Annotated in this window: 43 protein-coding genes and 1 CRISPR repeat array; of the genes, 8 read left to right on the top strand and 35 right to left on the bottom strand. The window is 59.9% G+C overall.

The annotated features are described in order from the left end of the window. Window positions 1-112: 112 nt before the first annotated feature. Window positions 113-898, bottom strand: a complete 786-nt coding sequence (locus HMPREF2779_RS08895; RefSeq protein WP_105361342.1) for a hypothetical protein — start codon at window positions 896-898, stop codon at window positions 113-115. A gap of 93 nt (window positions 899-991) precedes the next feature. Here HMPREF2779_RS08895 and HMPREF2779_RS08890 point away from each other — a divergent pair, with 93 nt between their 5' ends. After that, the gene (locus HMPREF2779_RS08890) at window positions 992-2047 is read left to right on the top strand and encodes an HhH-GPD family protein (protein ID WP_199774581.1); all 1056 of its coding nucleotides are present in this window, start codon (window positions 992-994) and stop codon (window positions 2045-2047) included. Between the two features lie 160 nt (window positions 2048-2207). Here the strand turns inward: HMPREF2779_RS08890 and HMPREF2779_RS08885 are convergent, their stop codons facing one another. Beyond that, window positions 2208-4778, bottom strand: a complete 2571-nt coding sequence (locus tag HMPREF2779_RS08885) for an ATP-dependent Clp protease ATP-binding subunit (protein WP_070686149.1) — start codon at window positions 4776-4778, stop codon at window positions 2208-2210. A 638-nt stretch (window positions 4779-5416) separates the two neighbouring features. On the opposite strand from HMPREF2779_RS08885, the gene HMPREF2779_RS09305 reads away from it, so the two are divergent. Continuing rightward, the gene (locus tag HMPREF2779_RS09305; RefSeq protein ID WP_255402019.1) at window positions 5417-5551 is read left to right on the top strand and encodes a hypothetical protein; all 135 of its coding nucleotides are present in this window, start codon (window positions 5417-5419) and stop codon (window positions 5549-5551) included. Window positions 5552-5845: 294 nt separating this feature from the next. On the opposite strand, the gene HMPREF2779_RS08880 is transcribed toward HMPREF2779_RS09305, so the two are convergent. The 10 genes from HMPREF2779_RS08880 to folP form a co-directional block, all read right to left on the bottom strand. Then, entirely contained in the window at window positions 5846-6199 is a 354-nt protein-coding gene (locus tag HMPREF2779_RS08880; RefSeq protein ID WP_070686147.1) for a histone-like nucleoid-structuring protein Lsr2, read from the bottom strand. A gap of 711 nt (window positions 6200-6910) precedes the next feature. Further along, complete coding sequence (gene lysS / locus HMPREF2779_RS08875; RefSeq protein ID WP_199774580.1) at window positions 6911-8494, bottom strand: lysine--tRNA ligase; 1584 nt, start codon at window positions 8492-8494, stop codon at window positions 6911-6913. 52 nt (window positions 8495-8546) lie between these two features. Then, window positions 8547-9494 (bottom strand): pantoate--beta-alanine ligase, encoded by a 948-nt coding sequence (gene panC, locus HMPREF2779_RS08870; protein ID WP_070686143.1) that lies wholly within the window; start codon window positions 9492-9494, stop codon window positions 8547-8549. Beyond that, window positions 9491-10453, bottom strand: coding sequence for a Rossmann-like and DUF2520 domain-containing protein (locus HMPREF2779_RS08865; protein WP_070686141.1), 963 nt, complete (start codon window positions 10451-10453; stop codon window positions 9491-9493). The genes panC and HMPREF2779_RS08865 overlap by 4 nt, the downstream gene beginning before the upstream one ends. Window positions 10454-10581: 128 nt before the next feature. After that, a complete protein-coding gene (locus tag HMPREF2779_RS08860) occupies window positions 10582-12405 on the bottom strand; it encodes a PH domain-containing protein (protein WP_105361340.1) in 1824 nt (607 codons plus the stop codon). Next, a complete protein-coding gene (locus HMPREF2779_RS08855) occupies window positions 12405-13178 on the bottom strand; it encodes a PH domain-containing protein (protein WP_105361339.1) in 774 nt (257 codons plus the stop codon). The genes HMPREF2779_RS08860 and HMPREF2779_RS08855 overlap by 1 nt, the downstream gene beginning before the upstream one ends. Next, the gene (locus HMPREF2779_RS08850; protein WP_105361338.1) at window positions 13165-13683 is read right to left on the bottom strand and encodes a DUF3180 domain-containing protein; all 519 of its coding nucleotides are present in this window, start codon (window positions 13681-13683) and stop codon (window positions 13165-13167) included. The genes HMPREF2779_RS08855 and HMPREF2779_RS08850 overlap by 14 nt, the downstream gene beginning before the upstream one ends. 45 nt (window positions 13684-13728) lie before the next feature. After that, the gene (gene folK, locus HMPREF2779_RS08845; RefSeq protein ID WP_105361337.1) at window positions 13729-14325 is read right to left on the bottom strand and encodes a 2-amino-4-hydroxy-6-hydroxymethyldihydropteridine diphosphokinase; all 597 of its coding nucleotides are present in this window, start codon (window positions 14323-14325) and stop codon (window positions 13729-13731) included. Then, a complete protein-coding gene (gene folB, locus HMPREF2779_RS08840; protein ID WP_105361336.1) occupies window positions 14325-14738 on the bottom strand; it encodes a dihydroneopterin aldolase in 414 nt (137 codons plus the stop codon). The genes folK and folB overlap by 1 nt, the downstream gene beginning before the upstream one ends. A gap of 72 nt (window positions 14739-14810) precedes the next feature. Further along, entirely contained in the window at window positions 14811-15770 is a 960-nt protein-coding gene (gene folP, locus HMPREF2779_RS08835; RefSeq protein WP_105361335.1) for a dihydropteroate synthase, read from the bottom strand. Window positions 15771-15987: 217 nt separating this feature from the next. Here folP and HMPREF2779_RS08830 point away from each other — a divergent pair, with 217 nt between their 5' ends. Then, window positions 15988-16194, top strand: a complete 207-nt coding sequence (locus HMPREF2779_RS08830) for a hypothetical protein (RefSeq protein WP_070616019.1) — start codon at window positions 15988-15990, stop codon at window positions 16192-16194. Between the two features lie 160 nt (window positions 16195-16354). Here the strand turns inward: HMPREF2779_RS08830 and HMPREF2779_RS08825 are convergent, their stop codons facing one another. From HMPREF2779_RS08825 to ppa, 9 genes are all read right to left on the bottom strand, one after another. Continuing rightward, the gene (locus HMPREF2779_RS08825) at window positions 16355-17017 is read right to left on the bottom strand and encodes an Abi family protein (protein ID WP_255402018.1); all 663 of its coding nucleotides are present in this window, start codon (window positions 17015-17017) and stop codon (window positions 16355-16357) included. Next, complete coding sequence (locus HMPREF2779_RS09300; protein ID WP_255402017.1) at window positions 16984-17259, bottom strand: Abi family protein; 276 nt, start codon at window positions 17257-17259, stop codon at window positions 16984-16986. Before HMPREF2779_RS09300 ends, HMPREF2779_RS08825 begins: the two co-directional genes overlap by 34 nt. A gap of 302 nt (window positions 17260-17561) precedes the next feature. Beyond that, the gene (gene folE / locus HMPREF2779_RS08820) at window positions 17562-18146 is read right to left on the bottom strand and encodes a GTP cyclohydrolase I FolE (protein ID WP_105361334.1); all 585 of its coding nucleotides are present in this window, start codon (window positions 18144-18146) and stop codon (window positions 17562-17564) included. Further along, window positions 18133-20337, bottom strand: a complete 2205-nt coding sequence (ftsH, locus tag HMPREF2779_RS08815; RefSeq protein WP_105361333.1) for an ATP-dependent zinc metalloprotease FtsH — start codon at window positions 20335-20337, stop codon at window positions 18133-18135. The genes folE and ftsH overlap by 14 nt, the downstream gene beginning before the upstream one ends. Before the next feature lie 341 nt (window positions 20338-20678). Further along, window positions 20679-21230: a hypoxanthine phosphoribosyltransferase gene (hpt, locus tag HMPREF2779_RS08810; RefSeq protein WP_005504342.1), complete on the bottom strand. Its 552-nt coding sequence runs from the start codon at window positions 21228-21230 to the stop codon at window positions 20679-20681. A gap of 195 nt (window positions 21231-21425) precedes the next feature. Then, window positions 21426-22559 carry a tRNA lysidine(34) synthetase TilS gene (tilS, locus tag HMPREF2779_RS08805; RefSeq protein ID WP_070686123.1) on the bottom strand — a complete coding sequence of 378 codons (1134 nt, stop codon included), beginning with the start codon at window positions 22557-22559 and terminating at the stop codon, window positions 21426-21428. A gap of 94 nt (window positions 22560-22653) precedes the next feature. After that, window positions 22654-23895, bottom strand: a complete 1242-nt coding sequence (locus HMPREF2779_RS08800) for a type II toxin-antitoxin system HipA family toxin (protein ID WP_105361332.1) — start codon at window positions 23893-23895, stop codon at window positions 22654-22656. A gap of 45 nt (window positions 23896-23940) precedes the next feature. Beyond that, a complete protein-coding gene (locus HMPREF2779_RS08795; RefSeq protein WP_005504337.1) occupies window positions 23941-24165 on the bottom strand; it encodes a helix-turn-helix domain-containing protein in 225 nt (74 codons plus the stop codon). Between the two features lie 268 nt (window positions 24166-24433). Further along, window positions 24434-24919: an inorganic diphosphatase gene (gene ppa / locus HMPREF2779_RS08790; protein ID WP_005504328.1), complete on the bottom strand. Its 486-nt coding sequence runs from the start codon at window positions 24917-24919 to the stop codon at window positions 24434-24436. Window positions 24920-25236: 317 nt separating this feature from the next. On the opposite strand from ppa, the gene dacB reads away from it, so the two are divergent. The 5 genes from dacB to HMPREF2779_RS08765 all read left to right on the top strand — a co-directional run bounded on the left by dacB (window position 25237) and on the right by HMPREF2779_RS08765 (window position 33683). After that, window positions 25237-26817, top strand: coding sequence for a D-alanyl-D-alanine carboxypeptidase/D-alanyl-D-alanine endopeptidase (dacB, locus tag HMPREF2779_RS08785; RefSeq protein WP_105361331.1), 1581 nt, complete (start codon window positions 25237-25239; stop codon window positions 26815-26817). A 208-nt stretch (window positions 26818-27025) separates the two neighbouring features. Beyond that, window positions 27026-30118 (top strand): DEAD/DEAH box helicase, encoded by a 3093-nt coding sequence (locus HMPREF2779_RS08780; protein ID WP_105361330.1) that lies wholly within the window; start codon window positions 27026-27028, stop codon window positions 30116-30118. Between the two features lie 534 nt (window positions 30119-30652). Then, window positions 30653-31894: an MFS transporter gene (locus HMPREF2779_RS08775; RefSeq protein ID WP_070689801.1), complete on the top strand. Its 1242-nt coding sequence runs from the start codon at window positions 30653-30655 to the stop codon at window positions 31892-31894. 241 nt (window positions 31895-32135) lie between these two features. Next, the gene (locus tag HMPREF2779_RS08770; protein WP_005507641.1) at window positions 32136-32756 is read left to right on the top strand and encodes a hypothetical protein; all 621 of its coding nucleotides are present in this window, start codon (window positions 32136-32138) and stop codon (window positions 32754-32756) included. A gap of 195 nt (window positions 32757-32951) precedes the next feature. After that, the gene (locus tag HMPREF2779_RS08765; RefSeq protein WP_105361329.1) at window positions 32952-33683 is read left to right on the top strand and encodes a metal-dependent transcriptional regulator; all 732 of its coding nucleotides are present in this window, start codon (window positions 32952-32954) and stop codon (window positions 33681-33683) included. 190 nt (window positions 33684-33873) lie between these two features. On the opposite strand, the gene HMPREF2779_RS08760 is transcribed toward HMPREF2779_RS08765, so the two are convergent. From HMPREF2779_RS08760 to HMPREF2779_RS08690, 14 genes are all read right to left on the bottom strand, one after another. After that, the gene (locus tag HMPREF2779_RS08760; RefSeq protein WP_049337790.1) at window positions 33874-34758 is read right to left on the bottom strand and encodes a metal ABC transporter permease; all 885 of its coding nucleotides are present in this window, start codon (window positions 34756-34758) and stop codon (window positions 33874-33876) included. Further along, a complete protein-coding gene (locus HMPREF2779_RS08755) occupies window positions 34759-35577 on the bottom strand; it encodes a metal ABC transporter ATP-binding protein (protein ID WP_070686107.1) in 819 nt (272 codons plus the stop codon). Window positions 35578-35783: 206 nt separating this feature from the next. After that, window positions 35784-36746, bottom strand: coding sequence for a metal ABC transporter substrate-binding protein (locus tag HMPREF2779_RS08750; protein ID WP_105361328.1), 963 nt, complete (start codon window positions 36744-36746; stop codon window positions 35784-35786). 324 nt (window positions 36747-37070) lie between these two features. Continuing rightward, window positions 37071-37871, bottom strand: a complete 801-nt coding sequence (locus HMPREF2779_RS08745; RefSeq protein WP_070686103.1) for an exodeoxyribonuclease III — start codon at window positions 37869-37871, stop codon at window positions 37071-37073. A gap of 209 nt (window positions 37872-38080) precedes the next feature. After that, the gene (locus tag HMPREF2779_RS08740; protein WP_070686101.1) at window positions 38081-38890 is read right to left on the bottom strand and encodes an S-layer homology domain-containing protein; all 810 of its coding nucleotides are present in this window, start codon (window positions 38888-38890) and stop codon (window positions 38081-38083) included. A 504-nt stretch (window positions 38891-39394) separates the two neighbouring features. Further along, window positions 39395-40723 carry a glycosyl hydrolase family 28-related protein gene (locus HMPREF2779_RS08735; RefSeq protein ID WP_105361327.1) on the bottom strand — a complete coding sequence of 443 codons (1329 nt, stop codon included), beginning with the start codon at window positions 40721-40723 and terminating at the stop codon, window positions 39395-39397. A gap of 905 nt (window positions 40724-41628) precedes the next feature. Beyond that, entirely contained in the window at window positions 41629-41943 is a 315-nt protein-coding gene (locus HMPREF2779_RS08725) for a hypothetical protein (protein ID WP_070686096.1), read from the bottom strand. Then, window positions 41924-43369: a hypothetical protein gene (locus tag HMPREF2779_RS08720; protein WP_070686095.1), complete on the bottom strand. Its 1446-nt coding sequence runs from the start codon at window positions 43367-43369 to the stop codon at window positions 41924-41926. The genes HMPREF2779_RS08725 and HMPREF2779_RS08720 overlap by 20 nt, the downstream gene beginning before the upstream one ends. Then, window positions 43366-44085 carry an ABC transporter ATP-binding protein gene (locus HMPREF2779_RS08715; RefSeq protein ID WP_070686092.1) on the bottom strand — a complete coding sequence of 240 codons (720 nt, stop codon included), beginning with the start codon at window positions 44083-44085 and terminating at the stop codon, window positions 43366-43368. Before HMPREF2779_RS08715 ends, HMPREF2779_RS08720 begins: the two co-directional genes overlap by 4 nt. Window positions 44086-44222: 137 nt before the next feature. Continuing rightward, window positions 44223-44504 carry a hypothetical protein gene (locus HMPREF2779_RS08710; protein WP_083311184.1) on the bottom strand — a complete coding sequence of 94 codons (282 nt, stop codon included), beginning with the start codon at window positions 44502-44504 and terminating at the stop codon, window positions 44223-44225. Between the two features lie 603 nt (window positions 44505-45107). After that, window positions 45108-46454 carry a glycosyl hydrolase family 28-related protein gene (locus tag HMPREF2779_RS08705; protein WP_105361326.1) on the bottom strand — a complete coding sequence of 449 codons (1347 nt, stop codon included), beginning with the start codon at window positions 46452-46454 and terminating at the stop codon, window positions 45108-45110. Window positions 46455-47114: 660 nt separating this feature from the next. After that, window positions 47115-48113 carry a bile acid:sodium symporter family protein gene (locus HMPREF2779_RS08700; RefSeq protein WP_369825426.1) on the bottom strand — a complete coding sequence of 333 codons (999 nt, stop codon included), beginning with the start codon at window positions 48111-48113 and terminating at the stop codon, window positions 47115-47117. A gap of 250 nt (window positions 48114-48363) precedes the next feature. Next, window positions 48364-49980: a M48 family metallopeptidase gene (locus HMPREF2779_RS08695; RefSeq protein ID WP_070686088.1), complete on the bottom strand. Its 1617-nt coding sequence runs from the start codon at window positions 49978-49980 to the stop codon at window positions 48364-48366. A 290-nt stretch (window positions 49981-50270) separates the two neighbouring features. Further along, complete coding sequence (locus HMPREF2779_RS08690) at window positions 50271-51407, bottom strand: acetate/propionate family kinase (protein ID WP_105361325.1); 1137 nt, start codon at window positions 51405-51407, stop codon at window positions 50271-50273. A gap of 294 nt (window positions 51408-51701) precedes the next feature. Continuing rightward, window positions 51702-52035: a CRISPR direct-repeat array (repeat unit 29 nt; unit sequence CGGCTCATCCCCGTGCATACGGGGAATAC). Window position 52036 lies beyond the last annotated feature (1 nt).

The raw sequence follows: 52036 nt of genomic DNA, 5'->3' as shown, positions 1-52036 counted from the left end.
TTATAGCGTCCAAGTTTCGGGGCGCAGTTCAATCCCAGCACGGGGGCTTTTCGCGCCCATTCACGGGCAAAAACTATGAAAGTTCAGACGTTGTGAACATCAGGTTGGTGAACTACTGAATCACAAAGTTCACCTGAGCCGAGCTCACACCATTCACCGTAGCGGTCGCCCAGTAAGAACCCTTCTGAGCGGTCGAAGCGGAAGAGCAACCCAGGACGTTGATCTTACGGTCCCACGCCAGGTCGGTTGCCGCCTCGGCACCTGCGGCTACCTCAGCCTTCTGAACGGCGGTCGCCGCGCACAGGCTGCGGGTGTACACCTGAGCCGCACCGGAGGTGATGTTCAGGTCCACGCCGGTGTTCGCACCCTCGCCGCCCACAGCGCAGGGGGTCTTCGAGGAGTTCGTGTAGGTCACGTGGAAGGACACCTGCTCACCGGCAGCGAAGGTACGCTTCGCGGGGGTGACGGTCACCTTCAGGTCGTTCGCGGTGCACGCTGCCGCGACAGCCGCAGTGGTCACGCTCGGAGTAGGTGCGGGAGCAGTCGGGGTCGCCGCGGGGGTGGTTGCCGCGGCGGTGGTCACGCTTGCAGTGGGTGCCGCAGAAGCGGTCACCGAGGGGGTTGCCGAAGCAGTAGCCGATGCAGTTGCAGAGGCAGTCGCGCTAGCGGACGGGGTAGCCGAAGCAGTTTCGGTGGGGCGAGCACTGAAGCTCTGGAAGGGCGCGCCGGAAGCCGTCGCGGTGGAGGCTACAGTGGCGTCTTTCTTGCCGTTAATCATGCCGACCATGGAGGTCACGCCAGCGACCAACAGCAGAATGACAGCGAGCAGAGCAATAACCGCCACGATACGACGGCGGCGGTAGACTTCGGGAGGTAGAACGGGACCATTTTCAGACATACCCTTAAGGATACCGGGTTTAACCCTGAGATTCACAGTGAACTCTGTTCATGCAGTTTTGGGAATATATGCCCTGTGGCGTAGGCTTTTCGGATGACCTCAGAGCCCAAACGCACCGCACGCACACGCCCGGAACCTACCCTGCCCGAAGGCACGAATACCGAGGCGCTCCACCACCGAATCAACCGGTGGTTCCTCGACCAGGCACGCGATTTGCCGTGGCGTCGTGACGAGTGCACCCCCTGGGGTGTGATGGTCAGCGAGTTCATGCTGCAGCAGACCCCCGTCAAGCGCGTTCTACCCGTGTGGGAGGAATGGATGCGCCGCTGGCCCACCCCCGCCGACCTTGCCGCCGAGCCCGCCTCGGAGGCGGTGCGCGCCTGGGGCCGTCTGGGTTACCCACGCCGCGCGCAGCGTCTGCACGGTGCCGCTGTGGCGATTGTGGAGCAGCACCGCGGTAAGGTTCCCGCCGACTACGAGGCGCTGCTGGCTCTGCCGGGCGTGGGCTCCTATACGGCGGCGGCGATTAGCGTGTTCGCGTTTGGTCTGCGCGCCACGGTGATTGATACGAATATCCGCCGCGTGCACGCGCGCGCTGTGTCTGGCAAAGCGTTGCCCTCGCGTTCGTTGACGGCGGCTGAGACTCGCCTGGCGGAGGCGCTCATGCCCGCCGATACCCCCACCTCCTGCCTGTGGAATGCGGCGACCATGGAGCTCGGCGCGCTGGTCTGCACGGCGAAGTCCCCGACCTGCGAGCTGTGCCCAGTGGAGGATCTGTGCGCCTGGGTTGCGGCGGGCAAGCCGGAGGCGGACTACACCCCCAAGGGCCAGAGTTGGCACGGCACGGACCGTCAGGTGCGCGGGGCGGTCATGGCGGTGTTGCGTGCGGCGCATGAGCCGGTGAATCGCGAGCTGATTTTAAGCGCGGGTGTAGCTGCGGCTGGTGATACGACCTCTTCACCCGTTGCAGCCTCTTCGCCAGACTTTACGTTCCCGGCTGATGCACCCGCCGCGGTGCACCGCCCGCTCAAGGCGCTGTATGCACTCTCCCCCGCCGCCGAGCAGCTACAGCGCTGCTACGCGGGGCTGCTGGCGGACTCTCTCGCCCGCGAAGTCACGCAGGGCGATACAGTGCTCGTCTCGCTCTAGTACCCGCCGCAGAAAGGCTCCTCGTGGCTCCTGCGGGGCTTCTAGAGTCTCCCAAGGCTTAGAGCCTCGCAAACACATAGAAACGCCTGTGGGGCGGTACCGAATAATTCCGGTACCGCCCCACAGGCGTTTAGTGCGCTAAAACCTAGCTATCTAGGGCTTAGTCCCCACCCTGACCCTCAGCGGCAGGTGCCTCAGATGCGGGAGCCTCAGAAGATTCGCCCTCGTTCAGCTCCTGCACCGAGTCCAGAGCCAGCTCCTTCATCGGCTGAGAAGAGAAGACGAACTTCGCGGAGTCGCCCTCACCCTCAACGTCCACGGTGATCTTCTCACCGGGCTTGATGTCGCCGAAGAGAATCTTCTCAGACAGGGCGTCTTCAATGTTGCGCTGCATCTCGCGGCGCAGCGGACGAGCACCCATGGACGGGTCGTAACCCTTAGCTGCCATGAGAACCTTCGCAGCGTTGGTCAGCTCAATGGACATATCCTGCTCCGCCAGGCGCTTAGCCAGGCGACCCACGAACAGGTCCACAATCTGCAGAATCTCAGACTCGGAGAGCTGCGGGAAGACGATAATGTCATCCACACGGTTGAGGAACTCGGGGCGGAAGTGCTCCTTGAGGTTCTCCATCACGCGTGCCTGCATACGCTCGTAGTCGGCTGCGGTGTCATCCATCGCCTGGAAACCGACCGGGATGCGGCGGTTCACGTCGCGCGAGCCCAGGTTGGTGGTCATGATGATGACGGTGTTCTTGAAGTCCACCACGCGACCCTGCGAGTCGGTCAGGCGACCGTCTTCCAGGATTTGCAACAGCGAGTTGAACAGGTCGGCGTGAGCCTTCTCAACCTCGTCGAACAGGACCACGGAGAAGGGCTTGCGGCGGACCTTCTCGGTCAGCTGGCCGCCCTCATCGTAGCCAACGTAGCCGGGAGGCGCACCGAACAGACGGGAGACGGTGTGCTTCTCCTGGTACTCGGACATATCCAGGGTGATGAGCGAATCCTCATCGCCGAACAGGAACTCAGCCAGAGCCTTAGCAAGCTCGGTCTTACCCACACCGGTCGGGCCGGCGAAGATGAACGAACCACCGGGGCGGCGCGGGTCCTTCAGACCTGCGCGGGTACGGCGGATAGCACGGGACAGTGCCGCAATAGCGTGCTCCTGGCCGATGACGCGCTTGTGGAGCTCCTGCTCCATGGTCAGCAGGCGGCTGGACTCTTCCTCGGTGATTTTGTAGACCGGAACACCGGTGGAAGCGGCAAGAACCTCAGAAATAACCTCGGGGGTCACGGTGCCGAATGCGTCGCCGCCTTCGCGCCATGCCTTCTCGGCTTCTTCCTTCTCAGCCAGAACCTTCTGCTCCTGATCACGCAGGCCTGCGGCCTTCTCGTAATCCTGGGAGTTGATGGCGTCTTCCTTCTGCTGGCGCAGCTTGGCTGCCTTCTCGTCGAGCAGCTTGATTTCCGGGGGTGCGGTCATGCGCTTGATGCGCAGGCGTGCGCCCGCCTCGTCAATCAGGTCGACAGCCTTATCCGGCAGGAAGCGGTCAGAGATGTAGCGTGCCGCAAGGTTCACGGCGGTCTCGATTGCCTCGTCGGTAATGGTGACGCGGTGGTGCGCCTCGTACTTATCGCGCACACCCTTGAGGATCTGCACGGCGAGCTCCTGAGAGGGCTCATCAACCTGAATCGGCTGGAAGCGGCGCTCCAGGGCGGCGTCCTTCTCAATGTGCTTGCGGTACTCGTCCAGGGTGGTTGCACCGATGGTCTGCAGTTCGCCTCGAGCCAGCATGGGCTTGAGGATGGAGGCAGCGTCAATTGCGCCCTCTGCGGCACCTGCACCAACGAGGGTGTGAATCTCGTCAATGAACAGGATGATGTCGCCGCGGGAGCGAATCTCCTTCAGAACCTTCTTCAGGCGCTCTTCGAAGTCACCGCGGTAGCGCGAACCTGCGACCAGGGAGCCCAGGTCCAGGGTGTACAGGTGCTTGTCCTTAAGGGTCTCAGGGACGTCACCGTGCACGATAGCCTGTGCCAGGCCCTCCACGACAGCGGTCTTACCGACGCCGGGCTCACCAATCAGCACGGGGTTGTTCTTGGTACGGCGGGAGAGGACCTGCATGACGCGTTCCATCTCCTTGTGGCGGCCGATGACCGGGTCCAGTTCGCCCTCACGTGCTGCTGCGGTGAGGTTGCGGCCGAACTGATCCAGGATGGTCGAACCCGCGGGAGTGCCTTCACGAGAGTTACCCGCACCCACGCCAGCGGTTTCCTTATCGCCGGAGTTGTTGCCGGGGTAACCGGAAATCAGGTCCATAACGGCCTGGCGCACGGCAGCGGGCTCAGCACCCAGCTTGACCAGCACCTGGTTTGCCACGCCCTCGTTTGCACGAACCATACCCAGCAGGATGTGTTCGGTGCCGATGTAGCCGTGGTTCAGCTGAATAGCCTCGCGCATGGACAGTTCGAGAACCTTCTTCGCGCGCGGGGTGAAGGGGATGTGGCCATTAGGCGCCTGGGGGCCGGGGCCGACGATGTCCTGAACCTGTTCACGTACTGCGTTCAGGGTAACGCCCAATGATTCCAGGGCACGGGCACCGATGCCTTCGCCCTCGTGAATCAGACCGAGCAGAAGGTGTTCGGTACCGATGTAGTTGTGGTTGAGCATGCGTGCCTCTTCCTGGGCAAGCACCACAACGCGCCGAGCTCGATCGGTAAAGCGTTCAAACATTTACGCACTCCTTGCATTTTCCTATTGATACAAGAGTACGTTGAGCGCGACTGAAAGGGCGGGCTGATGGACGTCTGTTCGCCATCAAGAGAACAGATGAGCTGTTCGGGGCGTTCTAGGGGCGGTTTAGGCGCGGTTTCGGGGCTTCTAGCGGGGTTCGGGGGCGGTTTTGAGGGGTCTAGCTCACGCAGGTGAGCCTACTGAAGGTGGACGGGGTGCCACCCGGTCGGTGCTACCTGTTTTTGCCGGTGGTGACTGCTTCTCCTGGGGCTGACTACTTTTCCCGGGGTTGCCTGTGCAGAGTGTGCGCATATTACCGTCGGATGTACCGCGGGAAGGTGCTACAGGTGGGTTCCGAGGGGCTACGGTGCCAATACGAGGGGCTAAGGAAAAAGTAAACACACAAGAACCCACATAGACCAACACCTAAACCCCTTGTTTCCTGCACGTGCATGAATATATTGCAGAAATTTTTAAAAATTTATATGTTTAAGTGAGAAATTTCAATAATTCGCAAAACATATACGGCACCATTTCCGGTATATATTTCCGCATAATCTTCAGGCGATCTGCGCCAGAATTCCATCCGATAATTATCTCGACATCAGAGGAAATCCCCGCGTCGACACATAGGTAGAATGCTTATTATTTTCGATTCTATTCAGGGTGCGCTCTGCACCTCTTACAGGGAGAATATCTCGGCGCACAACAACAGCGTCGAAGAGATTAATGCAACAACACCTTTAGCCTTCCTGCCGATGCATGCAATCTAAACGAACACAGAATCCGAATGTAAACTATGCTCCTTCGGTCAACCAATACCCTTCTCGGTATTGCACAGATTGCACCACCAACCAACCCTATATATTTTACATGTAAATAGTTAATTGGAATTGGGGGTAAAAATACCCCCTCACTCCCCCAAACAGATATACAGCGCATATCAACACACACCACAGAGGGCAAAACAAAAGGCGGACGGTGATAACACCGTCCGCCCTAAGCACTCGGAGGTTTAGAGCCCTGAAGAACCAGCCCCTCCGGTTACGCATAATAACTTAGAACTTTTAGCCCTGAGCCTTCATTGCTGCATAGTATGCGTCCTGAACATCCTGGTGGATGCGGCCACGGTCAGAAACCTTGTGGCCGTTAGCCTTAGCCCACTCGCGAATTGCTGCGGTCTCGGGGTTGCGCTTAACCGGAACAGCGGTGCCACGGGGAGCACGGGTGCGCTGGGTAGCGGTGCCCTGCACGCGGCGGGACTTCGCTACGAAGGGGCGGATAGCGTCACGCAGGCGAGCTGCGTTTGCGGAGGACAGATCGATTTCGTAGTGAGCGCCGTCCAGACCAAAACGGATAGTTTCGTCTGCGGGGCCGCCATCGAGATCGTCTTCAAGGATGATGCGAACCTTCTGTGCCATTGAGGCACCTCCTCATCTGTTGCATATATCCTGTGGAGTAAACCCAAAAGCCTCTATCGGGATTGAGAAAATAATGTGCCGGATATATTTATGTACTAATTTTCTTTCATATAGTAACAGAACTATATTAAAAATTCCGAAAATATTCTGAGCATTGAAACAATGCGCCAATCACCCGCAGCGATATATCGCTTCTGTGCATCCCCGTTAAATCTGCATCCGCTACAAGAACATTAAAGTGAAGTTCAGAGTGCAAATACTTTGGATTCTTCCAGACAGCAGACACAGCCCCAGAGACAAAGACACCTAATAATGCGCCCCGGCGCCCCCGACAATCTGAGTGAAATATAGCGCCCGTACGAGTCTGCACAATAGACCATTCGCACCATAACATTTCAGCTCTATTCAAAAGCGAAATTCTACCTCTATCCCAGCACCTCATTCTTTTTACACAACACATTTGTGCACAAGAACAGAAGCATCTGCCAGAGTGAATAGAGCAGCATAAATCAGCACCAGAATAGAACGAAAACCCCTTTAAAACCCCTGACCTGTGCAAATAAACAGAAAACTCCACCTCAGAAGCTATACACCGTGCAAAAGGGTGCACAGAAAACGGCGGGTGCCGCAGATACAACTGTATCCGCGGCATCCGCCGCACTCACACCCCTAAAGGCAAAGTTCAAGAAACCCTACAGGTGAAGCTAAAGCTTAGGCTTCCGGCTTCATCAAGGGGAAGAGAATAGTCTCACGAATACCGGGCTGACGCACCACAGTACCCGGACGCTTCGGATCCTGATCGCCCGCCAGCAGCATAATCAGACGGTCAATGCCCAGACCCAAGCCACCCATCGGGGGTGCACCGTGCTCCAGGGCGCGCAGGAAGTCCTCATCCAGCTCCATCGCCTCATCGTCACCGGCAGCAGCCAGTAGCGACTGAGCGGTCAGGCGCTCACGCTGAATGACCGGGTCAATCAGCTCGGAGAACGCGGTACCGCGCTCCATACCGCCAATAATCAGGTCCCATGCCTCAATCAGGGGCTCACCGGAACGGTGCGGACGCGCCAGCGGCTGAGCGCTCGGCGGGTAATCGTACACGAAGGTCGGGTTCACCAGGGTCGGCTCAACAATCTCACCGAAGAGCTCGGTCACCAGCTTCTCAGCGCCCCACTTCGGGTCGATATCCACCTCGTGCTTCTCAGCAATCTCGCGCAGAACCGAAGCGTCAGTCTCGGGGGTGATCTCAACGCCCACAGCCTCAGACAGGCCCGGGTACACGCCAACCCACTTCCACTCACCGAACAGGTCAATGGTGCCGTTCTCGGTCTCAATACGCTCGGTACCGACAGCCTTCGCGCAGCTCTGGATAATCTCCTTCATGCGCTCAGCCATCACGAACTGGTCAGCGTACGTCTCGTAGCACTCCAGGGTGGTGAACTCGGGGCTGTGGGTCGAGTCCACACCCTCGTTACGGAACACGCGGCCAATCTCGTACACGCGCTCAATACCGCCCACCACTGCGCGCTTGAGCGGCAGCTCGGTCGCAATACGCATGGTCATCGGCTGATCAAAAGCGTTCAGGTGGGTGCGGAACGGGCGAGCAGTCGCGCCACCGTGCACCAGCTGCAGAACCGGAGTCTCAACCTCAATGTAGCCGTGATCCTCCAGCACGCGGCGGACGGTGCGGGTAATCAGGGCGCGCTTCTTCACCAGCTCGCGAGCCTCCTCGCGAACCATCAGGTCCAGGTAACGCTGGCGAACGCGGGTTTCCTCGTTCAGGTCCTTGTGCAGAACCGGCATGGGGCGCAGCGCCTTCGACGCCATCTTCCAATCGGTCACCATAATGGACAGCTCACCGCGGCGAGAAACAATCACGCGGCCGGTCACGAACACGTGGTCACCCAGGTCAACCAGGGACTTCCACTCAGACAGGGACTCCTCGCCCACCTCAGCCAGCGACAGCATCGCCTGGATGCGCTTACCCTCGGTACCACCCTGCAGGGTCGCAAAGCACAGCTTACCGGTGTTACGGACGAACACCACGCGGCCACCAACATGCACCACACGGTCAGTCTCGTCGCCAGCCTTCAGCTCCTCAGCAGCCAGCTTCGGATCGTACTCGGCGCGCAGATCCTCAATGTGGTTGGGTTCCACGCGGTTACCCTCAGAATCCAGCAGACCCACCGGGTATGCCTCGCGACCCGACTCGATCAGCTTCGCACGCTTTTCCAGGCGAATCTGCATCTGCTCGGACATATCAGCAATCGCCGGTGCGGCAGTGTGCTCAGTGCTCACAGTGATACCTATCTGTGTAGTGTGTTGGGGACTCTTCTAAACGAACGAACGCTTAGCGCAGGTCCATGTTGTCAATCAGGCGGGTCGGGCCAACGAACGCAGCAACCAGTGCCAGCACTCGCTCCGACTCCTCAGTCGGCTCACCGAAAGTCATCGGGTCGACCAGTTCCAGGTAGTCAAGGCGCACACCCGGAGTGGAGTTGATACGCTCACGCGCACCGTCCAAATCAATCTCGTGGAAACCACGGTTCAGCGAATTCTCACGCAGCATCGCCAGAGTGCGGGACAGCACCAGGGCAGACTCGCGCTCCTCATCCGACAGGTAGCTATTACGCGAAGACAGCGCCAGACCGTTATCTTCGCGAACAATCGCCACAGGGCGCATGATCACGTCGTGGTTGAAATCGCGCACCATACGCTGAATCAGGATGTACTGCTGAGCGTCCTTCTGACCGAAGTACGCATTCACCGGGTGGTTACCGGCTGCGGGGCGAATAATGTTGAAGAACTTATTGACCACGGCCAGCACGCCATCAAAGTGGCCCGGACGGGTCGCACCCTCAAACTTGGTGCCCAGCTCGCCGCTCGAAATGCGGATGAGCGGGTCGCCATCGGGGTACATCTCTTCAACCTCGGGGGCAAAAATAATGTCAACACCGGCGGCACCAGCCAGGGCAGCGTCTGCCTCCAGGGTGCGCGGGTATGCTTCGTAATCCTCGCCGGGGCCAAACTGTAGCGGGTTCACGAAAATGGAGGCGACCACTACGTCATTCTGTTCAGCGGCGCGACGCAACAGGGTTGCGTGGCCGTCGTGCAGGGCGCCCATGGTGGGCACGTAGCCCAGGGATGCGTTCTTGTACTGAACTGCGGTGCCGTTCTGCTCCGCCTCCTGGCGGGCTGCCCGGTCCAGTTCCTCCTGCGCGGCGGCAAGGGATTCGGTGATTGCCGTGCGGAAATCCGCAATGGTGGTCACGACTCGGGGCATCGAAGTCTCAGTCATGACGAGAACTCCTTGTTTTCGGGGGCTGAATCATCAATATCGCCGGGGTGGTTGCGGTCCGAAGACTCACCCAGCAGATCCTCAATTCGTCCCAGTTGTTCATCGTTTAACAAACCTCTATTATGCGCTCTTTTTGCGGTTGCGTGTGCCAGAGCGGCGTAAGAGTCTGTAATATCACCTGTTTTCTCATGCTCTGAGTACTCATTCAGAGCCTGAAGGTGAGCCTTCACGGTGCCTGCGTCTCCACGTGCTACGGGCCCGGTGAGAGCACCCTCACCGCTGGCGAGCGCATTGTCCACGGCGGCTCGAACGAGCGGCCCCATGTAGCGTGCCGGGTCCTCAATACCGATGGAGGCGAGCACCTGCTGGGACTGACCCAGGATGGTCACGAGGTGGTTCGCGGCGTGCGCTAAGGCTGCGTGGTAGAGCGCTCGGTCAGCCTCGGCAACGTGCACGGGTTCACCGCCCATCTCCACCACGAGTGCCTGAGCAATCGGGATGAACGGTGCGGGTCCGGTTACGGCGAAGCAGGTGCCGTTCAGACGCTGCAGGTCCACGGACATGCCGGTAAACGTCATGGCGGGGTGAATCGCCAAACCGATAGCGCCCAGCGCGGTTACCGGTGCGAGAACCTCGGTGCCGTAACGGCCGGAGGTGTGCACCAGAATCTGACCGGCGGTAATACTTCCCGAGGACGCCAGGTAAGTGATGAGGCCCGGCAGCTCATCATCGGGAACCGCGAGAATCAGCAATTCGCTACGCTCAGCAATCTGCTCCACCGGCAGCAACGGCACATCGGGAAGTAGCATCGCGGCGCGCTCCTGGGAAGCCTCAGACACCGCGTGAACACCCACAATAGTGTGCTCGCAGGCACGCAAAGCCGCACCGAGGACGGATCCGACCCTCCCGGCGGAAATAATTCCAATGCCTAAACGCGCAGGTTTTGAATGCTGTATCACGGCTTTAAGTATATTCTCCCTTTCACGGCAACCCTGCCGCCGGTGTCACGAAGAACACTGACGGCAGGGCCCGTTCTGTAGTTTTGTTGCCCGCTAACCCGGCGGGGAAGCTCAGCTAACGGGCTGGCTTAGGGGCGCCCACTCATCACCGGTACGCGGTAGTAGGGTTCAATACCCTCCAGCCGAACCGTCATCATCCACACCAGGTCCTCGCAGACACGCGGCGGTAGGTGCATCATGAGCGTGCGCACCGGGCCGGGCACCGTACCGAAATGCACACTCGCGCATCCAAAGGCACGCTGCAGCGGGCCCTGACCCCGGCTCACGCTCAGCACACGGCTGACCGGCACAATCGACAGCGTACGGATAAAGTAGCCGCCACGAATCAGCAGCAGGTCGCCTCGCGTATGCTCACCAACGCTCGAACGTGCCGCATCAGAATCAATGCGGGTGGTCGCCTGCACCGAACCGGCAGTGTAACCGACCGTGGTCACGCCGTTACGCTTCCAGGTGAGCAGGTCCATCCAGCGCGCCGAAGAGGGCGTCACAATCATTGCCGGAACCTGCGGCTTCTGACTCTTCAGCGAACCATCGGCGGTATCCAGCAGCACCTGCGCCTGCGCTTCATCCAGGGCGGGCAACAGCAGACGCAACACCATCAGCGTCTCCTGCTTATTGCCAACCGGCAGGGCAACATTGCGGGTTACAACCTTCTGGTTGTCGTTCTTCTCAATACCAATACCGGCAATGGTCATCTTGATGCGGTACCAGCCGAACGCACGCCACAGGATGGACTGCTCCACGGCGAGCGCCTGAATACGCTCAACCATCACGTTCTGCGTGTGCGTGCCGGTGAAACCGTAGCGCAGGGTCACGCCGCCCTGACCGCTGGGGGTGATTTTGAAGTTCGCGGCACCGTCAAAACGTGTCCAGAGGGCAACCACGTAACCGACCATGGGCGCGAACATACCGGGCAGCATCGCCATGAAAATGAGGAACGGGCTCTCGCCGCCCATCATCGCGGCGAAGACCGCGGCACCGACCATGAGGGCTACGGCGGGCACCAGCCACACCAGGTGCTCCAGCATGATGGAGGCAATCAGACGCACATTCGAGATGCGGAAAATCGGCGGCTGCGAGGGGTCCGCCGCGACCGGCATCGGCATACGACCGCGAGCACCGCGACGGGATGCGACGGGCTGCTGGGGTACGAACTGGTCGGGTGCGAGCTGCTGGGCGCCCTGCTGATGCGCCACCTGCTGAGTGCCGTCCTGTGCGGGCGCACCATAGGACGCCTCGTAAGATGCCTCAAACGGCTGGTGCAGCTGATCCTCATCCGGCATGCGCTCCGCCGAAATCTGCATGCTATCGAGCAGCACGTCGACCGGGCGGCCAGCCGCCTCCGAACTCAGCAGGTTAATACTCGCCATCGCGGTGCGGCGCAGAACCTCCGCCTTGCGGGCAGAAACGTACTTGATGTGCAGCGCCTCCGAAGAGCCGTCAGCTACCTCAAAACGAAGCTCCGACAGGCCCAGCAGGCGCGCCACCAGAGGACGCGAAATGTCCACGCTCTGCACGCTCTCCAGACGGATCGTGCGGTTCTTCTTGAACAGAAAACCGCTACGGCGGTGAATCGCCAAATCGTCCAGGCTATAGCGGGTAAACCACCAGTCAAACGAGCCAGCAACCAGAATCAGAACGAGCACGGCGAAGCCGATAAGCTGCGAGTACGTTGCGCTGAAGTAGCTACTGTTCTCGTCAAATGCCTGCGTCAATCGCGCGCCCCACTCGTTCGGCGGGGTGGTCAAAATATTCAGGATAATGCTCTGGAAGAAACCAAACGCCAACAGAATAATGAACCAGAGGTTCATGATGAACGTGCGAATATCGGCACGCCACCACTTCTGCTCCTGAGAGTTCGGGGCGTTATTATTCGGAACCGGGGTACTCATTAGAGTGCCGCCATTCGCTCATCGGCGCGGCGCACCAGATCCGCGCGCAGCTCCTCCGCCATGTTCAGCGGAATACCGAACAGCACCATCGTGCCGGTGGTTGTACCCGCGGTGCGCACCGTCAGGCGGGCAACACCGCACATGCGCTCCAGCGGACCCGAATCCACATCAACATACTGGATGCGACCGTACGGCATAGAGCTCATCGAACGGAACACGATACCGCGGCGAGCCATCAGATGATTCGACTCCAGCGCATAGCCGAGCGCGCGAGTACGGCGCGGCGTGGTCAGAATCCACCACAGACCCCACAGACCAAACACCGCGACCACCACTAGGCCGACGATGCGTAGCGCCTCCGGGCCGCCGAAGAACGCGCCCGCACAATACATGGCAACACCCGCAAGAATCGGGAGCGCCAGGGCAGAAATAGTGTGAACAAAACGAACAGTCAGGTAGCGGGAGGCGGTGGGCACCCACTGCGGCTCCGGCACGGGCTGCGCGGGAACCTGCTGAGGGGGAACCGGCTGAGGGGCGTTCGGGTACGCGGCAACAGGCGGAACCTGCTGACCGTACTGTGTCTGTTGTCCATACTGCGCCTGCTGGTCATTCTGGGTCTGCTGTCCATACGGGGCACCCGCCTGACCGTAGGGTTGCTGGTACTGCCCGTACTGGTTCTGCTGAGCAGGCTGGTTCTGACCATACTGACCCTGTTGGGCGTCCTGCCCGTACTGGCCATTCGGCGAATAACTATTCTGGTTAGGAGCCGACATAGGTTCCTCCCTCTCGCGGCTTTACAGCACCGGAAGAGGAGGCCGCATCCTCATCATCCTCCGGCGGAATACGACAACAATGCTGCGCCCACAACCCAGCAATCAGCAGGGCAACACTGCCCACACAATTAACAAGAACCTCCCAAAAGACCACCGAAAAACCGCGCACAGACACCATCGCCACATGGTAGCCAAGAATCGCAGCGCACCAGCCCGTCAACAGGGCACCGGTCATGATGGAACCCTGCGCATACGCCACCGCACGCGCCGCAAGAATCGGGCCCATATGGGGTGCCTTCTCACGCGTCTGAATACGACGATAACGAGCCACCTGCACACCCAGCCACACGGCTCCCGCCGCAACCAGCAGGCACACCGCGCCGAGCATCCACGAAAAATTCAGCTCACCAAAACCGGCGCCAATCATCACGGAATTCACCATAAGAGCGGCAGCGGCACCGCACACAGCCGCCACAATAATCGCCCGATAACTCAGGGGCTTCATGGTGTTTCCTTTCGGTAGGTTCTTCTACCTTCCAGAGTGCCACATTTAAGGCTGATCAGGTACCTGCATCTCACGCATATAGCTGATAGCGTCTTCATCCGCCCCAAGCAGCGTGCGGGACAGCTCCGCAACGTTCACGACCTCGCGGCTCAGCGGCGCAGGAACCTCATCCGGCCGCTCCCCCGAAGGCTCCGCACGCCGGGTCACCGTCAGGTACGCCTGCGGGTCCATCTGCGCCCACGGCACCAGCACAAAAGCACGCTCCTGCGCCCGCGGATGCGGCAAAGTCAGCACCGGATCCTCAGAGATCACGCCGTCATAGTCAATCACGTCAATATCGAGGGTGCGCGGACCCCAACGCACCAGGCGCTCACGGTGATGCGCCGCCTCCACCGCATTACACAGCTTCAGCAGCTCGTAGGCGCCCAGGTCAGTGGTCACTTCAATGACCGCGTTCACGAAATCCGGCTGACCCGTCGGGCCACCCATCGGGGCGGTACGGTACAACCCGGAGGCACGCACCAGCTGCACGCCGCCCGCCATCAGGTCGGCGACGGCACGCTCCAGGGTGTCTTCGCTTTCGCCCAGGTTCGAGCCCAACGCCAACACCGCGCGGTGTGTATATTCTGCTGCGCCCGCCACTAGTGGCCGCCCTCCACAACACGCTCCGCGGCACGTTCGCGGAACACACTCACCGCAACGTTACCGAACGGCAACTCAATCGGCGCCTGCGGCTTCGATACGGTAATCTCCACCGCCTCCACAAGCTCAAACATCGCGAGAATACCCTCGGCAATGTTTACCGCAAGGGTCTCAATCAAATCCAGCGAACCGTTCGTCACGTGGCGGTGAATCAGGTCAACCACGAGCGCGTAGTTCGTGGTCTTCGTCAGGTCATCCGTAGCGGCTGCGGCGGAAAAATCGCTGTACAGGGTCGCGTCCACGACGAAGGGCTGGCCGTCGCGCTTCTCAAAGTCGAGCACGCCGTGGTAGCCCTTCGCGGTGATGCCGGTGAGGGTGATGCGGTCGTGGCGGGCGTAATCTGCCTGGGTCATTGGGGGTCTCCTAGAGGGTATTCGGATAGTCGGAGGTTGTGGACGGGGTTGGTGGTTCTAGCTGACAGAACCTTAGCTTACGGAGCGCAGCGCGGAGGCGACCGTCACCGCATCCACGCTGGCGGGCACGTCGTGCACGCGCACCGCCCACACGCCGCGCGCCGCCACCAGGGCGGTCACCGCCGCAGAAGCTGCCGCACGGTGCTGAGCCGGGCGCGGTTCCGACAGCGGCTGCCACAGTTCACGTTCAGCCTCACCCGCATCGGTTGCGGTGAAGCCGCTCGCGTTCAGGCGCTCGGCCAGGGCCGCATCCGCCGCGGTCAGGGCGTTGGCGATAAAACGCTTGCGGGAACCGGCAATGAGCAGGCGGTGGCCCAGGGCCTGTAGCTCGTCAATGGCGGCGAGCAGCTCCCAATCCTGCATACCGCCCTTCGCGAAGCCCAGGCCCGGGTCAAGAATCAGGTTCTGCGGCAGCACACCGGCGGCAAGGAAACGCTCACGCAGGCTGGTCAGCTCCTCCACAACCTCGGTGACCACGCCGCGGGGGTACTCCGCCAGGCTGTCCATGGTCTGGGAGGTGCCGCGGGCGTGCATGAGGATGTACGGCACCTGCAGTTCGGCGGCGGTTTCAATCATTTCGTCGCTTACGTTCAGACCGGACACGTCGTTGATGATGTGCGCACCGGCGGCGATGGCGGCGCGGGCGGTCTGCGGGTTCATGGTGTCCACACTGATGGTGGTGCCCATCTGCGCGACTGCCTCGATGACGGGCAGGATGCGGCGCTGTTCCTCCTCCACGCTGATGCGCACGGCACCGGGGCGGGTGGATTCGCCGCCAATGTCGATAATGGAGGCGCCCTCGGCGATCATGCGGGCGGCGCGGGCGATGGCGTCGGTGGCGGCGTAGTGCTGGCCGCCGTCGCTGAAGGAGTCAGGGGTGACGTTGAGGATGCCCATCACGAGGGTGCGTTCGGCGGCGAGCGCATCGCAGGGCAGGGGGGCTACACGGGTGGTGTGTGTGGATTCAGTCATGGGTTTATCGTACCGAATCTGCGGTGCGGTGGAGTTTGGCGCAGTGATTGAGGTGGGGGTTGGGGCAGCGATGGGGCGATTCTGGGGACACGGCATGCAATACTTGCATTACAGATACTTATTTAAGGGTATGCTGGGAGAGCACGCATACCGCGCCGGGCGCGTTCCCGGTCGGCGGCGCGCACCCACACATACATACTCTAGGAAGTGACTCATTGTGAATATGAAGACTGGAGCTTGGATCCTCTCCCTGGTAGCTCTTGCCGCGCTGGTGACTATTGTGCTCGCTGAAGGTGTTCCTGCCGTGCGCTGGATTGCTTTCGGCACCGCGACCGGTTGCGGTTTCATTGCCGTGGGCTTGATCGTGACTCTTGCCTTGGGTTGGGATAATCCGAGCGAGGCGAAGGGTAGCCTGCAGCGTTAGCGGCGGCACTCTTCTAGCTTCTGCGGTGCGGCACTACCGGCGCCGCCACGGCCGCGGAAGGTACCGGCTCAGAACACATTCTCAGAGCACTTTGGCGATGCGAAAAGGGGCGGAGGTTTTCACCTCCGCCCCTTTCAGCGTGTCTATAATCTGTGAGATTTTAGCTCCACAAACGGGTTTCTTCCCAACCTTGGGGTATGCCCATAGCCCGCGATACATCAACCCCAGGAACGGAAATATTAGGACGCTCCTTCAGAATCTGCACCAAAGATTCCGTATCCCCAATTCCACCCTGATCCATCAGATATTTGAGGAGAATGAGCATTCCGAAAGTCTTACGCATTTTATGGTTTTCTTCAGGCTGAGGAACACCAAATAGGTCAACAACCTCACGGATTTCAGGGCTCTCAACTCTTCCACCTCTCAACACACGCGGCAGGCGAGGCTCTGGGTGCAGCTTATTGTAGAACCTACTTTGATGCGCACAAATATTGCGCATTACCCGCAGCGAGTTAATCCAAGTTTCCAACTGAGGGTCAGTACACCCCAAGGCTTTCGCGATATCTCGTCGAATATTTGGCAGAGAGACCAAATACAGATTCTGTAGAGCCCCCAAATCTAGAACCTCTACCAGCACCCAAACAGGGACTTTACCATCGTATTGTTCTATGTGATGTACAGCGAAATCTTCCTTAGAACGTTGAAGAGAGTCACCACAAATCCGAACAAACTTATTCCAGATTTCTCTCCTTGCAGGAGCTACATCTAGTAGATTTTCCTTCTCGTGAATTAGCGGGTCAATCTCTCCCAGTAAATACCCCAAGCTCGTAGGTACACTTCAGGCTGGGATAAATGGGGAAGTGCAATAGAACGCAAACGCCGGTCGTACTCATAAAGAGCTACAACGTCGTCAAAACGTACCCCTTCTCTGAACTGGTCAACCGGGGTAGTCTCTCCAGAGGCATCACGCTCAGCCTGGCGTAGGGCATGCCAATATCCGCTAAGACGGTAGTAATTAACCTTAGCGAGGGATTCAATCGCTTCTTCACGATTTTCTATCGCCATCCCTCGTCCTTCGAGTATGGCTAGTTGCTCACCGTAGCTTTTAAATTCTTTAACTTCCCGCACCGTAACGAGACCCGAATCTACTGAAGATAAAAAAGAAGACCGGTCCTGTACTCCTTCAGAATTCTAAATCATTCATCAGGCAGTGGTGCCGGTTCTAGTAGTAACAACTTTACAATCACTAATGCTCTTCACGCAAGGGCACTCGTCATACGACCCAACAAAAGCGGCTACACAGCGCAGGGGGCAGGATTCTAAGGAATCCTGCCCCCTGTCGCATAGCTATATGATCATCCCGATACTTAGCGCTGCGAGAAGATCAGGCTCATCGCCTCCGCACGGGTTGCGCTGTTCATCAGCGCACCGCGCACCGCGCTGGTCACGGTCTTCGCGCCCGGCTTACGCACACCGCGCATCGACATGCACATGTGCTCAGCCTCAATCACCACAATCGCACCGCGCGGGTTCAGGTGCTCCTCCAGAGCCTCCACCACCTGCGTGGTCAGACGCTCCTGCACCTGCGGGCGGCGAGCGTACAGATCCACCACGCGAGCAAGCTTGCTCAGACCGGTTACCTTACCGTCCGGGCCCGGAATGTAACCCACATGCGCCACACCGTGGAACGGCACCAGGTGGTGCTCACAGGTCGAGTAGAACGAAATGTCCTTCACCAGCACCATCTCAGAGTGGGCAATGTCGAAGGTCGTACCCAGAATATCGCCAGCATCCTGATACAGGCCCGAGAAGAACTCCGCGTAAGCACGCGCCACACGTGCAGGGGTCTGCTGCAGGCCGTCACGGTCCGGGTCCTCACCAATCGCGAGCAGAATCTCGCGGACGGCAGCCTCAATACGCGGCTGGTCGACGGCGTTCTTAGCCTCGCTCATTCTCTGCTCCATTCTGGTTCGGGGTGCCGTTCTCCGGGCGCTGCGCCGGAGGGGCGGGGTAGTTCGGGTACTGCTGGGTGGGCATTGCGACGGTCGGGTCGGTGAGGGGCGCCTGAGGCGGCAACGGCTGTGTAGGTGCTACCGGAACCTGCTGCGCGGGTGCAGCCGGTGCTACCGGAACAGTAGGTTCCGTAGCAGTAGCGGCAGGTGCTTCCTCAGCCTTCTGCGCCTCCTGAGCCAGCTCACTCGGTGCCTTCACCGGCGGGATGTCGGTACGCTCGCGGGTCGGCTTGGAGTACCAGTGCTCACGCTCGGGGCGCTTGCGAACATCCTTGAAGATTTCGGCAATCTCGTTCTCGAGCAGGGTTTCCTTCTCCAGCAGGGCGAACGCCAGGCGGTCGAGAATATCGCGGTTTTCCAGCAGAATCTGGAACGCCTCGTCGTGTGCCTGCTCCAGCAGGGCGCGAATCTCAGCGTCCACCTTTGCCGCGGTCGCATCGGAGTAGTTGCGTGCCGAAGCGCCGCCGCCACCGAGGAACGGTTCGGTGTCTTCGCCGCCGAGCTTCACGGAACCAATCACGGCGCTCATACCGTAGTCGGTGACCATCTTGCGGGCGGTATCGGTTGCCTTCTGAATGTCGTTAGACGCACCGGTGGACGGGTCGTGGAAGACGATTTCCTCAGCCGCACGGCCACCCATCGCGTACGCCATCTGGTCGAGCAGTTCGTGGCGGGTCGTGGAGTACTTGTCGTCCTGCGGCATGACCATGGTGTAACCCAGGGCGCGGCCGCGCGGAAGAATCGTAATCTTGGTGACGGGCGCGGAGTTACGCAGTGCCGCCGCGACCAGGGCGTGACCGCCCTCGTGGTATGCGGTGACCTTACGCTCGTGCTCGTTCATGATGCGCGAGGAACGCTGCGGACCAGCCATGACGCGGTCGATTGCCTCGTCGATAGCGCGGTCGTCAATCACGTTGCCGTTATCGCGGGCGGTCAGCAGAGCCGCCTCATTCATGACGTTCGCCAGGTCAGCACCGGTGAAGCCGGGGGTGCGCTTAGCGACCTGTGCCAGGTCAACAGTGTTAGCAATCGGCTTGCCTGCGGCGTGAACGCGCAGGATGTGTTCGCGGCCCTGCATGTCGGGGGCGTCCACACCGATCTGACGGTCAAAACGACCGGGACGCAGCAGCGCCGGGTCCAGAACGTCGGGTCGGTTCGTTGCCGCAATGACGATGACGTTCGAATTGCCGTCGAAGCCGTCCATCTCAACCAGCAGCTGGTTCAGGGTCTGCTCACGCTCGTCATTACCGCCGCCCATGCCGACGCCGCGGCGGCGGCCAACAGCGTCAATTTCGTCGACGAAGACGATGGCGGCGGGGTCGCTCTTCGCTTCCTTGAACAGGTCGCGCACGCGGGACGCACCCACACCCACGAACATTTCAACGAAGTCAGAGCCAGAAATCGAGTAGAACGGCACGCCTGCCTCGCCCGCCACAGCCTTGGCGAGCAGGGTCTTACCGGTGCCGGGAGGGCCGTACAGCAGCACGCCCTTGGGGATCTTTGCACCCAGGCGGGTGAACTTTTCGGGTTCAGCCAGGAACTCGCGGACTTCTTCCAACTCGGCGAGCGCCTCGTCCACGCCGGCAACGTCGCTGAAGCGGACTTCCGGCTTGTCCTTGGTGAACTTCTTCGCGCGGGACTTGGAGAAGCTCATGACGGAGGAGCCGCCTCCGACTCGTCCCATCAGGAACCAGAAGAGCACACCAAAGAGCAGAATCGGCAGGAGCAGGGACACCAGGGAGCCCAGGAAGCTGTGCTCAACCGGCTGGTCCGTGTAGCTTTCCAGCTCGGCGGATTCCATTGCCTTAGCAACTTCGTCGCCGCGGGGCTGCACGTAGTAGAAGCGCACTGACTTACCGTAGTTGTCGTTGCCCTTCTTGTAGTCGTCCTTAAGCTGCAGCTCGACGCGCTGGTCGCCGTCGTAGATCTTTGCGCTCTTGACCTGGTGGTCGTTGAGCAGCTGAAGACCCACGTTGGTGTCCACCTGACGCGAGGGCTGGGTGAAGAAGGAGGCCATGAGGAAAGCCAGCATGATTACGAGAGCTGCACCCGGCCAGAACCAGGGGCCGTTAATCAGCTTCTTCAGGAAGCCCTCCGAGCCTTTCTGCGGAGTATTGGGGTTTTGCGCCAATGCTTTGTCCTTACGTTGCGGCTGTAACCCGTTGGGGTGCGGCATGCCTGCCGGAACACCCAACGGTGCAACCTTAAATGTACCCTACCCCGGCGGGCGGCTAGGTACCTGGCTTCTCTATTTCACCTGCGGGCTAAAGGGTTGTAGCACTCGGTGGGGGTGAAAGTGCATCTTCTTCGCCGGGTATCTGCGGCGGCTGGTACACCGGCGGCGGCCCGTCTTGGCGGATGCGCCTCCCGCCTCCACGTACATCCACCGGTGGGTACAGCAACACCCCGCTCCCCCACAAGCGTGAGGAGGCGGGGCATAACCACCTACAGCATGGTTGCTGAGGTGAAGGCTTAGGAGTAAACGTGCGGGTGCAGGGTTGCGACGCAGTCCAGGTTGCGGTACTTCTCAGCGAAGTCCAGGCCGTAACCAACAACGAACTCGGGCTCGATGTCCCAGCCGACGTACTTGACCTCAACGTCAGCCTTGACGACCTTGGGCTTGCGCAGCAGGGTGCAAATCTCAACGGAAGCTGCGCCGCGAGAAATCAGGTTCTGCTGCAGCCATGCCAGGGTCAGACCGGAGTCAATGATATCTTCAACGATCAGGACGTTGCGGCCCACCAGGTCGGTGTCCAGGTCCTTGAGGATACGCACAACGCCGGAGGACTTGGTGCCGGAACCGTAAGAAGAAACAGCCATCCAGTCCATGGTGTAGTGGCCCTTGAGAGCGCGGGAAAGGTCAGCCATGATCATGATGGCGCCCTTGAGAACACCCACCAACAGCACGTCCTTACCGGCGTAGTCTTCGTCGATGCGCGCCGCCAGTTCGGCGACCTTCGCGTTAATCTCTTCCTTGCTGAAGAGAACGTTCTTAATATCGTCCTGCACGTCGATAGCCTGCACGATGTATTCCTTCGTATTCTTTTAGACGCTCTGCGCCTCCGCCGGGGCCCCGGGTGAGGGGTTTCATACCTTCCCACAGCGGACAATGTGGATGGTGTTCGCCTTAAGTATGGCTTAAAACGGCGCCGCGGCGCACCTCACCACGCAGATAGTGTGTGCTGAGGGGGTTCCGCGGGCACCTAGCTGGGCACCTAGTTAGGGTCGAGTTGGCACTAATACGAGCACGTCCAGGCGTTCACCGGTTGCCGGATGCACAATTTTGCGGCGGCGGTACGCGCTCACGTGACCGGGCATCTGAACGGGCCCAGCCACCGCGTATTCGGCGGTGAAAGAGTCCAGCGCCTGCAGTCGCTCAAAGCCGGGGTTCTCTCCCCCGGCGGCCTTGCAGGCGGTCGCAAGCACACGCAATCGAAGCGCCGGGTGCAGCGCCGCCACCTGCGCACGATCCAGCAGCACGGCGTCCTCACGTTCGATGCCGCGCACGGCGGTTCCGGCGGGTAGGAGCGCCTGCTCGTAGGCTGCCTGTGCCTGCTCGTCGAGGTATTCGGCGTCGGGGCCAGCTACGGAGGCGGTGCGCGCCAGGGAGCGGGCGACGTCCCCGCCGAGGTGATCCTCCAGGTAGGGCAGCACGCTGTGGCGGATGCGGGCACGCATGAGGGTTTCGTCGGTGTTGGTCGGGTCGTTCCAGGGGGTGAGGGTTTCGGCGTCGCAGATGTCGAGCATGTCGGTGCGGCGCAGGCCGAGGAAGGGACGCAGGTAGGTGACACCCTCTTCGATGCGTACGGGCGGCATACCGGCAAGGGAGCGCGTGCCGGAGCCGCGGCTCAGGCCGAGTAGCACGGTTTCTGCCTGGTCGTCGAGGGTGTGGCCGAGTAGTACGGCGCGGGCGCCGGTGGCTTCAACGGCTTTGGTGAAGGCGGTGTAGCGGGCGGTGCGCGCCGCCATTTCGGGGCCCATGTTGCCGACGGGAACCTGCACTTTTTCGATGATAACGGGGTGAAGCCCCAGGTCGGTGAGGGTCTGCGCGGTCTGCGCGGCGACCGCGGCGGAGTCTTCTTGCAGGCCGTGGTCGACGATGATGGCGCCTACGCGTACGTCGCCGCGGCGGGCGAAGTGTGCGGCAATGGCTGCCAGCGCGAGGGAGTCGGGGCCGCCGCTGCAGGCGACCAGGAGCAGGGGCAGGTCGGCGGGGTCCGCGGTGGAGGCGGTGCGGGAGCGTCCGGTAGCTTTGATGCTTCCTGCACCGAGGAGCTTTTCGAGGGCGGCGACGAGGTGGCGGCGGGCAGTGCCGACGGCGGGGTGCAGGCGTCCTGCGCGTCCATTCTGCATGGTGGTTCCTTTATAGAAATTGCGAAGTATCTATGTAGATAGATACTTCACGAGGAGAATTTAGAAATAACGAAGGCTCAAGAAGTCAGGAGCCTTAGGAGCGCGTATGAAGGTACTCTTCAAACTCGTCCTGGCGGCGTTCCAACTCTTTCTGCATGGCCTTAAACGGTGAGGCATTCGAGTTGAAAACATATCCCGGGGCGGCTCGGTCTGTGGGCCAGCGAACTGCTCGAGCCGCTTTGAGAGCACGAGTTAGAGCGTCTTTCTGCACCTTAGACGGAAGACCGATAGTCTCTGCGAGAGCAAGCCAATCGTCAACAGTAATCTTCCAATCTTCGGGCGGTGAACCGTCGCCGGGATTCGAATTATCTTTTCCGTTGACGCTAAGCGCCATGGATAGAGATTTAATGTGCACGAGCGAACAGGGGATGTCGTAGATAGGAGCTACTTCCCATCCACGGCGTCCCTTGAGGAGCGAGATATTTTTTGCGTGCAGGTCCCCATTGCCGGTCAGCCAAGCGTAGAGAAAATGCATGTAAAGATTCCTGCGGGCAACAGCAGGGGAAGCAGCAAGCTTCACCATTGCTTGAATGACACTTTCTGTTGTCACAGCAGGATTATCTTCTGTGTATTTCTCACCCGAAGGAACACCCAAAATCTGTGCGCCATCCTCCATAGCGATGCGTCCCCCAGAGGGTGTTCGGTCGAAACGGGAGACCATCAAACCTGATACGCCGTCTCGATCATAGACAAGCTCATGCTGAGCTACAGGAATCCCCATGAGTGCGGCCGCCGTGAGGTGGGCAGCTTCGTTTTCTACGAGCCCGGGCATACGTTGCGGGCTGATTTTCAGAAGCGCATCGTAGCCAGCGCCCGTCCAATGCACGGGCAGGGTTTTCATGACGGCACTCAGCTTTTCTTGAACGCCAGGCAGTCCTCGGCGGTCAACCGTGCCCATAAGTTCTGCAAAAGAAACAACCTCAGGGTTGTTCACCAATGCGGCAGGAGCGGTGTACAGTTCCCACCCGTGCTCAATAATTTGCACATCGCCTGGAACGTCAGAACCAATCACCAGCAATAAGCCCAGGGTGTTATTTTTGCTGATTTTTTTCTCGGAACTAACGACGTCGAGCCTATAGCCTTCGGGCAAAAGATTCTGAAAGAAAGGAGGAATTGATTCTGCGGTATATTCCGCGTTTAAAGGCAGGCTCGTGGCAATTGCCGGGCCTTCATAATCTGCGCGGTAGGTGAAATGAATCAGCCCGTTGGTGTCTCGCCTCAAATATGCGGCGAGAACACCATCTTTATAGACATCTGCCATAAGTTCATCTGTCATGGCTTTTCTCCAGGTTCTGTTTTCTATCGCAGTGTGCGGGAGGGGTTAGGTGAGGGGGTTAGTAATGGCCAGCTCGATGCCGAGCTCTTGGGCGACTTTGAGGACCGCACCAATTGACGGGCCGGGTAGCCCACGCTCAATATCGCGGATTGTTTTATCGCTGAGCCCGACCATCCACGCCAACTCCATTTGGGTGATTTTTTCGTACTTGCGGACGGCGCGAACCTGGGCGCCAAATTCTTGTGCGAACCCCGTTGCGTCGAATGCCATGGGGGTTTCCTCCTCACCGCTGCAGAACCTCAGGTTATACGAACTATTCTTCGTAATATGCCCATAATAGCACTCCCAGGGGTGCTCTGAGGCTGTTTTCCGAAGAATAGTTCGGTCGCACACACCATTCCCGGAACCTCCGAACACAATCAAGGAGCACATCAAAAGGGGGCGTGCCCACCGCCTCCAGCACGCACAAAAAATCGCACGAACCAGACGCAGTGAACACGCCCCCTACAAAACCGGGTGCACCTAACGGTGCGGCAGCTTAGTGACCCTCAGCTGCGAAACGGTCGATAGCCTCCTGGACCATCTTCTCAGCAGCAGCCAGGTCTTCCCAGCCCTCGCCCTTAACCCACTTGCCGGGCTCCAGGTCCTTATAACGCTCGAAGAAGTGCTGAATCTCAGCCTTCAGCTGCTCCGGAACATCAGCCAGGGACTTGATGTGGTCGTAACGCTTGTCGGTGGGAACGCACAGAACCTTAGCGTCGCCGCCAGCCTCATCGGTCATGTTGAACACTGCGACCGGGCGGGACTCAACCAGCACGCCGGGAACAACGTCAACGTCCAGGATCAGCATTGCGTCCAGCGGGTCGCCGTCCTCACCGAGGGTGTTCTCGAAGTAGCCGTAAGCGGTGGGGTACTGCATGGAGGTGAACAGCACACGGTCCAGGCGCAGGCGGCCGGTCTCGTGGTCCACTTCGTACTTCACGCGGGAGCCGCGGGGAATTTCAATAGTGACATCGAGTTCCATCGGAACCTTCTTTCTCGTGAGTTAGAGTCACTTTCGCGGCGACTTCGGCGCGCAAGGTGCGAAAGTTAGGTGTTGAACTCACCCATTGTAACCCGTTCACGCACACCGAAACCGCGTATTCGGCGCCAAAACCAGCGTAATTTACCACGCTCACACCACAGTTAACATTCCGCCTAGTCCCACGCCCGCCAGCACACCCCGCCGCCGTACCGGGCAGCCCAGATAGGGTTCGTGAGGGGCAGCCGGAACACGGCATGAGATCCCAGCACCGGCGCGTAAATTCGATAGGCACCCCATCCGCCCGCTATGCTCAAAAGATGCCTTCCAACAAGCACAACACCCAGACCACCACACTCACCCGCCGCGCCGCCCTCACCCTCGGCGGCATGCTCCTCCTCACCGCCTGCGGATCCGCCGCAACCGAACAGAAACGCCCCGAAGGTTCCGCAAGCCCCACCGGCAGCGCAACCGGCAGCCCCACCGGCACTGCCGAGGCGACCGCCTCCGCAACCCCGAACGCCACACCGACCCTCGCACCCGCACTGCCCGAAGCGGAACAGGAGCAACTACGTGCCGCCCTCACCGCGCTCTTCGTGGACGGCACCTACCCGCAGTACAGCCTGCTCGTCACCGGCATGGACGGCAACCTACCCAGCATCAAGGCGGCCACCGCACCCGCCGACCTGTACGCCGCCAACGCCGACACCGCGCGCGTGCCCGCCTCCACTTTTAAGGTGCTGACCCTGTTCGCACTCAACCGCTACGCGAACCTGCAGGCGCGCCTGCGCACCCGCGTCACCCGCGACGCCGCCGGACTGTACCTCATGGCGGGCGGCGACACCCTGCTCGGTGCGGGCGCCTCCGACCCGAAGCAAATCGTCGGACGCGCAGGCTTGGGCACCCTCGCCGAGCTGACCGTGAAGGCGCTTCTTCAGGGCGAGAAGCCAACCGCGGCGCTACCCGTCTACCTTGACGGCACCTTCTTCACCGGCCCCAGCGTGAACCCCGGCTGGGATGACGCGGACGTGGCGTCCGGCCAGATTACGCCCATTCACCCGATTGCGCTCGAATCGCACACGGTACCAGGCAAGTCCACTGCAAGCAACCCGGTACGCCCGGATGATGCGGCGGTTGCCGCCCAGCAGGCGTTCGTAGATGCACTCAACACCGTCGGCAAGGAATCCGGCATGAGCTTCACCCTCGCGGAGCGCCGCACCGCCCCCGCGGAAGCAGTCGAAATCGCCGCGGTCGAATCGGCAACCCTGCTGGAGCAGGCACAACACATGATGCTCGAATCCGACAACGCCCTCGCTGAGGTGCTTGGCCGTTGCGCCGCCATCGCCGCAGGTAAGGAAGGCAGCGGCGAAGCGGCACAGCAGACCGTGCACCAGGCACTCGTTGATGCCGGCGTGAACATTGAAAACCTGGTGCAGGCGGACGTGTGCGGCATGTCCTTGACGGACCGCGTGACCGCCCAAACCCTCGTGCAGGTTGTGGCGCTGCTGAATGCTGATGAGCACGCGGAGCAGCTGATGAGCACGTTCCCGGTCGCGGGCGTGAGCGGCACTCTGTCCGGTCGTTTTGGTGCGGCGAATGCCGTGCACGCGCGCACTTTTGTGCAGGCGAAGACCGGCACCCTGTACACGGTGTCTTCGCTGTGTGGTGTGGCGACCCGACCCGACGGCACCCGCCTGATTTTCGCGATTATTCTGAACGATCTGGGCGGTGCGGATGCGCTGCCCGCCGCGAAGGAACGCGTGGACGCGGCGGCGGCGGCGATTGCGAACCGCTTGACCGCTCCGAGTGCTTCTGCTGCTCCCTCTGCGGTAGCGGCGAGCGCTTCGGCGGCGCCCACGGCGGCAGTTTCTACCGCGACTGTGGCGGGTGCAGCCTCCTAGCGTGTGTGCCCGGATAGCCCCGAAAGCCCCCCCTAAATCATCCCGTGCAGGTTGATTTTCTGTAGTGTTTCACGTGAAACCTGAAAATCAACCTCTCGGAGTGAGGGGACACGGGGTGCCGACAGACTCCTCAACCGGGACTCGCGCCTGCTCACCCGGCCGGGTTTCGCCCCGCCTTGTTCCTCTCTCCTCCAGCAGAAAAGTCACCATGGACCTTACCTTCACCCTCGCTGATTTGACCGCAACCTCCGCCTGCGAGCTGCGGCTCTACACCGAGCTTCGGGAGCGTGCGCAGAAGCAGTCTGCCCACCCGACCCCCGAGAAGTCCGAGCGCGCCCGCGAAGCGTACCGCGAGTGCCTGCGAGTGCTGACCGCCGGTGGAATGGTCGGCAGTGAAGTAGTCGGCGGTGAGCACCCGGGCGGCACAGCGCACCCGGTACCCCTGGTGGCGACCTCCGCGGCGGGGCTGACCTACACGGTTGAGCTCGACCGCCTCGACTGCCCGGCTGAGGACAGCACCGCCGAGAGCAATACCGCCCAAATCGTCTGCACCCCGCATCTGGGTGAGGCGGCGCATCGGGCACTATTGCGCGGTGCCCTGGCGGCGCACCTGCTGACCGCTAGTGCAACCGAGAGCGCCGAGAACACCAAGAATGCCGCGCGCCTCGACCTTCACCTGGAGCACAGTACCGAACCCGAATCGGAGCCCACTGAGCACCGCTCCCCCGTTCCTCAACCTCACAGGGTTGATTCGGTGCGTATTCTGCCGTTGATTCGCCTGCAGGAGCAGCGCCTCCTACTGCTCACCGAGGCGCTGAACGAGGGTGTAGAACCGGCGGAACTTGCCGAGCGCATCCCCTATTTTCTGACCTGCGACGAGTGCCCGGCGTGCCTGAACGCGGCGGCATCTCTTGCCCTCGCGACCGACGCCCCGGAGCTCGTCACCGAAGACACCGCCGAAGATACCGCCGAGAATCCCGAAATTGAGAAGCATCCGGTCATGTACAGGGTGCCCGCCGCGGTGGAGAACGACAGCGAACAGTACCGCCTGCAGTGCCTGCTGGATGCCCAGCTCGCATCCCTGGAGGAGCACGCGGCAGAGCACGGCTGGGGTGCCGGTGAGCTTGAGGCGGCGATGCTGCTGTCCATGACGAATTATCACCGCCGCGAGCGTGCCCCGTTCTGGCGTGAGCACATTCGCCGCCTGGAGGACGGCCCGACGGCGTGGGTAGCGAGCCGCGATTACGCGTACCTTGATCGAGTGCAGGTGCTTTCGGTGGAGCATGCGCATGCTCTTCTGAACACCCCCGCAGACCTGGAGGCGCTTGCCGCCGCCATGAAGGAGCTCACCGAGGTTGAAGACGCCCCCGGCTGGTATCGTGTGCGCGGCGCGCAGGTGCGCCTGTTGCGTGCGCGAATTGAGGCTGACCCGAGCCTGGTGATTGCGCCCTCTGACCGTGCGGTTTTTTGTGCGTATGAGGCGGGGTTGAGCCCGCAGATTGCGCTGGATCGTATGGAGTCGCAGGTGAATTATTTCCGTGCCTCGAATCCGGGTGAGCGTGTGCCCGCCGAGTTGGCGGCGACGGGTTTCTTTGGCATGCGTGTGCTGGCGGTGGCGCAGGGCGGTTTCCGTGCCGGTTCCGCGGATTCTGTGGACCCCGAAGAGGCTGCCCCAGAGTCCGGCAAGTCGACCGGCGAGTCGGCTGGCGAGTTCTTGGAGGTGCTTCTGCAGGAGCGCATCCGCATGAAGGATGAGCCGCACGGCGCGCTGCCTTCGGGTATTGGTCCTGGCGATCCGGTGTCTACGGCGACGATTGAGGCGGCTCTGCAGTCTGATGTGCACGGGTTGCTCTTCGGCGGCGCGCTCATGCCCAACGACTCCGTGCTTAATGACCCCGTATCCGGTGAAGATTCCGAGCCCTCCGATGCTCCCTCCTCGTCCCGCGCCCTGCCGAGCGTGCTCGATGCGGCGGCTTCCCTGACGGGGGTGGAGAGTGCCTCCACGGATTTGTTGTTCCGCCGCGCGCCGCGCCTGAAGAAGGGCGCCTCGAACGCCAAGAATGCAGAAAATCTACCCCTTGAGGTTGATTTTTCCGCCTCTGACCTGCCCACGGTGGATGCCGTGCACGCGGCGGTTCGCGCTCTCGACCATTCCTATGTGGCGGTTCAGGGCCCTCCGGGTGCGGGTAAGACCTTCCTCGCCTCGCATGTGATTGCGCGTCTGGTGGCTGAGGGTGCGAAGGTGGGCGTGGTGGCTCAGTCGCATGCGGTGATTGAGAATCTCATGGTGGCGTGCTGTGCCCGTGATGGTTTTGATGTTTCGCGTGCGGTGCGTCTGCGCGGCAAGTCGGTGATTCCGGACGCCCCGTGGTCTGAGGTGTCTGATTCTGAGCTGGTGGAGCTGATTTCTGGTGCGGGCGGCCTGCTGTTTGGCGGCACGGTGTGGGATTACGTGAGTGAGCGTCGTGTGCCTGCCGGGTCGCTGGATGTTCTGGTGGTTGATGAGGCGGGCCAGTTCTCTCTGACGAATACGGTGGCGGCGGCTCGTGCGGCGCGTTCGGTGCTGCTGTTGGGCGATCCGCAGCAGTTGCCGCAGGTGTCGACGGGTGTGCACCCGTACCCGGTGGATGTTTCGGCGTTGGGCTGGTTGTCTGACGGGGCGGCGGCGCTGGATCCTCGTTTTGGCTATTTCTTGGGTGAGTCGTGGCGTATGGATTCGGCGTTGTGCGAGCGGGTTTCGTGGCTGTCGTATGATGGCGCATTGGCGAGCGCGGCGGCGACGGCTGGTCGCGCCCTGCAGGGTGTTGCGCCGGGTGTGGTGTCGTATCCGGTGGAGCACGCGGGGTGTTCGGTGCGTTCTGTGCAGGAAGCGCAGGCGGTGGTGGATTGCGTGCGCGAGTTGTTGGGTCGTGAGTGGGTTCCGGCGGCTGGTGCTGAGCCGCGCCCGTTGGCGGCGGAGGATTGCATTGTGGTGGCGGCGTATAACGCGCAGGTTGATTGTGTGCGTGAGGCGCTGATTGCTGCTGGTTTGGCGGATTCTTCGGGTGCTGGCGTGCGTGTGGGCACGGTGGATAAGTTCCAGGGTCAGGAGGCTGCGGTGGTGTTGGTGTCGTTGGCGTCGTCGCGGGTTGATTCTGGGCGCGGTGCCGGGTTTGTGCTGTCGCCGAATCGTTTGAATGTGGCGGTGTCGCGCGGTCAGTGGCAGGCGGTGTTGGTGCATTCGCCGTGGGTGGCGCGTTCGGTGCCGCAGGATGTTGAGGAGGTACTGGCTCTGTCGGGCTTCGCGGGCCTGGTGGAGTAGCGCCCCTAGTGCGGCCCTTATTTTGCGCTCTTCTACACTCCCCCGCCCGCTGCGTTGCGGGGCTGACTGTAACAGGGTCTGACTGTAACAGAGTCTGGCGGTGTGGATTGGCGGAGCCTGGTTGCGGGTGTCTTTGGCGTGCCCTGATTCGGGTTCAGCCGGGTTTAGTCAGGGCTCAGCCGGGCGGAAGCACCAAGAATGAATTATAGTCAAACTAACCCTAATGTCAATACTCAAAATGAGGAAAGTTTTTCAACTAGCGTTCATGTATATGATTCACATCTCTTATAGAATCTAAAGTATCGCGCGACACACTTCTTGTGCGGGGGCTCCCGATGAGCCGCCCCGTGCATCCTCAACCACCCCGTGATGACCGGCGGGCCCGTCATGACCGGCGGGTACAGGCAAAAACAAGCGAATACAGGTAGGCACAGCCGGTTGTCGGGGTATTCACTCATACGATTGCGCACAATGAACTACGCACGACGGATTGCACGCCGCGCGACACCATAAACCCCATCGTGGAGGTCCCCCATGAGTGTCAACACCGAGCTACTCAAGAATAGAGATTTTCGAAATACTCTCTTCGCCATTGGAGCCAACCAGCTCTCAGACTCGATGAGCTATATCACCACGCCCATCATTATTTTGGCGCTGACCGGCTCCCCCGAAGCCGCGAGCATCACCCTCTTTGTCGCGGGTGTTCTCGCTACCTGCGCCGGAGCGATATCCGGAACGTGGGTTGACCGAATCGGTCCCTCAAAGTGCCTGGCACTGTCCTGTATTGGCCAGGCGCTGTCCTGGGTGGCGATTCTTCTCTACCTCGTTTTCAACGTCACCAACATTTACGTTTTGGTGATTACGATTTCTCTCGCCGCCATCATTTCCACCTTCGACTACCCGAGCGAGCAGTCCATCATCACCCGCGTAGTCCCCAAGGAACACCTGGGATACGCCTCCGGCATGGGTGAGACGCGCGAGTCCACCGCCAACCTGCTGGGCGGCCCGGTCGCCGGCATCATTATCGGCTTCTCGACCGTGCTCATGACCGCAGTTCACGCGGTCGTCAACCTGCTGGCGTTCATCGTCGCACCCAAAACCTACGGTGCTAGTCGGCAGCCCACGGAAGAGGAAGAGGGCGAGAAAACCAGCTTCTGGCAGGACTCAAAAGCCGGTTTCGAGTACATCCTGAAGAACAAGGTACTGGTGTCCATCGCGTTCGTTTCAACGCTTGCAAACTTTGGAACGGTCGGCATTCCGCTCACCTTCATCTACTACTACACCTTGGAGGGCGCACACCCGCTCTTCATCGGCATCTTTGCGAGCGCCTTCGGCGTGGGCGTGCTGCTCGGTTCGTTCCTGGTCGGCCCGCTGACCGAGAAGTTTGCGCTCGGCCCGCTCGGTATCACCTCCCTGGCCATCATGTCGGCCTGCTACCTGTTGCTGCCGGTGGTTCATTCGATGCTGTGGGCGGTGTGCCTGCTGATTGTGCTGGCGGGTATTGTGCTCCCCTCCTTCAACTCGAGCATCATTGCGTACATTAACGCATCCACCCCGGAACATATGATCGGTCGCGTGCACTCGGTGCAGGGCATCCCGAATATGGCGCTCACCCCGCTGGCTGTTCTACTGGCAGGCTTCCTCATTGTTGATTGGGGTATTACGTACACGGCGCTGTTCTACGCGGTGTTCATTTTCCTGTCGCTGGTGGTGATGGTATTCCAGAAGCCGCTGCGTCAGCTGCCCCATATCTCGCAGGTAACGAACGCACAGTAGTTCCGCGATAGCCCCGTCTATCAACTCCACTCAACGCCCCCGAAAGCGAATAATTCAACGTGCACTTGCATGAAAATTATTTTCCTTTCGGGGGTGTTCTACATCCTTTCTAGGATTTCTGCACACAGTGCACGCTCACGATAATTCCCCTTATCAATGCGTATTTTTAGGGGTTTAAATGTTGCCGGTATTACGGCGAACCTTACGCCGCTTGTTGAAGGTTTTACGGCATAATAGGAAGGTGTTCGTTCTAACCTTTATTCAACGTTCCGCACAGCACTCACTCACTGCACTGTCGGACGAACTCGCAAAGCTCAACCCGCGTGTTGCCTTCGCCCAGACATACCCTGACGAAATTCAGGGTGCCTTCGACCGCGCCAGCGACGCACTCCACGCGGCGCTCATTGCCGCGCGCGATAACGGCTTCTGGGTCGGCATCGGAATCGGCGAGCTCAACATCCCCCGATTCGCAGGCGCACTCGGCGCCGTCAGCACCACCGACTGCACCGGCGACGCCCTCGAATTCTCACGCCTCGCCGTCGAAGAAGCACAAGGAGGCGCACCTGTACGCTGCATCAGCGTCAGCGCCGACAACCGCCACCTCGCCGACCTCGCCGCAGGCTCCGCACGCCTGCTCTACCGCGTATGCGCCGACCGCACCGACGCCGAATGGCGCGTAGTAAACCTGCTCGTACCCGGCGTGCGCGGCCAGCAGAAGGCCGCCGCAACCGCACTCGGCATCACCACCCAGGCGGTCAGCCGCACCCTCGTCCGCTCCCTCTGGCATGAGGAGCAGGCGGCACGCGGTGCGCTCATCGAGCTGCTGACCCGTATTGACCGTTCGCGCCGCCGCGCCACCTAACCACCGCCGCGCATCCCTCATTCTTTCGCGCCTGCCAGCCTTTCGTAGCTGCCAGCGCGGAACCGAACACCTAATCCCGCCCGTGATAGTCACCCCCTGCCAGGGGTGAACTATCCGGGCGGGACGCTTTTTAAGCCCGCGCTGAATACCCTGTAGCTCGACGGGCAAAACCAGAGAAAAGGTAGACTTATCTTTATGCCTCTTTCAGAACTTTCCGTCAGCACCCAGAACTACCTCAAGGAAATCTGGAGCCTCGAAGAATGGACCAAAACCCCTGCCACCGCATCCGCCCTGGCAGAACGCATGGGCCTGCGCATTTCTTCGGTATCTGACGGCCTCAAGCGCCTCGCCGCCGCCGACCTGATTGAGCATCAGCCCTACGGCGCTATTGAGCTCACTGAAACCGGCCGCTCCTACGCGCTGGCGATGATTCGCCGCCACCGCCTCATTGAGACGTTCCTTGTGGAGATTCTCGGCTACACCTGGGACCGTGTGCACGACGAGGCGGAGGTTCTGGAGCACGCGGTATCCGACTTCATGGTGGACCGCATCGACACCCTGCTGGGGCACCCGACCCGCGACCCGCACGGCGACCCGATCCCGGACTCTTCGGGGCATATTAGTTTTCCGCAGACCGTGCCGCTGAGCCAGTGCGAACCCTGCGAAACAGTCGTGCTCGAACGCATTAACGATGACGACCCGCGCCTGCTGCGTTACCTGCAGGGCCACGGTTTTGTGCCCGGCGTGCGCCTGCACATTGAGGAGGGTGCACCCTTCTCGGAGGCGGTGAACGTGAGCGTGGTTGGTGCCGGTTCCGGCAACCTGCACGAGACGGATGCGGTCGGTGCGGTGAAGCCCGGCGGCACCATTATTCCGTTGGGTGCAGAGGCGACCGCCTCCCTGTTCGTGTCCCGCACGGTGCGCTAGGTACAGGGCGGTAGATACAGGGCGGTAGCGGCGGGCTTCTAGCCCGGAAATCCGGGCGGGTACGCGCCCCCAACCTTCAGAAGATAGCAATAGGCGGAAAGCCCCACGGTGGGACTTTCCGCCTATTGCTGTATTCGGTGAGTGTACTCAGTGGGCTTTCTTAGAGGGAGCTTTCACAGGGTGAGCTTTCTTAGGAAGCTGACGGCTCAGTTTTCGTTGCGGCAGTGCTGAGTCGGCGGGCGCGCATCCTGCCCAGCAGACCGTAGCGCGGGGCAAACACGTACGCCAGGGCGAACAGTATGCCCTGCGTGACGACCACGGCACCACCGGGCGATACATCCGCGTAGTAGCTGGCGTACAGGCCGGTCAGCGTGCCCACCAGGGACACTCCCACGCTCACCGCGAGCATGGGCACGAACCGGTCAGTCATCAGGCGCGCGGTGGAGCCGGGGATGACGAGCATCGCCACAACCAGCACCACGCCCACAATCTGCAGCGCCACCACGGAGGTCAGCGCCAGCATAATGAGTAGCAGCGCGCCGAGCAGACGCGGACGCAACCCCACCGCCTGCGCAAACCCCGGGTCGAAGGCGTACAGCACGAAGTCGCGGCGCTTGACCAGCAGCACGGCGGCAACTACCACCGCGAGGACGGCGACCTGCCAGACGTCCGACCAGGACACACCCAGCACGTTACCGAAGAGAATATGGTTCAGGTCGGTGTTCGACGGCGTGACCGAAATCAGCACCAGACCGAACGCGAACATAGTCGTAAACACGATGCCGATCGCGGCGTCCTCGCGCACGCGGCCGCTGCGCCGTACCCCGCCGATGAGCGCCACCGCCACGAGCGCGGCAATGACCGCACCCACCGCGAAGGGTGCACCAAAAATGTAGGCGAGCACCACGCCGGGCAGTACCGCGTGCGAGATTGCGTCGCCCATGAGCGACCAGCCGAGCAGCACGAGCCAGCAAGAGAGTAGGGCGCAGACGGCGGCGGCGATGACGGTGACCACGAATGCGCGGAGCATGAAGGGCAGGGTCAGCGGCTCCACCAGAAAGTTGAGGATGTCCATTTAGTTCTTCCCTTCCGCAGAGCTGTTCGTAGTAGTGCCGGAGGCGGTAGCGCTGGAGGCGGCAGTCGGCGTGCCGGCGTCCACTTCCATGCCGAAGGCACGCACCAGGTTCTCGGGGGCGAGCACCTTCTCGGGGGTGTCGTGCATCAGAATCTCACCGCGCAGCAGTAGCGCCTCGTCGGCGAACTGGCGCAGGCTCGCCAAGTCGTGCGTGGAAACCAGCACGGTCGCGCCCTCGTCACGCAGCTGTTCGATGACCTGAATGAGCATCGCCTCGCTGCGCTTGTCCACACCGGCGAAGGGCTCATCCAGCAGTAGCAGCTGGGCGCCCTGGGCGATAGCGCGTGCCACGAAGGCGCGCTTACGCTGACCACCCGAGAGCGCCCCAATCTGACGGTCAGCAAGGTCGGTCAGTTCCACGCGGGCGAGCGCCTCATCCACGGCGGCACGGTCTGCGGCACGCAGGCGGCGGGTGATGCCGAGATTGCGGTAGCGTCCCATGCTGACGACTTCGCGCACGGAGATGGGGAAGGTCCAGTCGATTTCTTCGCTCTGCGGCACGTAGCTGATGAGTCCGGCGCGGTGGTGGTGCGCGTTCTTGCCGCGGTTACCGCCGACGGGTTGCCCGTCGAGGGTGATGCTGCCGGCGTGCACGGGCACGACCCCCATAATGGCTTTGAAGAGGGTGGATTTTCCGGAGCCGTTCATGCCGATTAGGCCGCAGATACGCCCGGTGTCCAGGGTGAAGGATGCGCCGGTGAGGGCGCGGACTGGCCCGTAGTTCACGTGCACATTTTCGCAGCTGAGAAGAGTGCTCATTCCTTGTGTTCTTTCTGGTGGTCACCGTATGCGTGGGGCGGGTGTACTTTCTTGCGTGTTGGTGAGTGGGTGCCGTGTGGGCGGGTGCTGTGTGAGCGAGTGTTAACGGCGTGGGAGGAGCGGAGCCAAGAAGGCGACCGCCCCCTCCTATCCTGTCGGGGGTTTGGGATTTACCCGGGGTTTTCGATGCCGGGTTTATTCGGGTTTTAGGAGTTGCCCTTGAGGCCCGCCACAATGGTGCGTGCGTCGTAGCGAATCATGTCCAGGTAGGTGGGCACGGGGCCGTTCGCCTCGGAGAGCGAGTCCACGTAGAGCACGCCGCCGAATCGCGCACCGGCGGCGTCGGCTACCTGGCGCATCGGGTTATCGGAGACGGTGGATTCGCAGAACACGGCGGGCACCTGGTTCTGGCGCACGTAATCGATTGCGGAGGAAATCTGCGAGGGGGTCGCCTGCTGTTCGGAGTTGACCGCCCAAATGTACTTTTCCTTCAGGTCCGCGTCTGCCGCCAGGTAGGAGAAGGCGCCTTCGCAGGTGACGAGTGCGCGCTGGTTCTCGGGCAGGGTGGAGATTTCCTTGACGAGCTCGTCGCGTACGCCCTGCAGCTGCTTCTTGTAGGCTTCGCCGCGGGACTTGTAGTCGGCGGCGTGGTCCGGGTCGAGGGCGCTAAATTCGCGAATCATCACGTCCACGTACTTCTGTACGTTACTGGGGCTCATCCAGGCGTGGGGGTTGGGCTTGCCCGCGTAGGCGTCCTCGGTAATGGAGATGGGCGTGACCCCCTCGGAGACGGTCACGTGCTTGGCGTTGGATTCTTCAACGAACTTGGCGAACCAGGATTCGAGGTTCAGGCCGTTATCGAGCACCAGGTCGGCGGCATGCGCCTTCTTCAGGTCGGAGGGGGTGGGCTCGTACTCGTGGATTTCAGCGCCGGGCTTGGTGAGGGACTCGACGTTCAGGTCGTCGCCTGCCACGTTGCTGGCAATGTCTGCTAGCACGGTGAAGGTGGTGAGCACGGTCTTCTTGCCGTTGCTGCTCTTAGCGCCATCGGTGGTGCTGGCAGTGCTGCCGCAGCCGGTGAGCACGAGTAGTAGGGTGAGTGCTAGGGCGGCGCAGAGCGCCTGGATGAGGCGGTGTGCGTTGCTGCCTGCGGGGGTTAGAGCGTTCATGAGGCGTCCTTCATTGGAAGTCACGGGTTTGAGTATGTGGTTGATGTGTGGATTTTGCCGCGCCGGGGCGACAGGGACACGGTGTTGTCTGCGCAGGCATCATGATGCGCTTTTGCCTGTCATCCCGGGCGGAATTTAACAATAGTTCGTCAAGCCGAACTTTTCAACTAAGCCACACAGAAAACCCCGAAATATTGGCAGAAACACAGGGGTAGACACACAGAGCCATGCGCGCAGAAACACCAGCAGATACAGCAAGGAGGCGAGGGGCCCCTCCCCCGCCTCCTTACTGCACGCGGTTCTACGGCAAGCTATACGCTCCGTTTAGTCAGCAATCTCAACCACGACCGGCGTGTGGTCGCTTGCGCCTTCACCGGCGCGCTCCACCTTATCGATCCAGGCACGTTCCACGCGTGCGGCGAGCGCGGGCGAGAACAGCTGGAAGTCAATGCGCATACCCTCGTCCTTGGTGAAGCGACCCGCCTGGTAGTCCCAGTAGGTGTACTCGCCCGGGGTGTGCGGGCGTACTACATCCACCATGCCCTCTTCGAGCAGGGCGGCGAAGGCGCGGCGTTCGGGTTCGGAAACGTGGGTCATTTCGTTGCTCAGGAAGTAGTCAATATCCCACACGTCGGTATCCTCGGGGGCGACGTTCCAGTCACCGACCAGGGCGAGCTGCGACTGCGGGTTAGCCGCCAGTTCGTTGTGCACGTTCTGGCGCAGCGCCTCCATCCAGCGGAGCTTGTAGTCCATGTGCGGGTCGGTCAGGCCCCGGCCATTGGGCACGTAGAGGCTCCAGACGCGCACGCCGCCGCAGGTCGCACCGATCGCGCGCGCCTCCAGCACCTCGGGTTCGCCGGGCTTGCCGAAGTGCGGCTGGTTATCGAAGCCGCGTTGCACGTCTTCGAGGCCAACTCGGGAGGCGATTGCCACGCCATTCCACTGATTCAGGCCAAAGTGCGCAACCTCGTAGCCCATAAATTCGAAGAGGTCGAAGGGGAAGGTTTCGTCCTTGGTTTTGGTTTCTTGCAGTGCGAGCACGTCAACGTCGTGTTCGTCGAGCCAGTCTTCGACGCGGTTCTCGCGGGCGCGGATTGAGTTGATGTTCCAGGTGGCAATCTTCATGCCTTCTAGCTTAGCGGGTGCAGAGCAGGCGCCCTTCATTGCACGGAGGCGATTGCGCAGCGGACATGGGCGCTCGCAACTTGCCAGCGCACCGCCCGCCTGCGCAACCCATTGGGTCGCATCGGCGGGCGGTGAATATATGCGCTAGTCAGCGCTGAATCTAGTTAGAGCACTGAATCTAGTCGGTATTACTCCTAGTCAACGGCCTCCTAGTCAACGGCGGGAGTGCCCACAACCTTCAGGCCCTTATCGCCGTACGCCTTGAGCATGTACAGGGCGTCGGAGAAGTACAGGGGGCTGGCAGGGTTCACCACGTCTGCCACGCCGTCACCGTCGCGGTCCACTTCGGGGCAGGCGCCGAGCGTGCGGGCTGCCCAGCGGTTTTCGGTCTTGAACTGTTCAGTCTTCTTGACTTCGGCACGTAGCGGACGGCGAATCTGGCGCAGGCGCGCGGCACCGTCGGGGCTACCTGCGGCGCGATACAGGAATGCGGCGAGGGTGTGGCGGGTGGCGTAGTCGTCCGGGTGGAAGAGCTCGTCATCCCAACCGGAGGTGATGCCCGCATCCGCCGCCCAGATGTAGGCGGGGTAGTCCGGGTCGGTGGTTGCCACGTCCTTGTAGGGGGAGGTCGTGGGTAAGTTCTTGACGGTTGGCGATCCCGCCATGCGGTAGAGCATGCGCACCAGCTGGCCGCGGGTGACGGTTGCACTGCTGTGGCGGCGGGTGACGGTGTATTCTTCGCTGTCGAGGTAGCCGTGGCAGACCGCCCACACGCCGGGGGTGGCGCTCATGGTGCCGAGGAAGTTGGCGACGCATTCGACATAGCTAGGGTCGTCCTTGGGCTGCTCTGCCTTGATGACGAGTTTCAGGTTGACTGCGGGTTCTGCCGCGTGGGCGGCAGGCTGTGCGCTCACCGCGGAGGTGACGGGTACGGCACCGAGGGCGAGTGCGAGAGTGAGGGCGAAAGTGCGGCGTGCGCGGGGAGCGGGTGTGAGTGCTCGAGAGATAACCGAAAACATGGGTTGTCCTTATGTAATTGTGGTTGATAACCGGCCGGAAGGAACCGATTTTTGGGTCGACCGCGGGGTCGCCAAATGGAGCGAATAAGAAAAGGGAGGAAAGCTTTCGTTGAGGAATAGTGAGAAGCGGCAATGAATAGGGTCTGACATGCGGCGATGCAGGTTTGTGTGTGCTGCGGGTAGCTATTCCGCATGCTGTCGCACGGCTATGGTGGTGCGCAGTGAATGGACTGTTTTACACCACCATAGAAAGTTTAAAGTACATATTGATATTTTATTCAATATTTAATTGAGACTTTTATCAACTAAAAATTAAACATTGTTCTAAACAACAAAGCAGCTGCGAATGGTATGTATTCCATTCGCAGCTGCTTTGATTTTTAGCTGATATATCGCGGTATAACGCGCCCACTAGGGCACACGCGCCTCCCCCACGATTCACAGGAAAGTTCCGAACCGGTTCGGGCGTGTCTACTAGCTGCCGTCAGTTGCCGTCAGTCTCTACTAACCGCGCATCACGTTGTAGGCTTCCTTGGTGAGCTGACCGGCGGGCGAGGTGGAGTGGCGCAGTTCCTCAACCTCAATGACCACGTTCGCGCCAATTGCGCCGGTGATATACACGCGGCGGCCGAGCATATTACCCTCACCGATGCGGTCGTCCTTGGCGGTGCCTTCGGTGATGCGCAGGTCGTAAATCTTGTTTTCAATGTAGAAGCCGTACAGGGAGGCGGGCTTCTCCGGGGGGTTGTAGGAGACAGGCGCGACCATGCGGGTACCGCGCGCATTGCGGCTGATGTACCAGTTGGCGGCCTCGTCAGCACCGGCGGCACCGCTGACGGTGCCAGCCCAGCTGGAGCCTTCCGCTTCGCATCCGATGAAGACGTTGTGCGCCCACTCAACAAGCCAGCCGTGACCCGCGTTGGAGCGTGCGGTGCAGCCGATGAACATGTTGCGTTCACCCTGCACGATCCAGCCTGCGCCGGCGTGGCGGGTGGCGGGCTCGTAGAGGGCGTTCTTGTTGCTGGTGCGGTGGTTGCTGTTGCTGGAGCAGTTCTCGAATTTTGCCTGCGCCGCGTACACCTCGATACCGGCGTAGGAGCCGCCGCTGAGGTTCGCTTCGGCAACGTCTACGCCGCGCAGCTTGTTGTCTGCCGCGCCGGAGTTCTGGCCTTCGTTGGGGCGGCGGGGGTGGCCGACGGGCTTGCCGAGCAGCAGGCCCTGGTTGAGGGTGCGGCGGATGGTCACGTCGTCAATTTTCATGCCCTGGTCGTCCAGGCCGAGCACGGCGACGCCGATGGCGGTGTCCCAGACTTCCACGCCGGCGATAACGGGCACGATGTCCGGTTCGTTGAGCATGTCGCCGGTCAGGTGGGTGTGGAAGATGACGCCGGCGACGTTGTTCAGCGGGGTGGTGTGCGCATCGAGCGGGTAGCTGCTGATGGGGGTGTTGGCAGCGTTGGTGCGGATGTGCAGGTTGCGTACGCCCATACGCATGGGCTTGTTGGCGTTGTAGTTGCCGTAGACGGGGGTGGTGTAGCTGCCGACGTGGAACACGCCGGTGTATTCGGTGTGGCCGTTGGCGGTGGTGGGGATGGCGCGGTCGGAGTGCGCGATGACGACGGTTGAGGAGCCGTAGCCGAAGATTTCGACACGGTGCTTGATGTCGATGAAGGGGTAGGAGACGCGGTAGATGCCGCGGGGTAGTTCTACGGATCCACCGCCGCGTGCGGCGACAGCATCGACGGCGCGCTGGATGGCTGCGGTGGAGTCTTTGGCACCGGTGGGGTCTGCGCCGTAGTTGATGGCGTTGATGCTCATGGGCGTATCGGGCATGAGGGGCTCAATTCTTTCGATGGGTACCGCGTTCGGTGCTGAAGGCGGCGTGGTGAGTGAATTGAGTGAATACGGTGCTGCGTGGGTGCAGTGTTGAGTTTGTGTGGTGCGGTGTGTTGGGCGCATTTCTGCGGGTGTTTTGGCGTGTGTGGGTCTGTGCACCGGCAGACCTGCCTTCTGCTCAAGGGTACCGCATTGGGCGTGTGGAGGCGACGACCGGGCACTGTGATGCCTGCTCCCCCTACCCCGTTTTTCTATGGTTTTTCGGCTGTTTTGTGGGCGGGTTAAACAACTGAGGGGCGGGGATTACTCCCCGCCCCTCGAACCTAACCATCTTTAGTTATGGACTTCTGCGGTCAGCTCTCCCCTACATGGCTAGCTTTAGTACCAAGTAACAGGCCTCGCACCAACGCGTGACCGTCCCCGAAAATGGGGAGAAGGAATATGACGTGGGTAAGATACCACCAATGAAGCCCGTAATTGACAGGTAACGCCCACAGGATTGCCCCTGCCACAATACAGACACCCGGCCCAGCGGCTGCAACAGCTGCTATTTGTCGGCCCGTCATGTAACCGTGCGGATGCAAGCTCACCCGTAAAGGCGTAATTTCAAGTGAAACTATTCCAACATTCGGAGCTAAAACCCGCAAAGCGATCAGATGCGCTAATTCATGAATCATGAATCCCAACGTCAATCCGCCAAGCGCATGGATCAGAACCCATATCAGCGGCTCTGCAAGTCCTGGCGCACCCGCACTGGTAGCCCAGAGAATCATGCCTACAGTACATCCGCACCATATCGCGAGGAACCACCGTAGCGACCACAATATAGCAACCGCTAGGTGCCTCGATTGATGCAACAGGGATGTCTCCTGTGAAAGTTCAAGAGTTCGCCGGCTCATTCCTTAGGATTTCTCTGCAATGAGCTGAGCACGGTAGGCGGAAAGTCGCTTATACGCCACAATCACAGCAAAGATGAAAATCGTCAAGAGAATGAGCGTCACCACCACGGGCGCAGGATTTACCATACTCATTTGCATGCGAACTCCCCCACCCGGAAGTGCCCCTGACTCCAAGAGTACTGCCCCAAAGAAAGCTTCTCCCTTAGAGACGTTTTCATTCAGGCTAAAGAGCGTATAGATGGTGCTTCCAATAACTACCGCTACAGTGGCTACTGCAGCAGTAGCAAGCGAAGAAATACTATAGATGAACCATTTCATGGCGCACTCCTTTTTCATTACGGGAAATTCCCAAGACACTAAAGAACACGGCGAATCCAAGAAGCACCGCGATAATGGTCACGTTAACCTCCGTTGGGAGCCCAAACATATTCAGGCCCAACGCAAAAGTTGCAACGACCGATAGCAGAAGAATCACACCAATAACCACAGAGAATGGATTTCCCTTTTCTGGTGGGAAGATAATACCCACGAGATTAGTCATGACGATAGATACCAGCCCAAACCCAAAAACGGTCAGGATATCTGATAGCTGACCTCCTTGCGCTAGATAAACCGTTCCAAGAACTGCACCTAGCGCAAGCATGATAGTTGCCTGCGAACCGATCAGCTGAAGATAAAACACACCTGCCGATTGGCGGAACGGAGTAAGGCGACGCAGGGGTTCAGAAGATGCGTACGCGTATATTCCTAAGAAAGCAGGAAGAAGAATGTACGCCGGAGGCGCATTCCAGCTCTTCCACGGAATTGCAAAAGCTGCCACCACAGCAGATACCAGCACAAACTGGTTCTCGAAGCTACGGAACTGCATCAGCACCAAAGTGCCAAATCGCGTGTTAGCAAGACTTCCAGGTAGCGCGAGGAAATAGCTCCTGAGCGGAGTGTAGTCCTTCGGCGCAATTGCTATAGCTAGAGCTAGTAGCAGTCCACATACTCCTAGCAAGGCGAGTACAGCACCCGTTGCTCCTAGTACCCCTCCGATAGCTTCCTCAATACGGAGAAACGCCAGCTGGGGCATCCATGGGGCCGTATCTTCAAGCAAACGAATCCGCATGTACTCCACACTTTGGTCACGCATCAGGCTAAATGCAATAGCCATAAGACCTGCAAGAAGAGCAGGAATCACAAGACCGCGCAAACGTGCCATTCCCATGAGGGCAAGGAGTCGCTCTACTCCCAAATGAATTACTAGCAGGATCAGGTAAGTAACAAGAGCTGGTGACACAACACCCAACAGGAAGAGCTCCGCAGCTTTCCACCCCACGACAATGCTACAAGCAATAGCCAGCGCACTTGAAAGAGCAATAGTAGCTGTTCCGACAAGAAGCATCTCGAATACAACACTCGCAATCAAGCGTTCCTTATTCGTCGCAGGAAGAGTGTACGTAAGTTCTGTTAGCTCATCTGCTTTCAGGAATAGAATTCGCACAATTGTGTAAAACGCAGCAACCCAGAAAATAGATGAAATACCCATTCCTTCTAGCAACGGCGCTACTATTTCTGGGTTATTAAATGTTTGCTTAACAACACTGATGCTCAGTAGAACATATCCTGCGTATAGCGCTAAGACACCAAAAAATACGGCGTAACGAATTGGTCGATTTGCCAGAACTCCCCTTCCTAAAACGCGGCGGCGCAGGAAAAGGAAATAGAAGTGAACGAGCTGATTAACCGCACTGAACCTCATAGGTCCCCCTCGATTTCATCCACAGTTTTTCGGACCATTGCGTCGAGAGTGCCAAAGCGTTCTAGCAGAGCATCGGTAGCGTCGTCCTCGAGCACTACGCCGCGGTGGAGGAAGGTAACACGGTCTGCGCACCTTTCTAGAAGCGTGAAGTCGTGGCTGCACAGCAGGATTCCGCATCCTTCATTGCGTAATGTACGCATATCGCGTTCAAAGGTGTAAATTGCGTCGATGTCGATTCCGTTAAGCGTCTCATCAATGAGAGTGAGCGGTCGACGCAATAGCAACGCTGCAATGAGCTGAGTTTTCTTGCGCATGCCGTGGGAGTAGTCTTCCATCAGGTCGTGCTGTCGACCTGTCATCTGGTAACGCTTAAAGTACTCCGCTACAGCATTCTCATCCACTTTCTCCTTGTACAGAGAGTGGATAAAACGCAGATATTCCAGACCGGTCAGGAATTCCGGTAGATAGTCGTTGCTTGCCAGGTACATCAAGGAGGTGCGAGCAGCAAGGCTCCGATGCTCATGACCACTAATCTGAATATCGCCATCTTTGGAGTGTAGAAGGTTACTTATCAGCTTCATGAGCGTGGATTTTCCAGAGCCATTAGGTCCAATTAGTCCATGAATTTCTCCGGAAGAAACTTGGAGATGAACGTCGGTGAGGGCGGGTTTCCCAGCCCCGTACGCGTAGGTAATATCGTGCGCGTTGAGAAGCATATATGTCACACCCTTCATTGTGTGTTGACCAGAAATTATTCGGTGATTGGAAGTTGTTACGAAAGGGGCGGGCGGTCTCTTTTGGAGTCCCACCCCTTCCGTAGTTCTCAAATTCAGGGCATGGTCACCCTAAGTCGTTAGACGCATTCTACGAAAACACGGTTATAGCCCGCGCCCCATTCCCAGTTGCCAGTGAACCGGAACCTACCCTGCTGAAAGCACCAAATGGCCATAGCAGCAAAGAAAACAACCGACAGAACCAGCAGTACTGCCAGAAGGACAAGGAACCACCCGTCATAACGGATGATGAGCTTATTAGCCTCATTCTTGAGGCGGGCGGGGGCGCTCAATGCGCTTACTGCCATGCGATCAACCATGCTCGCAGAGGACGGAACGTGAACAGCGGATACTGCCGACATTTTTACTCCTTCAGACTATGTTGTCTTTTGACACCAGTCTGGAAACAAATAAGTCCAGCCTGGTTTTATTTACACCAGGCTGGATCTTACATCGCTCCAGACTGGGCTTATATCACGCCAGATTGGGGCTTACATTGCACCAGGCTGAAGCTTTGCACTCAAGTGTAATATGTTTACGCGTGCAATACTACCCTATTTGAGGAATATTCTTGAAAATTTTTCTCATTAACATTTATTGGGTAGATTCCTGAACGGTCAGGCTCAGATTATCTACTAAAAACACATCCACAAGCGGATTCATCAAGAGATTGATGACAGCATAATAAGCAAATACGGCAGGGAGTGATTCTGGTGCGGCAAGTTGAGCATGTTGCGGCAAATATATTGGTACGCGCTGAACCAAGCACCAAGGGGTCAGCTTTTGCTCAAGAGTACCGCAATATACAGGCCTAATCGACCATAGACACTGCAGCACTTACCGCCATCACTCAGAGAGGGGCGTTAAACGCCTGAGGGGCGGGGATTACTCCCCACCCCTCAGACGTATACGTTTTAAGATTTTGTGGTCACGAGCCTCAGCCCGCAGAACTCAACCCGTGAGGGTTAGCCCATGAACACGCCGTTGCCGCGCTTCTCCAGCTGCTTCGGCGCGAAGGTTGCGTGGCGGATGTGGTCCACCTCGATGAGCACGTTATCGCCCATCGCACCGGTCACGTGAACGCGGCGGCCGATCATGTTGTTATCACCAATACGGTCATCCTTCGCGGACGCAGTCGTAATGTGCATATCGCGAATGTTGTTCTCAATGTAGAAACCGTACAGGGAAGCCTTCGCCCAGCTGTAAGGGTTGTGCGAACGAGGAGCCACGAAGCGGCTACCGCGTGCGTTACGGCCAATGTACCAGTTCGCCGCCTCGTCACCTCGAGCACCGCCGGTAACAGCATCCTGGAAGCTCGAAGACTCACCCAGGCAGCCAATGAACTGGTTGTTGCCCCACTCCACGAGCCAGCCGTGACCGGCGTTCTCCTGGGCGGTGCAGCCAATGAACATGTTGCGGGTGCCCTGAATGAACCAGCCTGCACCCACGTGGCGGGTCTTCACCTCGTACAGGGCGTTCTTACCCTGGTTGCGCTTGTTGAACCAGCTGGTAGACGCCTCGAACTTGGACTGAGAAGTGTAAATCTCGATACCCGCGTAGGTGCCGAAGCTCATGTTTGCGTCAGAGACGTCAATCATGGAGAACGTGTTATCTGCCGCGCCGGGGGTGTCACCCTCACGGCCGCGCAGCGGGTGGCCGACAGGCTTGCCGACCAGCAGGCCCTGGCGCAGGGTCTGGCGGATGCGCAGCTTGTCAATCTTCATGCCCTGGTCGTCCAGGCCCAGGATCGCAACGCCAATAGCAGTGTCCCAGATTTCGATGTTGGACAGGGTGGGAACTGCGTCCGGCTCACCGGGGTTAGCGTCCGCAATGCGGGTGTGAAAGATGACGCCTGCAACGTTGTCGACGGGCTGGGTGTGCTTCTCCAGGAAAATCTGGTTGCTCTTGGAATCCAGCGACAGGTTGTACTTGTTGGTGCGGATAAACAGGTCACGCACGCCCATACGCATGGGCTTGTTCTGGTTGGTGCCACCGCTCATGGGGGTGGTGTAGCTACCGGTGTGGAAAACGCCGGTGCATTCGTAGCTACCATTCTTAGATGACGGGATGCTCTTGTCGGTGAAAGCGACGATTCGGGTTGCCTGGCCGTGGCCGAAAATCTCGACGCGGTGCTTCATTTCGATGAAGGGGTAGGAGACGCGGTACATGCCGCCGGGAATCTCCACAGATCCGCCACCCTGTGCAGCAACGTCATCGATAGCCTTCTGGATAGCACTGGTGGAGTCTCGTACGCCGGTGGGGTCAGCGTTGTACTTGGAATCGCATACGTTCACGCTCATGATGGTAGCCATGGTGTGTCCTCTTTCTTGGCGGATACAGACAGCGATTAGCGCATAGATGGAATCTACGCGCGTGATTAAGCTGAGTGTATCCAGTTGTGTTTGAGTGAATAAGTGGTTTTGAGCTTCCTGCCGGTTGAGCGAGTGAGTCTCTTCCGGTGTGGGATGCGGGCGGGGAGTGAATCCACTGCATCAACGCTCGTGGGCGGCGTGAGGGAGTGAATCTCAACCATTCCCATGTGAGTCATAAATTCTTGCATACAGGATGCAAATCTATCTAACCCACGACAAAATATTTTAGGGCAAAATTAGGGAGCTTTTGTCGCTCAACACACGATAGTGTTGATTGTCTCCCCGGTCACTTTTATGCAATAGAGTGCACATAACCCACAGAAAACCGACTGACCAGCATAGATACTATATTTTGCACGCGTATGCACTAGTCAGGGGAATTTTCACTAAAGCGCGCAACATCACTTTACGGGCAGGTCAACTAGGCCCAAAGATCCCATTAAAACCCCTCATCAGAGGCTTATCTCACAGGCTCAGAAGCCCAAGAATAGCACCCGCCGGGCGCCCATCAGAGACCCCACCAGAGCACCCAATCAGCACCCCGGCAGACGCTTCTAATAGACACCCGGCGAGCACCCCCGGCAGATAGGGTTCAAGCCCCTACTGAACTTCCTTCGCGGAGGCGGCACCCACCACATCCAGGCGCGCATAGCGGCCCGCAAGCCAGGTACAAATCATCAACTGAACCTGATGGAAAATCATGATCGGCAGCATCATCAGACCCAGCGAGCCCGCACCAAAAATAATGATCGCCATCGGCAGGCCAGCCGCCAGCGACTTCTTCGAACCGCAGAACTGAATCGTAATACGGTCGGCACGGTTGAAGCCCAGACGCTTAGCCAGCTGGTCAGTCAGCCACAGCATGAACACCACGATAATCGCCATGAGCACGACCAGCAGCACAATCTGCCACCACGCCACGCGCGTCCACACGCCCTGCACCACCGAAGCGGAAAACGCCGAATACACGATCATCATGACCGAGAACTTATCCAGCCACTTGGTCGTCGGCTTCTTGGCGAACTCCCCCACCCAGCGGCGCGTCAACTGACCGAGCACGAACGGCAGAAACAGCTGAATGGCGATATCCAGGAAGACTGTTCCAGAGAACTCAATATGGCCCGTGTTCATCAGCAGCATGGCGAGCAGCGGGGTCGCCACCACACCCACAATCGAAGAGAGCGAGGCGCTCACAATCGCCGCCGCCACGTTACCGCCCGCAATCGAAGTGAACGCAATCGACGCCTGCACGGTCGAGGGCACAAAGGTCAAGAACAGAATGCCCATGTACAGCCCATCACCGAGTACAAAACGCAGCGGTGAGAGCGCCAAACCGACCAGCGGGAACAGCACGAACGTGCAGCTGAGAATCATCAGGTGCAGACGCCAGTGGGTCAGGCCGCGAATAGCCTCCGTGGTGGAGAGGCGAGCGCCGTACAGGTAGAACAGCAGGGCGACCGCGAACTTCGTTCCGGTGCTGAACCAGTCGGCGAAGTCGCCGCGCGCCGGCACAATAATTGCGAGGATAACCGCGCTAATGAGCATGGTCAGCAGCGGGTCGAGTTTGATGGAGCGAAGTGATGAAAGCATGCTGTCCATTCTAGACCTGCGCCTGTGTGAAGGTACCGGGGTGCCGGGTGCATCTCAGCTGCAGGGCGGCCGGAGGTGAAGGTTACGGGCGGCTCATGCCAGGCAACCCGAACGACTGCAGCAACCGGCTACGAGCCTGTGAGGAGGCGGTTAACGACAGAACCCGCCGGAGCGCCTAGGCACCCCGACGGGTTCGTGAAGGTTATTTGAGCTATGCGGTCCAGATGAGGCGATTAGAGCGCACCCTGGCGGCTACTGGCTACTTCTTATCGCCGTCGAAGCCATAACCGTACGAGCCACCCTCAGAGGAGTCGTTGCCGTACTGGCCGTAACCGTACTGCTCGGGAGCAGACTGACCGTTAGAAGACTGGCCGTTAGGCTGGCCATTAGAAGGCTGCTCAGGTGCGGGCTGGCCTGCACCATTCTGACTTGCGGCAGGCTGACCGAAGCCGGGCTGCTGACCGTACGCAGGCTGACCCGGTGCGGGCATCTGCGGGCCACCGGGAGCACCCGGTGCCGGCGAGCCACCGGCGGCAGCGTACGCATCCCAACGCTGACCGTGGAAGGCACGAGCCTGCTCGGTGAGCCAGCCAGCGAACAGCGTAGAGTTCGCGTCGAACTCGGGGGCGTTCTTGGGCTTGGAGTACACGTCCACGGTTTCCAGGGTGTGGTCTGCCCAAACGTCCTGGTGTTCACGCATGAACTCGGTGGACTGAATCGGGTCGGGCCACATGTGCACCGGCTCCGCCGCCGGGATCAGGACAGGAACGCGCGGTGCGGTGTCCTTGACCGGGTTCTCAGTCGGGCGCCAGAACAGGCGGCCGGGCTGGGTGCGGTCACGCAGCGCGTGCGCACGCCAGGTGAGTATGGGGTGGCTTGCCAGCAGGTTCACGTACCAGACGGCAAGACCGCGGTCGGTGACGGCACGGTCGGCAAGCTCATCGAAGTTGACCTGCTTGTTCAGGTACTTACCTGCCGCAAGCACCTTGACAGCACCCTCCGCACCCTCGGGGCAGAAACGGTAGCCGAAGTTATCGGCGGTGTATTCCTGCGAGCGGGACAGTGCACTCGACAGCACCGGAATCTGGTTGAACAGCGTAGTGAAAATCAGACGGAAATAACCGACGTGACCTGCGGCGATGTGACCAACCTCGTGGCCAATAATGAAGCGCAGCGCCTGCGGATCACGGGACTTACCACCGATTTCAAACAGGTCAGAGTACAGGCAAATGTAGCGGCGGAAACCGTGACCTGCCGCGAAAGCGTTCATGGTGCCGTTACCGAGAACAACGTACGCATCCGGCACACGGCGCAGACCTGCCGCCTCAGCTGCTTCGGCGAGCATCTGGTACGCCTCAGGGAACTGGGTGGGGGTGATACGCACACCGCGCACACGCTGCTGCGCGTAGTAGATTGCACGAACAATGAAGATGACAAGCGGGCCCAGGAGGAGCAGGCTAACCGTCTGGAAAATCAGGTCTTCCATGCTTGCCGTGGTGCTATCGGAAGAAGGTACACGAACCGAGCCTTCACCGGTTGAGCTGAAGACGTAACGCATCATCGAGCTGAACAGGTCAGCCAACGCCATGAACAGCACAATGTAGCCGACCGCGGTGACCGCGTAGGCGGCAACCAGCCACGGAATTTCAGAGGGGTGACGCAGCGCGTGCAGCACCTTCGGCGGCAGCATCGACTGGTAGGCGAAGAGCCTCGGCTGGGGCAGGGGGCTGACCGGCTTCTGGCGCTCGTCTTCGGGGAGCCAGCCGGCGGAGAGGTCCTGCGGGAGGGGCTCACCGAGGGCACGGAATGCCTGCTGGCCGGGCTGGGCGTTGAACTGCCCGCCGGGCTGCTGGTGGTTTTCAGGGGGTTGAGTCATGTCTCGTCCGCTTCGTATCGAGTGTTATCTGATTCCACTCTATCGTTTTTGGGCACTTACTAGTGAATGTGAATACGCTTTTTCTCATAGAATGCTCATTCGCGACGCTACAGTACGCCACAGTGCTGGGATGCGCAGTGCCAGGATACACAGCGCCGGGGCGCACAGTGCAGAGGCTCCGGGGTGAGCAGCCTTGCGGGCATAAGAAATCCGCCGTAGCACCCATACAGAATGGGCGCCACGGCGGATCATTTTACGCTGAGCCGCCTACACGGCGGGGTGCGTGGGGCTTAGAGGCTCTTGACGAGTTCCTCGGTAGCCTCAGCGATAGCCTTCTCCTCGTTGGTGGGGATGACCAGCACCTTGATAGCGGAATCCTCGGTGGAAATCACGCGCGGCTCGGGAGAACGCTTAGCGTTCTCTTCCTCGTTGTACTTGACACCCAGTGCGCCGAGGCGGTCCAGGACCAGCTTGCGGAAGTCGCCGGAGTTCTCACCGATACCTGCGGTGAAGATCAGTGCCTGCGCGCCGCCAACAACCAGGTTGTAGCCGCCAATGTACTTCATCAGGCGGTAGGAGGTCATGTCCAGTGCGAGCTGTGCACGCTCGTCGCCGGACTGTGCAGCCTCAACGACCTTACGCATGTCGTTGGAGCCAGCCAGTGCGAGCAGACCGGACTCCTTGTTCAGGATGGTGTCCAGGCGTTCACCGTCAATGCCCTCACGGGACAGGATGGTGGTCAGTGCCGAGGGGTCGATGTCGCCGGAGCGGGTACCCATAATCAGGCCGGCCAGCGGGGTGTAGCCCATGGAGGTGTCGACGGACTTGCCGCCCTTCACAGCGGTCACGGACGCGCCGTTACCGAGGTGAGCGACAACGCCGTTGAACTCGTCGCGTGCAATGCCGAGCATGTCAGCTGCAACGTGGGAGACGTACTCGTGGCTGGTGCCGTGGAAGCCGTAGCGGCGGATGCTGTACTTGTCAGCCAGGTCGTAGGGGATCGCGTAGCGCCATGCTTCTTCGGGCATGGTGGAGTGGAACGCGGTGTCGAAGATAGCGACCTGCGGCAGGGAGGGCCACTTGTGCATTGCTGCGCGCATGCCCTGAACGTGTGCGGGGTTGTGCAGCGGTGCCAGCGGAGAGAGGTCGTCGATCTGCTGGACAACTTCTTCAGTCAGCAGGGTGGGGTGGGTGAACTTCTCTGCACCCTGCACCACGCGGTGGCCGACTGCCTGCAGCTCACGGCCTGCCAGGACGGGCTCAAGCTTCTCGGACATGATGTCGAATGCGACCTCGTGGTTGGGCACGTCGGTGCCGATGTTTTCGACGAGGCCGGAGGTCAGCATCTGCTCTGCCTCGGGCAGGGAGGTGTCACGCACCTGGTACTTCAGGGAGGAAGAACCGGCGTTCACAACGAGAATAAGCATGAAAGTATCTTCTTTCGTAGTTTTCTTTTCGTTCCATTCTCGCACTTTTCGAGCCTGCGTGCGAGACGGCCCCGACTGTGTTTTTAACGGGGGTTTTTACGAGGGGTGACATCGAGGGGCAGGAGGTGCGGGTTTGGTGGGGTGGAGAGAACGCCTGGAAGGCAGGCGATTGGGCGCACGCCAGTTCCTTTCTGCAAACACACCGAATGAGGAGTGCGCAGCCCAGTACCTCTCTATTTATCCCCGCGCATGCAGGGAACACTGACTGTTATCTTCACAGAATGGGTGCGCCTGAGGCTCATCCCCGTGCATACGGGGAATACGTGGTGAGCCGCTGGTTGAGGGTGGGGGCGCTCGGCTCATCCCCGTGCATACGGGGAATACGTGTAATCCGCCGGTAACTCAGCAGAAAATTCCGGCTCATCCCCGTGCATACGGGGAATACCCCACCAGAGACGCAAACTTCGTCGGCGCACTCGGCTCATCCCCGTGCATACGGGGAATACATTGGAGAGGCAGGAGGAAAGCCCATAGGAGGCGGCTCATCCCCGTGCATACGGGGAATACCGTCACGGTGCGATGCAACGTGCAACCAGTCTCGGCTCATCCCCGTGCATACGGGGAATACG

The organism is Rothia sp. HMSC069C03 (assembly GCF_001811075.1).
Lineage (GTDB): Bacteria > Actinomycetota > Actinomycetes > Actinomycetales > Micrococcaceae > Rothia > Rothia mucilaginosa.
This window is presented reverse-complemented; position numbering and strand designations above follow the sequence as displayed.

Bases quoted from the DNA above. Each gene is read 5' to 3' on its own strand.
- HMPREF2779_RS08725 (WP_070686096.1), bottom strand. From the start codon at position 41,943: ATGAAATGGTTCATCTATAGTATTTCTTCGCTTGCTACTGCTGCAGTA.
- HMPREF2779_RS09300 (WP_255402017.1), bottom strand. From the start codon at position 17,259: ATGGCGATAGAAAATCGTGAAGAAGCGATTGAATCCCTCGCTAAGGTT.
- HMPREF2779_RS08760 (WP_049337790.1), bottom strand. From the start codon at position 34,758: ATGGACATCCTCAACTTTCTGGTGGAGCCGCTGACCCTGCCCTTCATG.
- HMPREF2779_RS08740 (WP_070686101.1), bottom strand. From the start codon at position 38,890: ATGTTTTCGGTTATCTCTCGAGCACTCACACCCGCTCCCCGCGCACGC.
- HMPREF2779_RS08795 (WP_005504337.1), bottom strand. From the start codon at position 24,165: ATGGCATTCGACGCAACGGGGTTCGCACAAGAATTTGGCGCCCAGGTT.
- HMPREF2779_RS08700 (WP_369825426.1), bottom strand. From the start codon at position 48,113: ATGGACAGCATGCTTTCATCACTTCGCTCCATCAAACTCGACCCGCTG.
- HMPREF2779_RS08850 (WP_105361338.1), bottom strand. From the start codon at position 13,683: ATGAAGCCCCTGAGTTATCGGGCGATTATTGTGGCGGCTGTGTGCGGT.
- folE (WP_105361334.1), bottom strand. From the start codon at position 18,146: ATGAGCGAGGCTAAGAACGCCGTCGACCAGCCGCGTATTGAGGCTGCC.
- HMPREF2779_RS08755 (WP_070686107.1), bottom strand. From the start codon at position 35,577: ATGAGCACTCTTCTCAGCTGCGAAAATGTGCACGTGAACTACGGGCCA.
- HMPREF2779_RS08885 (WP_070686149.1), bottom strand. From the start codon at position 4,778: ATGTTTGAACGCTTTACCGATCGAGCTCGGCGCGTTGTGGTGCTTGCC.
- HMPREF2779_RS08735 (WP_105361327.1), bottom strand. From the start codon at position 40,723: ATGCCCGATACGCCCATGAGCATCAACGCCATCAACTACGGCGCAGAC.
- HMPREF2779_RS08800 (WP_105361332.1), bottom strand. From the start codon at position 23,895: ATGACAGATGAACTTATGGCAGATGTCTATAAAGATGGTGTTCTCGCC.
- tilS (WP_070686123.1), bottom strand. From the start codon at position 22,559: ATGCAGAATGGACGCGCAGGACGCCTGCACCCCGCCGTCGGCACTGCC.
- HMPREF2779_RS08775 (WP_070689801.1), top strand. From the start codon at position 30,653: ATGAGTGTCAACACCGAGCTACTCAAGAATAGAGATTTTCGAAATACT.
- HMPREF2779_RS08860 (WP_105361340.1), bottom strand. From the start codon at position 12,405: ATGAGTACCCCGGTTCCGAATAATAACGCCCCGAACTCTCAGGAGCAG.
- folP (WP_105361335.1), bottom strand. From the start codon at position 15,770: ATGACTGAATCCACACACACCACCCGTGTAGCCCCCCTGCCCTGCGAT.
- HMPREF2779_RS08705 (WP_105361326.1), bottom strand. From the start codon at position 46,454: ATGGCTACCATCATGAGCGTGAACGTATGCGATTCCAAGTACAACGCT.
- HMPREF2779_RS08765 (WP_105361329.1), top strand. From the start codon at position 32,952: ATGCCTCTTTCAGAACTTTCCGTCAGCACCCAGAACTACCTCAAGGAA.
- HMPREF2779_RS08745 (WP_070686103.1), bottom strand. From the start codon at position 37,871: ATGAAGATTGCCACCTGGAACATCAACTCAATCCGCGCCCGCGAGAAC.
- HMPREF2779_RS08710 (WP_083311184.1), bottom strand. From the start codon at position 44,504: ATGTCGGCAGTATCCGCTGTTCACGTTCCGTCCTCTGCGAGCATGGTT.
- dacB (WP_105361331.1), top strand. From the start codon at position 25,237: ATGCCTTCCAACAAGCACAACACCCAGACCACCACACTCACCCGCCGC.
- HMPREF2779_RS08720 (WP_070686095.1), bottom strand. From the start codon at position 43,369: ATGAGGTTCAGTGCGGTTAATCAGCTCGTTCACTTCTATTTCCTTTTC.
- HMPREF2779_RS09305 (WP_255402019.1), top strand. From the start codon at position 5,417: ATGCTTATTATTTTCGATTCTATTCAGGGTGCGCTCTGCACCTCTTAC.
- HMPREF2779_RS08715 (WP_070686092.1), bottom strand. From the start codon at position 44,085: ATGCTTCTCAACGCGCACGATATTACCTACGCGTACGGGGCTGGGAAA.
- folB (WP_105361336.1), bottom strand. From the start codon at position 14,738: ATGACCCAGGCAGATTACGCCCGCCACGACCGCATCACCCTCACCGGC.
- HMPREF2779_RS08695 (WP_070686088.1), bottom strand. From the start codon at position 49,980: ATGACTCAACCCCCTGAAAACCACCAGCAGCCCGGCGGGCAGTTCAAC.
- HMPREF2779_RS08880 (WP_070686147.1), bottom strand. From the start codon at position 6,199: ATGGCACAGAAGGTTCGCATCATCCTTGAAGACGATCTCGATGGCGGC.
- HMPREF2779_RS08750 (WP_105361328.1), bottom strand. From the start codon at position 36,746: ATGAACGCTCTAACCCCCGCAGGCAGCAACGCACACCGCCTCATCCAG.
- HMPREF2779_RS08855 (WP_105361339.1), bottom strand. From the start codon at position 13,178: ATGTCGGCTCCTAACCAGAATAGTTATTCGCCGAATGGCCAGTACGGG.
- ppa (WP_005504328.1), bottom strand. From the start codon at position 24,919: ATGGAACTCGATGTCACTATTGAAATTCCCCGCGGCTCCCGCGTGAAG.
- HMPREF2779_RS08780 (WP_105361330.1), top strand. From the start codon at position 27,026: ATGGACCTTACCTTCACCCTCGCTGATTTGACCGCAACCTCCGCCTGC.
- panC (WP_070686143.1), bottom strand. From the start codon at position 9,494: ATGACTGAGACTTCGATGCCCCGAGTCGTGACCACCATTGCGGATTTC.
- HMPREF2779_RS08690 (WP_105361325.1), bottom strand. From the start codon at position 51,407: ATGCTTATTCTCGTTGTGAACGCCGGTTCTTCCTCCCTGAAGTACCAG.
- HMPREF2779_RS08890 (WP_199774581.1), top strand. From the start codon at position 992: ATGACCTCAGAGCCCAAACGCACCGCACGCACACGCCCGGAACCTACC.
- HMPREF2779_RS08895 (WP_105361342.1), bottom strand. From the start codon at position 898: ATGTCTGAAAATGGTCCCGTTCTACCTCCCGAAGTCTACCGCCGCCGT.